Origin of the sequence: Geodermatophilus marinus, assembly GCF_003428645.1 — a bacterium.
GTDB lineage: Bacteria > Actinomycetota > Actinomycetes > Mycobacteriales > Geodermatophilaceae > Geodermatophilus.
Genome location: NZ_QVQH01000018.1, coordinates 1 through 56,402 on the forward strand (window position 1 = coordinate 1; position 56,402 = coordinate 56,402).

Consider the following 56,402-nt stretch of genomic DNA (forward strand, 5'->3'; position numbering starts at 1 on the left):
TCACCTTCGGCGAGCTCACCGACCGGATGGAACTGGCCCGCCACGGCGCCCACACCTTCTGGGGCCTGCTGACCCGCACCGCCGCCACCATCGCCGCGCACACCCTGCTACGGGTTCACGCCGCCGACCTGGGGGTTGCATAAGTCAACCCCCATAACGCGCCTGAGGCCGGTCAGAGCCGGTCGGTGGCCCGGCGCCCCCGCGGTGCGGGCGGCGGGTCGGAGGGCGACACCCCCGCCGCCATGAGCGTGCTGATCATCCGCGCCGCGAACTCCACCTGCGGCAGGTCGCGGGTGGCGCTGCGGGGCCGGGCGCGGAAGCCCAGGCCGCAGACCGTGCCGAACAGCTCCCCGCCGCCCGTCACCAGCGGGACGCCGATGTAGGCGGCGACCCCGGTCAGCGGCCCCAGCCGGCGCGAGGCGTAGGCGGGGACCGCCGCGGTCACCGTCGCCGCGCGGGGGCCCTGCCCCACCGTCATGAGCTGGCAGAAGCTGTTCGCCCACGGCAGCGCCGAGCCCGGCGGCAGGACGGCGGCCGGGTGGGCGTGCAGCACGACCTGCAGGTCGCCGACGACGCGGGTGACCGCCCACACGTCCCAGCCGAGCTGCTCGTGCAGGAACTCCAGCGCGCCGCACGCCGCCCCCGGGAAGTCCTGCCAGGGGGCGACGTCGGTGATGCCCGGCCCCGCCACGTCCCCGGGTCAGGAGCCCCGCCGGTGGTCGCGGAGGTCCTGCTGGGGGTCCCCTCCCGGGGCGACCTCCCGCTCGGCGTCCCCGCGCTCGGCGGCCTCCTCCTCGGCCTCGCCCTCCAGGCGCCGGGCCTCCCCGGCGACCTGGGCGGCGGCGTCCCCGTGCGACTCCCCGTAGAGCTCCTCGGCCCGGCCGTAGAGCTCCTCGGCCTTCGCCCTGGCCTTGTCCCAGATGCTCATGGGCCCATCCTCCCGCGCGGGGGTGGGTCGGCGCAGCGGGTCCGGCCGCGCACCGCGGGCTCAGCGGTGCACGGTGTCGCGGATCTCGCCCACCAGCTCCTCGAGGATGTCCTCGAGCGCGACCACGCCGACGACCTCGCCGACGACCTCGCCGTCCTCCAGCGCGCCGCCCTCCACGACGGCGGCGAACTGGGCGCCGCCGGCCTGCATCGTCTGCAGCGTCGAGCGCAGGTCACCCCGCGCCGGCACCCGGGGCAGCGGCCGGGTGATGTCGGCGACCCGGACGTCGGGCCGGCCCTCGTCGACCAGCACGTCCTTCACGTGCACGTACCCGGTGAAGGCGCCGTCCCGGACGACGGGGAAGCGGGAGAAGCCGGTCCGGGCGGCGGCCCGCTCGACGGCCGCCGCGGTGTCCCCGGCGTCCACGGTGGTCAGCGACGCGCGGGGGATGAGGACGGTGCGGGTGTCGCGGTCCTCCAGGGTCAGCGCGCCGGTGAGCAGGTCGTGCCCGCGCTCGTCGAGCAGCCCGCCCTCCCGCGACTGGTCGATCAGCCCGGCGACCTCGTCGCGGGTGAAGGAGCTGGTCACCTCGTCCTTGGGCTGCACCCGCAGCAGGCGCAGCGTGGCGTTGGCCAGGGCGTTGAGCAGCAGGATCACCGGCTTGAGCAGGGTGACCACCGCGCGCAGCGGCGGGGCCAGGGCCAGGGCCGCCCGGTCGGGGCCGGCCAGCGCGAGGTTCTTGGGCACCATCTCGCCGATCACCACGTGCAGGGCCACGACGAGGGTCAGCGCGATGACGAACGAGATGGGGTGCACCAGCGCCTCGGGGACGCTCACGGCCTCGAACGCCGGCTCCAGCAGGTGGGCGACGGCCGGCTCGCCGATGGCGCCCAGCCCCAGCGAGCAGACGGTGATGCCCAGCTGCGCTCCGGCCATCATCAGGGAGACCTGCTCCATCGCCCCCAGCGTCGTCCGGGCGCGCCGGGACCCGGCCTCGGCCAGCGGCTCGATGGACGAGCGGCGGGCGGAGATGAGCGCGAACTCGGCCCCCACGAAGAAGGCGTTGGCCAGCAGCAGCACGACGGCGACCAGCACCCCGACCCAGTCACCCACGGGAGGCCTCCTCGACCGTCTCGGACGCCGGGACCGCGCCGACGCGCGCCCGGTCCACCCGGGTGCCGTCCAGCCGCTGCACCTCGACCCAGACCCCGCCCAGGTGCCCCTCGGCCTCGCCGGCCAGCTCGGGGGGCAGCGGGCGCACCGCCGTCACCCGGTCACCGGCCTCGGGGATGCGGCCCAGGTGGTGCAGGACCAGCCCGCCCACCGTCTCGTAGTGCCGGTCGGCCGGGACGGCCAGCCCGGTCAGCGCGCTCACCTCGTCCGGGCGCAGCAGCCCGGAGACCGACCACGAGCCGTCCCCCAGGTCCACGGCCTCCGGCTCGGGCTCCTCGTCGTGCTCGTCGGAGACGGCGCCGACCAGCTCCTCGACCAGGTCCTCGACGGTGACGACGCCGTCCGTGCCGCCGTACTCGTCGACCACCACCGCCATCTGCAGGCCGCCGCGGCGCAGGTCCACGAGCAGCTCGTCGAGCTGGCGGGAGGTCGGCACGAACATCGCCGGCACCATCACCTGCTCCACCGGGACGTCGGAGCGCTGCGCGCGCTCGACGCCGAGCGCGTGTTTCACGTGGACCATCCCGACGACGTCGTCCGCGCCCGCGCCCGCGACGACGGGGAACCGCGAGTGCCCGGACTCCCGGGCCGTGGCGAGCACCGCCGCGACCGGGGCGTCCACCGGGACGGTGGTCATCCGGATCCGCGGGGTGGCGACGTCGCTGGCCCGCAGCTCGCCGAAGGCCAGCCCGCGCTCGAGCAGCGTGGCGGTCCCCTCGGGCAGGGTCCCGACGGCCCGGGAGCGGCGGACCAGGGAGGTCAGCTCCTCCGGGGACCGCGCCGAGGCCAGCTCCTCCTGCGGCTCGACCCCGAAGACCCGCCGCAGGATGGCGTTGGCCCAGCCGTTGAGCAGCCGGATGACCAGCGCGGTCGACCGGGTGAACCCGCGCTGGAAGCCGGAGACGGCGCGGGCCACGCGCAGCGGGTCGGCGATCGCCAGGTTCTTGGGCACCAGCTCGCCGAACACCATGGTGAGCGCGGTCGCCAGCACCAGGGCCAGGGTGATGGAGACCGAGCGGGCGGCGGCGCCGGAGAGCCCGACGCCCTCCAGCGGGCCGCGCAGCAGCGCGGCGATCGAGGGCTCGGCGACGAAGCCGATGGCCAGGTTGGTCACCGTGATGCCGAGCTGGGCGCCCGACAGCTGGGTCGAGAGCGTGCGCAGGGCGGCGAGGACGCCGGGCGCCCGGCGGTCACCCTCCTGGACGCGGCGCTCGACCGTGGCGCGGTCCACGGTGACGAGGGCGAACTCGAAGGCAACGAACCCGGCGCAGGCGAGCACCAGCAGGACGCCGACGAGGACGAGCAACCACTCGATCACCGGGTGCCGCCCGGCGGGAGGTCAGGGGAAGGGGGATGGTGAGGCAGCGCCGTCACGGCGTCGGGATCAACCTCCGGCGAACGGGGGCAGCACGTCGACGACCACCCCGGGTTGCAGTTTCAACGAGCGGTCGCGGGTCTGTGTTCCGTCGACCAGGAACGAGCAGGCGGTGAGCACCCGCTCCAGGCGCTCGCCGTGCGCGGCCACGACCTGCTCGACCAGCTCGGCGAGGGTGCCGGCGGTGCGGGTCTCGGTGTCGACGCCGGCGGCCGCCCGGGCACCGGCGAAGTACCGCACCGTGACGGCGGGAGCGGCCACGCTCAGCCCCCGATGGCCGACATCGGCCGGGACGGCTGCAGGAAGCTCGGGTCGTCGATGCCGTGGCCGGGCAGCTTGGCGAGGGTGGCGATCCGCCAGCGGTCGGCCAGCTCGGCGTCGGTGGCGCCGGCGCGCATCGGCGTCCGCAGGTCGGACTCCTCGCGGGCGAACAGGCAGTTGCGGACCTGCCCGTCGGCGGTCAGCCGGGTGCGGTCGCAGGTGCCGCAGAACGAGCGGGTGACCGAGGCGATGACGCCGACCGTCGCCGGGCCACCGTCGACCAGCCAGCGCTCGGCCGGCGCCGAGCCGCGCTCCTCGGTGTCCGGGGTCAGCGCGTGCGCCGCCGAGAGCCGCTCGAGGATGTCCTCGGCGGTGACCATCTCCCCGCGGGTCCACGCGTGGTGGGCGTCCAGCGGCATCTGCTCGATGAACCGCAGCTGGTAGCCATGCTCCAGGCAGTAGTCGAGCAGCGGGACGGCGTCCTGCTCGTTCATCCCGCGCAGCAGGACGGCGTTGACCTTCACCGGGGTCAGCCCGGCGTCGCGGGCGGCGGCCAGGCCGGCCAGGACGTCGTCCAGCCGGTCGCGGTGGGTGAGCTGCCTGAAGCGGTCCCGGTCGAGGGTGTCGAGGCTGACGTTGATCCGGTCCAGGCCGGCCGCGGCGAGCGCCTGGGCGACCCGGGCCAAACCGATCGCGTTGGTGGTCAGGCTGACCTCGGGCCGCGGGGCGAGCGCCGTGGCGGCCTGCACGATGCCGACCAGGCCGGGCCGCAGCAGCGGCTCGCCGCCGGTGAAGCGCACCTCGCGGATGCCCAGCTGCTCGACGCCGATGCGCACCAGCCGGGCGACCTCGTCGTCGGTGAGCACCTCCACCTTGGGCAGCCAGTCCAGGCCCTCCGGCGGCATGCAGTAGCTGCACCGCAGGTTGCAGCGGTCGGTGAGCGAGACCCGGAGGTCGGTGGCGACCCGGCCGTGCCGGTCGACCAGGCCGCCGGTGCCCGGGACCGGGTCCGGCCGGCGCGGGACCGGGTCGGGCAGCGGCGTCGGCGAGGTCACGCCCCGAATGTAGTGGCGGAAGGCCGGTCCGTGCCCCTCCCCGGACAGGGGACGGCGCCGGACGGGAAAGCCGGGGCGCCGGGCCGGCCGGCGTTGCTACCGTCGCGGGGCCACCCGAGTGACCTGCGGGCCGACCGCACTCGCCTGTGGCCAGGAAGCGCGAGAACCTCCCGTGTCACCCCGCACCGTCCTCGGTCCCTACGTCCGCCTGTTCGCCGTGCCCGGGTCCCGGGCCTTCTCCTTCGCCGGGTGGGTCGCCCGGCTGCCCATCCCGATGCTCGGGCTCGGCGCCGTGCTGCTGGTCGCCGGCCGGACGGGCAGCTACGCCCTGGCCGGGGCGGTCTCGGGCACCCTGGCGCTGAGCTTCTCCGTGGCCAGCCCGCAGTGGGCCCGGGCCATGGACCGCCGCGGCCAGGGCGCGGTGCTGCGCTGGGCCATGACGGCCTACGCGAGTTCCGGGGTCGCCTTCGTCGCCGCCGTGACCGCCGGCGCGCCGGTGTGGAGCTGGTTCGTGCTGGCCGCGCTGTGCGGGGCCAGCGGGCCCAACATCGGCTCGCTGGTCCGCGCCCGCTGGGCCGCGGCCCTGGAGGACGCGCAGCGCCGGCAGACCGCGTTCGCCCTCGAGGCCGTCGTCGACGAGGTCGTCTTCGTGGTCGGGCCCCCGCTGGTCACGCTCCTGGCCACCCTCGTCGCGCCGCCGGCCGGCTTCCTCACCGGGATCACGCTGGGCGCGCTGGGCGGGTTCTGGCTGGCCGGCCAGCGGGGCTCCGAGCCGGTGCCCCAGCCACCCGACCCCGACGCGCCGACCCGCCGCTGGGCCGCCCTGAACCGGGCGGTGCTCGTGGTCTCGGCCACCTACCTCGCCATCGGGGCGGTCTTCGGCGCCGTGGACGTCGTCGTCATCGGGTTCGCCGAGGTGGAGGGCGTGCCGGCCCTCGCCGGGCTGGCGCTCGCGGTCTTCGCCGGCGGCAGCCTGCTCGCCGGGCTGGTCTACGGGGTGGCCCGGCTGCCCGGGGGTCTGGACGCGCGGTTCCTGGGGACCGCGGTCTTCTTCGCCCTCGCCGTCCAGCTGCTGTGGGGGGTCGGGTCGATCGCCGTCCTCGTGGGGGTCGGGTTCGTCGCCGGGCTGGCCATCGCGCCGGTCCTGGTCTCCGGGACGTCGCTGGTCGAGGCGCGGGTCCCCCGGTCGGCGCTGACCGAGGCGCTGTCGTGGACCACCACCGGGCTGACCCTCGGGATCACGGCCGGGTCGGCGCTGGCCGGGGCCGCCGTCGACGCCTGGGGCGCGGAGGCGGCGTTCGCCGTCCCCGCGCTCGGCGCCGCGCTGGCCGGGCTGGTGGCCCTGGCCGGTGCCCCGCTGCTGCGCCGCTGCGCAAGGCCGCGCGCCGTGCCGGTCCCCGCCGACGTCGCCCGGGAGACCCTGTGATCGTCACCGTGCGGCCGCTGGCCGACGACGAGCTGGCGGCCGCGTGGGAGCTGGGCCGGTTGGCCTTCGGTGGCCCCGTCCCGCCCCCGGACTGGGCGCTTCGGCCGGTCGACGGCCTGCTGCGGCTGGGCGCCTTCGACGCGCGCGGCCGGCTGGTCGGCAAGGCCACCGACACCGGTCACCACCAGTGGTGGGGCGGCCGGGCGGTGGCGACCGCGGACGTCGGCGGGGTCGCCGTCCTGCCCGAGCATCGGGGCGCGGGCGTGGCCCGCGCACTGCTCGCCGACCTGCTCGCCCGCGGCCGCGAGCGGGGTGCTGCGGTCAGCGCGCTCTTCCCGACCGTCTCGGGGCTCTACCGGCGGCTGGGCTGGGAGGTCGTGGGTGCGCTGCAGCGGGCAGAGCTGGACGCCGCGTCGCTGCCGTCGGGCCCGGTGCCCGGCGTCGAGGTGCGCCCGGGCGAGCCGGCCGACCTCGCGGTGGCCGACGTCCTCTACGAGACCCTCGCCCGGCCGCGGGCCGGGCTGCTCACCCGTCGCGGCGGCGCGTTCGACCTGCCGCACGAGGGCCGGTGGCCCGAGGACGTGGACGGCGTCACGGTCGCCGAGCAGAGCGGGGTCCCCACCGGCGTCCTGGTGTACGAGCGCGGGTCCGGCTACGGGCCCGAGGCGCGGCTGACCGTGCACGACCTGCTCGCGGTCACCCCCGAGGCGGCGCGGGCGCTGGTCGGCGTGCTGGCCGGCTGGCGCACGGTGACCCGCACCGTGCGGGTACCGCTGCTGGCCGGTGACGCGGTGGCCGGCGTGCTGCCGCTCGAGCGCTCACCAGGAGGGCCCGGGGCGGTGTTCATGCACCGGCCGGTCGACGTGGTGCGCGCGGTCGCCGACCGCGGCTGGCCGGCCCACGTGCGCGGGCGGGTGGCGTTCACGCTGCTCGACCCGGTCGTGACGGAGAACACCGGGGCGTGGGAGCTGGAGCTCGCCGACGGCGCCGGGGAGTTGCGCCGTGCCGGCCGCGAGCCGGGGCTGACCCTCGACGTCCGCGCGTTCGCGCAGCTCTACTGCGGGGTCACCACCGGGCACGCCGCGGCGCTGGCCGGGCTGGTGACCGGTCCGGACGACCCGGCCGCGCTGGACCTGCTCGCCGCCGGGCCGCGGGCCGAGCTGCTCGACTACTTCTAGCGGGCCGGTTGAGCGCCGGGCGCTCGGGTAGGTCGTGAGTCGGCAGGTTGTGCGCGACCTGATGCGCGCGCCACGCCCCACCCGTCAGCGAGAGGAGCCCCCGTGGCCACCGTGCCCACGATCCGGCTGAACAACGGCGTCGAGATCCCGCAGCTCGGCTTCGGTGTCTACCAGGTCCCGCCCGAGGACACCGCCGAGGCGGTCGGCGCCGCCCTGGAGATCGGCTACCGGCACATCGACACCGCGGAGATGTACGGCAACGAGAAGGGCGTCGGCGAGGCCATCGCCCGCTCGGGCATCGACCGCGGCGAGGTCTTCGTCACCAGCAAGCTGAACAACGGCTTCCACCGCCGGGCCGACGCGCTGCGCGCCTTCGACCAGACGCTGGCCGACCTCGGCACCGACCACCTGGACCTGTTCCTCGTCCACTGGCCGCTGCCGACGATCGACGTGGACTACGTCGAGACCTGGAAGGCCATGGAGGAGATCTACGCCTCCGGCCGCTGCCGGGCCATCGGCGTCTCCAACTTCCAGCCGCACCACCTGCGCCGGCTGTTCGCCGAGACCGAGGTCCGGCCCGCGGTCAACCAGATCGAGGTGCACCCGTACCTCGCCAACGACGAGGCGCGCACCTTCGGCGCCGAGCACGAGATCGTCACCGAGGCCTGGTCGCCGATCGCGCAGGGCAAGGTGCTCGACGACCCGGCGATCACCGAGGTCGCCCGGGCGGTCGGCCGCACCCCGGCCCAGGTCGTGCTCCGCTGGCACGTGCAGCGCGGCGACGTGGTGTTCCCGAAGTCGGTGACCCGCTCCCGCATGGAGGAGAACTTCGCGCTGTTCGACTTCGAGCTCGACGAGGGGCAGATGGCCACGCTCACCGCGCTCGACCGCGGCGAGCGCACCGGCCCCGACCCGGACACGTTCGACTTCGTCCCCGGCTGAGCCGGACCGGCCCCCCGGGACGTGCGAGATCGCGTGAGCCCGCACGTCCCGGGCGGGGCGGGACCGCCGGGATCGCGCGATCTCGGCGGGGGCTTCAGTCCGTGGTCACGAAGTCGATCAGCTCCTCGACCCGGCCGATGAGCGCCGGCTCCAGGTCGGTCCAGGTGCGCACCCGGGCGAGGATGCGCTGCGCCCAGACGTAGCCGGTGTCGTCCTCCCAGCCGAGCCGGCGGCACACGCCCTCCTTCCAGGGCTCGCCCTTCGGCACGGTCGGCCAGGCCCGGATGCCCACGACCGACGGCTTGACCGCCTGCCAGATGTCGACGAACGGGTGGCCGACCACCAGGGCGTGCTCGCCGGTCACCTGCCCGGCGATGCGCGACTCCTTGGAACCGCGGACCAGGTGGTCCACCAGCACGCCCAGCCGGCGCCCGGCCGCGGGCCGGAAGTCGCGCACGATGCCCGGCAGGTCGTCCACGCCGTGCAGGGGCTCGACGACGACGCCCTCGATGCGCAGGTCGTGGCCCCACACCTTCTCGACCAGCTCGGCGTCGTGCTTGCCCTCGACGAGGATGCGGCCCTCGCGGGCGACCCGCGCCCGTGCGCCGGTCACGTACGTGGAGCCCGAGGCGCTGCGGGCGGGTCCGGCGGGGACCTGCGGCCTCGGGCGGACCAGCACGACCGGACGGCCGTCGACCCAGAACCCCGGGCCGAGCGGGTAGCCCCGCACCTTCCCGAACCGGTCCTCCAGGTGCACGACGTCCTTCTCGCATCTGACGACGGCGCCCACGAAGCCGGAGCTCGGGTCCTCGACGACGAGGTCGCGCTCGGCCTCGACCTGCGGGACCGGCTTCTTGACGGTGCGGGGGTGCACCAGGTTGTCGTAGGGGGAGCGTGGTGGCACGCCCTCCAGCTTGGGCAGCCCGCGTCCGCCGACCCGCCAGCGACGCGCCGGGAGCCGCGCGCCCGACACGCCCGACCGGGAGCCGCTCACCGTGCGTCACCGCGATCCCCACCGCGGGGGTGTGCCGCCGGCACACCGCGCATCCCCGGTCTGACCTGGGCGGACGCGCCCGGCGGTGGCGTTGCGGGACCGGTGCTGGACGCCGGCACGCCCGGCGATCGGGCGAGTCGGACGGATCCGGTCTGTTTCGGCGCGCCGGTCGGCGGTCACCCATGGGTCGACCGTTCCGAGCAGCAACCCCGATGGGAGCGACAGCGACGATGATCGGCACCGAGTCCATCAACCGCGTGATCGGCAAGGACGTCTACGACCAGTCCGGCGAGAAGATCGGCTCGGCGTCGGAGGTCTACCTCGACGACGAGACCGGCCAGCCGGAGTGGGTCACCGTCCGGACCGGTCTGTTCGGCACCAAGGAGTCCTTCGTCCCGATCCGCGACGCCGACATGACCGACGACGGCGTACGGGTCCCCGTGAGCAAGAGCGCCGTCAAGGACGCCCCCAAGATCGACACCGACGGGCACCTCTCCCCGCAGGAGGAGCAGGAGCTCTACCGCTACTACTCCATGGAGTACGGCACCACCGGCCGCACCGACCGGGACGTCACGACGACCGACCGCGACGTCACGACGACCGGCACCGAGTCCACGACCGGCATGGCCACCACCGGCATGGCCACCACCGGCACGGAGCGGACCGACGACCGCATGGGCACCGACGACCGCGCCGCCGTCGGCCGTGACACCTCCGGCCCGACGACGGACAGCGCGATGACCCGCTCCGAGGAGCGCGTCAACGTCGGCACCCGCACCGAGGAGACCGGCCGCGCCCGGCTGCGCAAGTACGTCGTCACGGAGAACGTGAGCGAGACCGTCCCGGTCTCCCACGAGGAGGTCCGGGTCGAGCGCGAGCCGATCACCGACGCCAACCGCGGCAACGCCATGGACGGGCCGGCGATCAGCGAGGAGGAGCACGAGGTCACCCTCCACGCCGAGCGCCCCGTGGTGGAGAAGGAGGCCGTGCCGGTCGAGCGCGTCCGCCTCGACACCGAGACGGTCACCGACCAGGAGCGGGTGTCGGCCGACGTCCGCAAGGAGGAGATCGACGTCGACGGCGTCCGGGACGGCGTCCGGGACGACGACCGGCGCGTCTGACCGCCGCGCGCCGCCGGCACCGCACGCCGGCGGCACCGCACGCCACGACGGCGCCCGCCCGGTCTTCCCGGGCGGGCGCCGTCGCGCGTCCGGGCGGTCCTGCCCGACCGGGCAGCGTCGCCCGCCTCCGGCAGGTGGGATGCTCGTCGGCGTGAGCGAGCTGGTGAGCGAGACCTCGACGGCCACCCCCGGGCTGGGGTTCGCCGACCCCGACGAGCTGGCCGCGGCGCTGCGCTCCACCGGCTACCTGCCCGACGAGGGGCTGGCCACGGCCGCCTACCTGGCGCTGGCCATGCACCGGCCGCTGTTCCTCGAGGGGGAGGCCGGCGTCGGCAAGACCGCCCTGGCCCAGGCCCTGGCCGAGGTCACCGGGCGGCCGATCTACCGGCTGCAGTGCTACGAGGGCCTGGAGGCCAGCCAGGCCCTCTACGACTGGGACTTCGGCCGGCAGCTGCTGCACCTGCGCGCCGCCGAGGCCGCGCACGCCACCGGGGACACCGAGACCCTGGAGGCCTCGCTCTACGACCGGCGGTTCCTGCTGGCCCGCCCGCTGCTGCAGGCCCTCGAGGACTCCCCGAGCGTGCTGCTGGTCGACGAGGTCGACCGCGCCGACGACGAGTTCGAGGCGTTCCTGCTCGAGGTCCTCTCCGACTTCACCATCTCGATCCCGGAGCTGGGCACCATCCGGGCGTCGACGCCACCGCTGGTGATCCTGACCTCCAACCGCACCCGCGAGGTGCACGACGCCCTCAAGCGGCGCTGCCTCTACCACTGGCTGCAGCACCCCGACTTCGACCGCGAGGTCGCCATCCTGCGCACCCGCCTGCCCGAGGTCACCGAGCAGCTGGCCCGCGAGGTGGCCCGTGCGACCGCGAAGCTGCGCACCCTCGACCTGCTCAAGCCGCCCGGGGTGGCCGAGGCGATGGACTGGGCGACCGCGCTGCACACGCTGGGCGCCCGCGACCTCGACCCCGACGTCGCCGCCCGCACGCTGGGCGCCGTCCTCAAGTACCGGGAGGACACCGACCGGGTGCACCAGCTGACCCGGGGGGCGCTGTTCGGTGGCGGCTGACGTGGGCGCCGGCGCAGGTAGCGGAAGCCATGCCCCCGTGCCGGCCCCCCAGGACGTGGGCACGGCCGCCAATGCCTCGGCTCGGCGGCCCGCCCGGGACGTCGTCGACACCGTGCTCTCCTTCGCGCGGACGCTCCGGCACGCCGGCGTCGCGGCCTCGCCGGACCGGGTGGAGGCGATGCTGGCCGCCGCCGGGGCGCTCGACGTCCTCGACGCCACCGACGTCTACTGGGCCGGCCGGCTGACCCTGTGCGGCGGGCCCGACGACCTCGACCGCTACGACGCCGCGTTCGCTGCCTTCTTCGGCGGCGAGGTCCCGCGCCCGGGCCGGCCGGCCCCCGGGCCGCCGGACCGCCAGCTGGCCACCACGGCCCCGCTGGAGCCGCCCTCGGGCGAGGGCGAGCAGGCCGACGAGGAGCCGCCGGAGCTCGCCGGCCGGGCCAGCGAGGCGGAGGTGCTGCGGCACCGGGACGTCGCCGAGATGTCGCTCGCCGAGCGGGAGCACCTGCGCCGGCTGTTCGCCCTGCTCGTGCCGGCCTCGCCGATGCGCCCCTCCCGCCGGCGCCAGTCGAGCCCGCAGGGGGCCGTGCACCCCTCCCGCACCGTCCGCCGGGCGCTGCACAGCGGCGGGGAGGTCACCCGGCTGCTGCACCGGCGGGCCCGGCCGCGCCCGCGCCGCGTCGTCCTGCTCGTCGACGTCTCCGGCTCGATGAGCCCCTACGCCGACGCGCTGCTGCGCTTCGCGCACGCGGCCGTGCGCGCGCACCCGTCGGCCACGGAGGTCTTCACCATCGGGACGCGGCTGACCCGGGTGACCCGTGAGCTGCGGCTGCGGGACCCCGACAGGGCGCTGGCCGCCAGCGCCGGGGCGATCCCCGACTGGTCGGGGGGCACCCGCCTGGGGGAGGTGCTCAAGGCCTTCCTCGACCGCTGGGGCCAGCGCGGCACGGCCCGCGGCGCGGTGGTCGTGGTCTGCAGCGACGGCTGGGAGCGCGGCGGCACCGACCTCCTGGCCGAGCAGATGCGGCGGCTGCACCGGCTTGCGCACGCGGTCGTGTGGGTGAACCCGCACAAGGGCCGGGAGGGCTACGAGCCGCTGACCGCGGGCATGCAGGCCGCCCTGCCCTCGGTGGACGCGTTCGTGGCCGGGCACAGCATGGCGGCGTTCGAGGAGCTCGTGGGAGTGATCTCACGGGCCTGAGCTGTTGAGCGGAGTGGATCGGTCGACGTGACGCCGACGGATCCACTCCACTGCGAGGGAGGGGCTGCGATGCGGGACGTGCTCGAGGACCTGGTCGGCTGGTGGCAGGCGGGCGAGACCGTCGGGATGGGCACGGTGGTCGCCACCTGGCGCTCGGCGCCGCGCCCGGCCGGCGCCTCGATGCTGGTCGGACCCGACGGGACGGCGGTCGGCAGCGTCTCCGGCGGCTGCGTCGAGGGCGCGGTCTACGAGGAGGCCAAGGACGTCGTCGACTCCGGCGTCCCCACCCTCGAGCGGTACGGCGTGAGCGACGACGACGCCTTCGCCGTGGGCCTGACCTGCGGCGGCATCCTCGACGTCTTCGTCGAGCGGGTCTCCCGCGAGTCCTTCCCCGAGCTCGGCGAGATCAAGGAGTCGGTCGACCGGCACGAGCCGGTCGCCGTCGTCACCTGCGTGGCCGGCCCCGAGGACCGGGTCGGGCGCCGGCTGGTGCTCTGGCCCGACCGCGCGTCGGGCACCCTCGGCCTGCAGCGGCTCGACGACGCCGTCGCCGCCGACGCCCGCGGCATGCTGGCCGCCGGGCGCACCGGGATGCTGCACGTCGGCCACGACGGCGAGCGGCGCGGGGACGACCTGTCGCTGTTCGTGAACTCCTTCGCCCCGGCGGCCCGGATGGTCGTCTTCGGCGCCATCGACTTCGCCGCCGCGGTCGCCCGGGTCGGTGCCTTCCTCGGCTACCGGGTGACCGTGTGCGACGCCCGCCCGGTGTTCGCCACCCCCAAGCGGTTCCCCGACGCGCACGAGGTCGTCGTCGAGTGGCCGCACCGCTACCTGCAGGCCGAGGTGGACGCCGGGCGCATCGACGAGCGCACCGTGCTCTGCGTCCTCACCCACGACCCCAAGTTCGACGTCCCGCTGCTGGAGGTCGCGCTGCGCCTGCCGGTGGCCTACGTCGGCGCGATGGGGTCGCGGCGCACCCACGAGGAGCGGCTGGCGCGGCTGGAGGAGGCCGGCCTGTCGAAGGAGGAGCTCTCCCGGTTGTCCTCCCCGATCGGTCTGGACCTCGGTGCCCGCACGCCCGAGGAGACGGCGATTTCCATCGCCGCGGAGGTCATCGCCGGGCGCTGGGGCGGCACCGGGGAGCGGCTGACCGGCACCGAGGGCCCGATCCACCGGACGGCCGACCGTTAGGCACCGTCCCGGGTCCCGCCCCGAGCTCGCGGGGGGTGGGGAGGACGGAGCCCTCCGTCGATACGACGTCGAGGTCGTCGCGCTGCTGGCCTCGCCCGTGCACCGCTACGGCGGCCGGCCGCAGCGGCCGGTGCCCGACCAGGCCGGCGACCGCCGCGCGGAGATCGAGGTCCGGGCCGGGCACGGGGTCGTGGGGGACCGCTACGCCGGCCGGACCGCCCACCGCGGCGCCCAGCTCACGGTGCTCGCCGTGGAGGCGCTCGAGGCGCTCGCCGACGAGCTCGGGACGGACCGGTTCGACCCGCTGCTCGCCCGGCGCACCGTCGTCCTCCGCGGCGCGGAGGTGGAGGCGCTGCGCGGGCAGGAGTTCGCCCTCGACTGCGGGGAGGGCGAGGTGCGGCTGCGCGGCGGCCGCCCGGCGCACCCGTGCGCGTGGATGGACGTCGTCCTCGCGCCCGGGGCGCACAACGGGCTGCGCGGCCGGGGCGGGGTGCGCTGCGCCGCGCTGTCCGACGGCGTGCTGCGGGTGGGCCCCGCCGTCCTCACCGCGCCGGTGCCGCTGGACCCGGCCCGCGCCGGGGCCGCCGTCCTCCGCGCGCGGTCGTGACCGCGCGCGGACGGGGTACGGGGGACCCGTGCGCACCCGAGCCGCGGCCGTCGCCGTCCTGACCACCCTGCTCGTCCCCGCCTGCGGGGGAGGGGGCGGTGCCGGCGACCCGGCCGCGACCGGTGGCGCACCGGCGGGGGCGACGACGCAGGAGCCGCGCCGGTCCGGCCCCGAGCTGGTCGGGGCCGCCGCCGACGCGCTGGAGGAGGCCGGCTCCGTCCGGGTGCGCGGGACGGCCACGGGGGACGGCGCGGAGGTCCCCGTCGACCTGTTCCTCCGCGGCGACGACCTGACCGGGACGGTCGGGCTGGCGGGCCGGACCGTCGAGATCGTCCGGGCCGACGGCGAGCTCTACGCCCGGGCGCCCGCCGGCTTCTACGAGGACCGCGGCGTCCCCGGGTTCCTGGCCGGGCAGCTCGACGACGTCTGGGTGACCGTCCCCGAGGGGCAGGCCGAGGGGCTCGACGCCGTGTCCGTCGCCGCCTTCGCCGACCAGTTGCGGTCCCGCGCCGAGGACGCGCAGGAGGACGTCGGCGACGGCGAGCTCGCCGGCCGGCCGGTGCTCGTGGTCACCGGGGCCGACGGTGCGTCGGTGTGCGTCGCCGCCGAGGGCGAGCCCTACCCCCTGCGCATCGACAGCGCCGAGGGGGAGTTCCGGCTGGACCGGTTCGGCTCGGACCGCACCGTCGAGGCGCCGGGGTCCGCCCTCGACGTCGGCGGCCTCGTCCCGGGCGGCTGAGCGGGGCGCCACGGGTGCGTCCCGCGCGCCGCGGCACCCCGCCTACCGGGGGGCGGCCGGTCAGCGCGGCGTCAGCCGGCACGGGACCGGCGCCGCCGGCCGCAGTGTCACCCGCGGCCGCACCGGGATCGGCCGGTCGGGCGTCTCGACCCGGTAGGCGCGGAGCACCGCGCCCAGCACCACCAGCGACTCCAGCAGGGCGAAGTGCCCGCCGATGCAGGCCCGCGGGCCACCCCCGAAGGGGAACCAGGCGTACCGGTGCCGCGCCGCCTCCCGTTCGGGGGCGAACCGCCGCGGGGCGAACCGCTCGGGGTCGTCCCAGTGCCGCGGGTGCCGGTGGGTCACCCACGGGTAGACGGCCACGTCGGTCCCGTCCGGGATGCGGTAGCCGCCGACGACGTCGTCCCCGCCGCTGCGCCGCCGGCTGGTGGCGTACGCCGGCGGGTAGAGCCGCAGCGCCTCCTTCAGCACGGCGGTGAGGTGGTCGAGCCGGTCCAGGTCCGCCCGGGACGGCACGTCGGGCAGGCCGCGGGCCTCCTCGTGCGCCCGCTCCTGCTCGGCCGGGTGGGCGCCCAGGAGGTGCAGCGCCGCGGTCAGGGCGGTCGCGGTCGTGTCGTGCCCGGCGAACAGGAACACGACCACCTGGTCGCGGACCTCGGCGTCGGACAGCCCCGCACCGCCGTCCCGGGCGGCGACCAGCCGGCCGAGCAGGTCACCGCGGTCCCCGGCGTCGGCCCGCCGGGCAGCGGTCAGCCGGTCGACCAGCGCCTCCACCCGGCGGCGCTCGTGGCGGGCCCGCAGGTTCGCCGGCGTCGGCCACCCGGCGGGCACGGGCAGCGGGGCGAAGCCGCGCCGCCGCACGTGCTCGCCGATGACCGGCAGCGCCGTCCGGACCAGCGGGACGGCGTCGTCGAGGTCCGCCCCGAGGAGCACCCGGCCGACCACCCGGAGCGTCAGCCGGGTGGTCTCGCGGTGCAGGTCGACGGGCTCCCCGGTGCGGGCCGGCGCCCGCCAGCGCTCGACCAGCGCGCCGGCCTCGGCCGCCATCACCGGCAGGTACCGCTCGACCTGCGCGTGGGTGAACAGCGGCTGCACGAACCGCCTCTGCCGCAGCCAGGTCCCGTCCTGGCTGGTCAGCAGCCCGTCGCCGAGGTCGTCCCGGAGCGCCGCGTAGAAGCGGTTGTCCTTCCGGTACCGGGCCGCCTCGGCGGCCAGCACGTGGTGGACGCCCTCGGGGGCGTAGACGCCGTGCACGACCAGGCGCACCCCGGGCGGGCCCGCGGTGAAGCGGACGACGTCGCCCAGCTCGTGCAGCGCCCGCAGCTGGGTGGCGAGCAGCCGCCTGCGCAGGTCGGCGGCGGAGCCGAGGACCGGCAGCCCCGGCATGGTCGGCGCCTCGCGGACCCCGGTCGGCCGGGCGGGAGCGCTCACCGCGGGCCCCCCGTGGCCAGGGGAACGATGCGCCGGGCCTTGCCGGTGCGCGGGTCGGCGGGGACGGCGTCGGCCGTCCGCACGGTCACGGTCGCCCCGGTCAGCCCCGCCCGCACCAGCGACTCGCGCACCCGCCGGGCGAGGTCCGCACCGTCGAGCGGCCCGTCGGGGACGACGGTCAGGGACACCCCGTCGGCGGTCTGGCGCACCTGGTACTCGACCACCTGGGGCGTGGCGACGAGCGGGCTGCGCAGCACCAGCGGGTGCACGGTCACCCCGGGCCAGTGCAGGACGTCGTCGGCGCGCCCCTCGACCGCCACCCGCAGGTGGCCGGACCCCTCCCGGGCCGGCTGGGCGACGAACCGGTCGTCCAGCTCGTAGCGGATGAGCGGCTGCACCGGGTTGGCCAGGTTCGTCACCAGCACCCGGGCCGAGGGCGTCCCGGGGGCCACCGGGCGGCCGGCCTCGTCGACCAGCTCGACGACCGCGAGGTCGGAGGCCAGCTCGATGACCGACCCGCCCGGCGCGCTGACGCCCAGCACGCCCTCGCTGGACCCGAACTGGTCGACCGGCGGGACCCCGAAGGCCTCGGTCACCCGCGCCTTGGCCTCGGCGGGGAACTGCTCGCTGCTGCCGGTGACCGCCACCGGCCCGATGTGCAGCCGCCCGGCGGTCTGCTCGGCGGCCAGCACCGAGAGCACCGAGGGGTAGCCCTGCAGCAGCGGGGGCTGCAGGGCGTTGAGCCGCGCGACGATCTCCGGCACGGGCAGGGTCACCGGGACGGAGGTGACCCGCAGGAGGTCGCCGGAGAACAGCGACGGCAGCACCCGGCTGGCGTGCAGGGCGCGGCCGGCGGCGACGATGGTCATGGGCATCCCGCCCGGGGGTACGCCGCGCTCCACCAGCCGGCCCAAGGCCGCCCGGGTGAGCCCGAGCAGGTAGTCCACGGCGGCGCCGCGGTCGTACACGAAGACGCCGCGCTGCCCCGAGCTGCCGCCGGAGGCCAGCACCACGTACTCGTCCAGCAGCAGCTCGGCCTCGGTGCCCGTGCCGGCCAGGTGGGCCTCGACGCGGTCCCGGGTGAGCCGCGCGTCGGTGACCAGGTCGTCGAACGCGGCCATCGCGTCGGCCTTGGTCATGGTGGGCAGGCCGGGCAGGTCGGCCGGGGTGAACCGGTCGACGTCCACCCCGGCCAGCCGGTCCCGGTGGAAGGCCGACCGCTCGCGGGCGTGCCGCAGCAGCCGCCGCAGCCCCGCCCGCTGGTGGCCGGCGAGCCGCTCGGCGTCCCAGGTCAGCCGGTCCAGGTGCGCCGGCAGGGCGGCGCGCACCCGGGCCCGGAGCCCGGCGCGCAGGTCCTCGCCGACGGCGGTACTGGTCATGACACCGCTCCCTCCCTCGTGCCGAGCAGCCGTGCGGCCACGGCCGCGTCGACCTCCTCCATCAGCTCGTCGCTGAAGGCCTCGCCCTCCGCGGCCCGGGCCAGGGCGGCGCCCGGGCCCATCGCCAGCCCGGCCCGGGCCAGGGCCTCGTAGCGCTCCCGCGGGGCCTGCCCGCCGTGCAGCCGGGCGAGCACGTCGGTGAGCACGCCGACCAGCCGGCCGTGCAGCTCGGCGAACCGGGCCGCGAGCCCCGGGTCGCGGGCGGCGTGCACGCGGAACTCGACGACCAGCAGCGTCCAGTCCAGGTCCGACCGCAGGATGCGGGCCCACTGCCGGGTGACCGCCGTCCCGGCGTCGAGCGGGTCGCCGGCGGGCAGGGCGCGCAGCTGGGCGCTGCGCTCGTCGACCCGCTCCTCGAGCAGGGCGAGGAACAGGTCGGCCTTGCCCGCGAAGCGGGCGTAGATGGCCCCCGTGGTGAACCCGGCCTCCTGCGCGACCGCGTCGACGGTCGTCCCGTGGTAGCCGCTGCGCAGGAACACCGCGCGCGCCGCGGCCAGCAGCGCCGCCCGCGTCGCCGCCGCCTGCTCCACCCGCGTCATCCGCCTTCGCATAACGCCGTTATTGGAATAGCGGCGTTATCGCGATGCCAGGGTCGGAGGTCCCTGCCCGTGCCCGGGTCGGGGTGCCGCGGGAGCGTTCCCCGCGCCGGGGCACTCCACCCGTGCGCGGGTCACCCGCTGCGGGGCGGTGTCGAGGTCAGCCGGAACTCGCGCTCCGCGTCGAGGTACTGCACGTCGACCCGGTGGCCGTGCAACCGGCTCATCGCGACGACCCGCGCGAGGTCGGCCAGCCCGCAGCAGCCCAGCAGGAACGGCAGCGGGGCCGGGTTCAGGACGGTCCGCGCCCGGTCGTAGAGCCGGTAGTCGCTGCCGAGGAAGACGGTGGCGGCCCGCTGCGCGGCGGCCCCGGTCAGCCGGACCACCACCGGCCGGTCGCCGGCCAGCGCGTCCCGCGCGCGGGCCAGCAGCCGGGGGTCGGCGAAGTCGAGGGTCACCGGGCGGGCCGCCACGGGACCGGCGCCGGGCGCCGGGTGCGCGCCCGGGAGGGCGGGGTCGAGGATGGCGCTGAGCATCGGGCTGACCTCTCGTTCGCCGCGGGCGGTCCCCGGGGCCGTGCCGCCGGGGAGCTGCTCACCCACCGGACGGAGACTCGCACGTGCTGCCGTGATACCGCCGCCCGCCCGGGCCGTCGGCACCGCTCAGCCGAGCAGGGACCGCACCGCCGCCGGGGCGCCGGCGGGGCTCCGCAGCGGCGCCACCCGACCGTCGCCGGCGGCCGCCAGGGCCGCGCAGGCCGCCACCGACGCGGCCTCCTCCGACAGGGAGAGCACGTGCAGGTGCGCCCCGACGCGGGCCAGCGCGGCCGCGGCGGGCAGCGGGTCGGGGCTGTCGGTGGGGACGCCGTCGGAGAGCAGCAGCACGTCGCGGGCGGCGGCGCGGGAGCGGCCCAGCTGGGTGGCGGCGGTGCGCAGCGCCAGGTCGAGGTCCGTCGTCCCCCCGCCGCCGAGGTCGAACAGCCGGTCCACCACGACGTCGACCCGCGGGTCGGAGGACAGCGGCCGCAGCACCACCGCCTGCGACCAGAAGGCCACCACGGCCAGCTCGTCCTCGGGCCGCATGCGCTGGGCCAGCGCCGAGGCGGTGAGGACGGCGACGGCCAGCTCGTCCCCGGCGACCGAACCGGAGGCGTCGACCAGGAGGACGCACGCCCGGCCGGTGGAGCGCCAGCCGCGGGTGTGCAGGTGCTCGGCCCGCCAGTGCGGCTCGGCGCCGCGCGCGGCCAGGGTGGCGTCGAGGTCGACGTCGCTGCCGGTGTCGTCCCGGCGGGTCACCACCCGCCGGGTGCCGGGCCGGTCGGGGACGCCGGCCCGCGGGGTGGCCACCGGGAGCCGGGTCGCCAGCCGCCGCGCGGCCGCCCGCAGCCGGGGGTCGAAGGCGCGGCCGAGGGCGGCCAGCAGCCGGGCGGCGGCGTCGGGGTCCCGGGCGGCGAGGTCGGCCATCGCCTGCTCGTCGAGCTCGCCGGCCTGCGGGGAGACCTGCTGGAAGTCCGCGTGGGCACGGGCCAGCTCGTCGCGGCCGGCCTTGCGCGCGGCGTTGTCCCGCAGCACGTCCTCGACCTCGCCGGGGTCCTCGACGGGGGCCTGCTGCGGCCGGCGGCCGCCGGGCGGGTTGCGCAGCGCGTCGCCGTCGGGCGCCGGGGGTGGCTCGCTCCCGCCCGCCTCGCTCCCGCCCGCCTCGCTCCCGCCCGCCTCCTCGGGCGTCAGGCTTTTCCCAGCTCCTCACCGGCCCGGTGCCAGATGTCGGTGACGACGTCCTCGACGGTGCGGGAGGAGCCGTCGGCCAGCGTCACCTTGCCGGTGAGCGCGGCCAGCGCGGCGTCCAGGCCGGTGTCGTCCTCCACGGCACCGTGCCCGCGCACCGTGGCCAGCTCCAGGGCGATGAGCACGGTGTCGATGGCGCCCCGCACCGAGGAGCCGATCCGCAGCTCGGGGTGGTCGCGGGTGATGCGCACGGTGCGCACCGCCTGCGCCACCAGCGGGTCCGGGCCCTCGGTGGCCGCGGCGACGACGGCGAGCTCGGCGTCCTCGTCCTGATAGCCCATCGCCACCCGGCAGGAGCGGTCGTAGAGGGCCGGGGTGACCCGGGCGGTGCCGACCGCGTCGAACGGGTTCATGGCCGCGACCAGCCGGAACGTCGGCCGGGCCACCACCCGGCCGTAGCGCGGCACGTGCATCTCCCGCTCGGAGAGCACCCCGAGCAGGACGTTCATCGTCTCCTCGGGGACCCGGTTGAACTCCTCGACGTAGAGCACGGCGCCGTCGGTCATGGCACGGGTGAGGGGGCCGGGGACGAAGTTCTCGGCGCGGTAGTCCTCGGTGAGCACCCGGGAGGCGTCGTGGTGGCCGACCAGCCGGGTGGGGGTGAGCTCGGCGTTGCCCTCGACCAGCACGAGCGGGACGCCGGCGCCATCGGCCAGGGCGCGCAGCAGCGTCGTCTTGCCGGTGCCCGGCGGCCCCTCGAGCAGCACGTTGCGCCCGGCCGACAGGGCCGCGGCGACGACCTCCGCCTCCCGGATCCGGGCGACCACCCGCTCGCGGGCCACCCGGACCATGCCGGTGACGTCCAGCCGGCGGGCGGCGGTGGTGGTGCTCATGGCCTGCTGCTGCTCCTCGGGGTGACGACGTGCGACCGGGGCGCCCCGCGAGGGAGCGCCCCGGTCGCCGGGGACGGGTCCGGTCCTACTGGCCGTGGACGACGACCCCGCGGATGTTCTTGCCCGCGTGCATGTCCTCGTAGCCCTGGTTGATGTCCTCGAGCTTGTACCGGTTGGTGATCAGCTCGTCGAGCTTGAGCTTCCCCTCCTGGTAGAGGCGCAGCATCTTCAGCATGTCGGCGCTGGGGTTCTGGTCGCCGAACAGCGCGCCGCGGATCTCCTTGGTGAAGAGCGCCAGCATGCTCGGGTTGATCGGGATGCCCACGTCGGTGAGGTCGCCGAGGCCGGTGATCACGACCCGGCCGCCCTTGCCGAGCGCCTCGACCCCCTGGGCGACGTGCTCGCCCTTGAGGATCCCGACCGTGATCAGCACCTTGTCCGCGCCCTGGCCGTTGGTGACGCTGCGCGCGAACTCGCCGGCCTCCTCGATGCTCTCGAAGGCGTGGGTGGCGCCGAGCTCCTGCGCCTTCTCCCGCTTGAAGGGGATCGGGTCGACGGCGATGACGTGGCTGGCGCCCGCGTTCGCCGCGCCCTGCACGGCGTTGATGCCGATCCCGCCGATGCCCATCACGATCACGGTGTCGCCGGCCCTCACCTCGCCGGCCTGCACCGCCGTCCCCCAGCCGGTGCCGACGCCGCAGCCGACCAGGCAGGCGACGTCGAGCGGGATGTCCTCGGGGATCTTGACCGTCGAGCGGACGTCGACCGTGGTGACCTCGGCGAAGGTGCCCAGGCCGCACATCTGGCCGACCGGGGTGCCGTCGCCGGTCTGGAAGCGGAAGCTCTCCGCGTCGTCCCACCGCGAGCCGATCAGCAGGTTGGCGCCCGAGTCGCAGATGTACTGCTGGCCGTTGGCGCAGTAGCGGCAGCGGCCGCAGCCGGGCAGGAAGGAGAAGACGACGTGGTCGCCCTCCTTGAACCCGGGGGTGCCCGGGCCGACGGCGGTGACGACCCCGGCGCCCTCGTGGCCGCCCAGGAAGGGGTAGTGGCCGACCGTCATGTCACCGGTGGCGACGTGGTCGTCGGAGTGGCACAGGCCCGACGCCGCCACCTTGACCTGCAGCTCGCCGGTCCGCGGGTCGTCCGCGACCAGGTCGGTGACCTCCCACTTGCCGGGAGCGGAGCGCAGGATCGCCCCGCGGGTGTTCACAGGCACGGATGAACCTCCTCGTTCGCCCTCACCGCTGAGGGCCGTCCTGGCATGCGCCGTGCATGACCGTGCCGACACCGTATGGCGACGATCACACCTCGCGGAAGACCGGTGCAACGTCCCCGCTTCGTCCCCGACCCGTCCACCGGGAGGATGGCGCCCGTGCCCGGACCCGTGGTCGTCGTCGGTGCCGGCCCGGTGGGGCTCACCGCGGCGCTGCTGCTGGCCCGCCGCGGCCTGCCGGTGGTCGTGCTCGAGCGCCGGCCGGCGCCCTACGGGCGGCCGCGGGCGGTGCACCTCGACGACGAGGCGCTGCGGGCGCTGGCCGACGCGGGGGTGGCCGACGCGTTCCTGGGGGTCAGCCGGCCGATGCCCGGCCTGCGGCTGGTGGACGGCGACCGCCGCGTGCTCGCCGTCTTCGGCCGCGGCCGGGGACCGCACGGGTGGCCGCAGGGCTCGATGTTCCACCAGCCGGACCTGGAGGGGCTGCTGCTGGCCGCCGTCCGGTCGGCCCCGGGGGTGGAGCTGCGCACCGGCACCGAGGTGGTGGGCCTGCCGGCGCCCGGGGTGGTCGCCGTGCGCGACCGCGGGTCCGGCCGGGTCTCCACGGTCGCCGCGGCGGCGGTCGTCGGTTGCGACGGGGCCAACAGCACGGTGCGGCGGCTGGTCGGGGCCCGGCTGCGGGAGCTCGGGCCGGCCGACCGCTGGCTGGTCGCCGACCTGCGCGCCCCCCGCGGGCTGCCGGTGTGGCCCGGGACCACCCAGGTGTGCGACCGGCGCCGGCCGGCCACCGCGATGCCGGTCACCGGGGACCGCTACCGGTGGGAGTTCCGGCTGGCGCCCGGCGAGGCGGCCGGGGGCCTGGACCTGCCCGCGCTGCTGTCGGCCGACGGCGCGGGCGGCGCCGCGGTGGAGCGGGTGGCGGAGTACACCTACCGGGCCGCCGTCGTCGACCGGTGGCGCGCCGGCCGGGTGCTGCTGGCCGGGGACGCCGCGCACCTGAGCCCCCCGTTCGTCGGCCAGGGGCTCGGGCTGGGGCTGCGCGACGTCCACCAACTGGCGTGGAAGCTGGCCGCGGTGCTGGACGGGTCGGCGCCGGAGCGGCTGCTCGACACCCACGGCGCCGAGCGCGGCCCGCACGCCCGCGCCCTGGTGCGGCTGGCGGTGCTGGTCGGCCGCCTGATGACCGGGGGCGGGGCGGGCGGGGCCGTCCTCCGCCGCGGGGTGCTGGCCGGGGTCGGGCGGGTGCCCGCGCTGGCCGCCTACGCCGGGGAGAGCCGCACCCCGGCGCTGCGCCCCGGCCCGCTGGTGCGGCGCTCCGGGCGGGCCGGGCGCCGGCTGGCCGGGACGCTGCTGCCGCGGGCCACCGTGCTCACCGGCGGGGGGAGCCACCCGGTGGACGACGTCCTCGGCCCCGGCTGGGCGCGGCTGCGGCTGCTCGGGGCCGGCCGGCTGGCGGTGCACCCCGCCGGCGGCCACGAGCGGGTCGTCGCCGACCCGGCCGGCGTGCTCACCGGCCGGCTCCGGTCGGCCGGTGCGGCGGAGGTCGTCGTCCGGCCCGACCGGATCGTGGCCGCGGCGCACGGGTCGTGACCTCCCCGGCGGGGTAGGGGCGGCTCATGCAGATCGACAAGGCGCAGATCCTCGACCTCCTCCGCTCCCAGGGCGACCAGGGCAAGGCCGACCAGGCCGACCAGCAGCTACCCGGCACCGTCGACACCGAGCAGCACGCCGGGCTGCTCCAGCAGCTCGGCATCGACCCCGTGGAGCTGGTGAAGATGCTCACCGGGGGCAGCGGCCAGGGCGGTGGCGGGATCGCCGGGAAGCTGGGCGGCATCCTCGGGCGCTGACCGGCGCGGGCACGGTCCACCGAGCCGGTCACCCGGGGCGGACGCGGGTGGCCGGCCGCCGCACCTCGCTGGCAGGCGTCTACGCCTGTGAGCGCCTACGTCTGCGAGTGCACCTGCACTCACAGACGTAGGCGTGCCCGGGGAAACCTGCGGCTCCTCCCGGCGGACCTTGCGGGACGGCACCCGGAGGGCGCCCCGGCGGGGAGCGCGGTGGACACGGGGTGCATGCTCGGCGGGCCATGAGCTACGACGTCGCCGCCGTCCGGTCCGCCTTCCCCGCGCTGCGCGCCGGGGCCGCCCACTTCGACGGGCCCGGGGGCTCGCAGGTGCCCGAGCCGGTGGCCGCCGCCGTCGCGGCCACCCTCACCGCGCCGATCGCCAACCGGGGCCGCACGACCGCGGCCGAGCGCACGGCCGACGACGTCGTGCTCGCCGCCCGCCGCGCGGTCGCCGACCTGGTCGCCGGCGACCCCGGCGGCGTCGTGTTCGGCCGGAGCATGACCCAGCTGACCTACGACCTCTCGCGGGTGCTGTCGGCCTCGTGGGGTCCGGGCGACGAGGTGGTGGTGACCCGGCTGGACCACGACGCGAACATCCGCCCGTGGGTGCAGGCCGCCGCCGCGCGGGGCGCCACCGTCCGCTGGGCCGGCTTCGACCCGGCGACCGGCGAGCTGGCCCCGCGGGAGGTCGGGCGGCTGCTGACCGGGCGCACCCGGCTGGTCGCCGTCACCGGCGCCTCCAACCTGATCGGCACCCGGCCCGACGTCGCCGCGATCACCGCCCTGGCGCACGAGGCGGGCGCGCTGACCTACGTCGACGGCGTCCACCTGACCGCGCACGCGACCGTGGACGTCGCCGCGCTGGGGGCCGACCTCTACGCCTGCTCGCCGTACAAGTTCCTCGGCCCGCACTGCGGCTGCGTGGTGGTCGCACCGGCGCTCCTGGAGACGCTGCACCCCGACAAGCTGCTGCCCTCCACCGACGCCGTCCCCGAGCGCTTCGAGCTGGGCACCCTGCCCTACGAGCTGCTCGCCGGTACGACCGCGGCGGTCGACTTCCTCGCCGGGCTGGGCGGCCCCGAGGGCGACCGGCGGGCCCGGCTCGAGGCCGGGATGGCCGCAGTGGAGGCGCACGAGGACCGGCTGCGGGTGCGGATCGAGGAGGAACTGACCGGCCTCCCGGGGGTCGCGGTGCGGTCCCGGGCCCGGCACCGCACGCCCACCCTGCTGCTCACCTTCGACGGGCGGGACGCCGCGGACGGCTACCGCTTCCTCGCCGGGCGGGGGGTCAACGCGCCGGCCGGCTCCTTCTACGCGGTCGAGGCCAGCCGGCACCTGGGCCTGGGGGACACCGGCGGCCTGCGGATCGGGCTGGCGCCCTACAGCGACGACGAGGACGTCGACCGCCTGCTGGCCGGCCTGCGGGAGTGGCTCGCCACCTGACCCGTGCGGAGTGCGCCGTGCGAGGAGATCTCGCACCGGGCACTCCGCCCGCCGGTTCGGTGGCGCGCGACCGAGGCGTGTGACGCCGCTCACCGGGCGGGCTACCCTCGGGGCCGCCGACCGTGCGCCCCGGGAGGTCGCCCGTGCCCACCGCCCCACCCGTCGCCGACACCGCTCCCCGCGCCGGGCCGCGGCCGGGGCACGGCGTCCCCCCGCGCGGGGCCGGCTTCACCAAGTACCTGGTGCCCGAGGTGGTCTTCGGCTGGGGGGCGCTGTCCGAGGCCGGCTGGGCCGCGCGCCGGCTCGGCGCCCAGCGCCCGTTCGTCGTCACCGACGCCGGCCTGGCCGAGGCCGGCTGGGAGGCCGAGCTGGCCGGGCACCTGGCGGAGGCGGGTCTGCGGGCCACCGTCTGGCGGGGCCTGACCCCCAACCCCAAGGACCACGAGGTCGCCGCGGGCACCGAGGCCTACCTCGCCAGCGGCTGCGACGTCATCGTGGGGCTCGGCGGGGGCTCGGTCATCGACGCGGCCAAGGCGATCGCGGTCGTGGCCAGCAACGGCGGCCGGATCCTCGACTACGAGGGCGTGGACAAGGTCACCGCGGCCATCCCGCCCACCCTCATGTGCCCCAGCACCGCGGGCACCGGGGCCGACGTCTCCCAGTTCGCGGTCATCACCGACACCACCCGCCGGCTCAAGGCCACGCTCATCGGCCGGGCCCTGGTGCCCGACATCTCGATCACCGACCCGCGGCTGCTGGGCACCATGCCCGACGACCTCGCCGCCGCCACCGGTCTCGACGCGCTCACCCACGGCATCGAGGCCTTCGTGTCCAGGGCCTCCGGGCCGCTGACCGACGTGCACGCCCTGCACGCCGTCGAGCTGATCAGCGGCTCCCTGCAGCGCACCCTCCGGGACCGGGACGACGACGCCGCCCGCACCGGGATGGCGCAGGCCAGCCTGGAGGCCGGGCTGGCCTTCACCAACGCGATCCTCGGGGCCACGCACGCGATGAGCCACCAGGTCGGCGGCCTGCTGGACCTCCCGCACGGCGTCGTCAACGGCGTGCTGCTGCCGCACGTCATCCGGTTCAACGCCCGCAGCGCGCCGGACCGGTTCGTCCCGGTCGCCCGGGCCATGGGCATCGACGTCACCGGGGTGCCCGGCGACGTGGCGGCCGAGCTGGCGGCCGAGGCGGTGGCCCGGCTGGCCGCCGACCTCGGCGTCCCCCGGGGGCTCGCCCAGCTCGGGGTCCGCGAGTCCGACATCGACACGCTGGCCACCACGACGCTCGGCGACGCCTGCCTGTCGACCAACCCGCGGGACGCCGACCGCGCCGACGTCGCCGCGCTGTTCCGCGCCGCGCTCTGAGGCCCGGTGCACCCCGGGACCGGGCGCCCCCCGGACATCACCGCGCTCACCGGGCTGCGCTCCTCGAAGCCCAGCTGGTACGCCGAGTACCGGCAGACCGCCGGGGACCTGCACCGCGCGCTGGACTCCCTGGAGCACGTCGCCGGGGTGCTGTCGGCGACCGGGCAGGGTGCCGGGGCGCTGTGCCGGGCGGTCGTCGACGCGACCGCCGAGCAGCTCGGCGAGCCGTGGGTCGTGCTCGCGCTCGCGCCGGCCGCGCTCCCGCTGGCCCGCCCGCGGCTGCTCGGTCGCGGCCCCGCCGGTGCACCGGTCGGGGAGGTGGCGCTGCTGCCCGAGGTGGTCCGCCGGCCGGTCCAGGCCGCCCTGGCCGCGGACGCCGTCGAGCCCTGGCAGGACGCCGACGGCGCGGTCGTCGTCCCCCTCGTCGTCGACGGCGAGCCGGTCGGTGCGCTGGTCGCCTGCGGTGGCCCGCGCCGGACGGTCGGGCCGGCCGACCTGTCCATCCTGCGCATCGTGGCCAACCAGTCCGCGGTGGCGCTGCTCAGCGACCACCTGCTGGCCCGGTCGGAGTCGCTGCGCCGGCAGACCGAGCGGCTCTACGCCCAGGCCGAGGAGCGCGCCCGCGCGCTGGCCGAGCAGCACCGGCAGCTGGCCGAGGCCCAGCGCCGGCTGGACGTCGCCGCCCAGCGCGAGGCGGTGGACGCCGAGCGGCACCGCATCGCCCGCGAGCTGCACGACAGCGTCGCCCAGCACGTCCTGTCGGCCGGCATGACCATCGAGTGGTGCCGGCCGGAGGTGGCCCACCACGCCGAGGTGCACGAGCGGCTCGGGCACGCCAAGGCGCTGACCCGGGAGGCGGTCGAGCGGCTGCGCGGCGCCATCCACGCGCTCTCCTCCGACGGGCACGGCGAGGACGGGGAGGGCCTGCCCGCCCTCGTCGGCCGGCTGCCGGTGCTCGTGCCCGCGCCCGGGCCGGCGCTGGCGGTCCGGGTGGAGGGCGTGCCGCGCGAGCTGCCGGGAACCGTGGAGCGCGCGCTGTTCCGGATCGCCTCGGAGTGCCTGTTCAACACCGTGCGGCACGCCGGCGCCAGCCGCTGCACGGTGCGGCTGGCCTACCGCGCCACCGAGGTGCGGCTGTCGGTGGCCGACGACGGCGGCGGCGACCCCGAGCTGCTGCGGCGGGCGCTGCGCGCCTCGGGCCGGCGGGCGGACGGGTACCACCGCGGGCTGGGCAACATGGCCTCCCGGTGCCGCGAGATCGGGGCGACGCTGCGGTTCACCCGGGCCAGGATGGGCGGCGTGCGGGTGGAGGTCCGGCTGCCGCTGGGGGACGACGATGGCTGAGGTCATCCGGCTGGTGATCGTCGACGACCACGCGATCGTCCGGCAGGGGCTGCGCTCGATCCTGGAGCGCGAGCCCGACATCGACGTCGTCGGGGAGGCATCGTCCGCCCCGGAGGCCCTCGACCTGGTCGCGGCCACCCGGCCGCACATCGTCCTGCTCGACCTCAAGCTCTCGGCCGGCTCGGACGTCGCCGGCCTGGCCCTGTGCGGCCGGCTGACCCAGGCCACCCCCGCGCCCGGGGTGCTGGTGGTGACCACCTTCCTCGACCAGCGGCTGGTCCTCGAGGCGATCCAGCGCGGCGCCCGGGGGTACGTCCTCAAGGACGTCGACGCCGTGGCGCTGGTCGGCGCGATCCGGGCGGTGCACCGCGGGGAGAGCGCGTTCGACAGCCACAGCGCCTCGATGGTGGTCAAGTCGCTCTCCGGCCCGGCGCCCGGCCCGGCCGGCCCGGACCTCACCGCCCGCGAGCGCGAGGTGCTCACCCTGCTCGCGCGGGGGCTGTCGAACGAGGCGATCGGGCGGGAGCTCTACATCTCGGCGACCACGGCGAAGTTCCACGTGGGCAACGTGATGCGCAAGCTCTCGGTCTCCCGCCGCGCCGAGGCCGTCTACGCGGGCAGCAAGCTCGGCCTCATCTAGCGGAGTGGATCTGTCGGCGTGACGCCGACAGATCCACTCCGCTCCACGGCGGCTTCCGCGATGCGTTTGATGGCGGCCAGGGTGGCGGGGATGCCCTCGTGCGCCGCGGTGGTGCGCTGGTCGATCTGCCGCTGCGCGTCGTCCCCGTACTTCTCGGCGAACATCGCCAGCCCGGCGGGCAGGAACGCCCACGACTCGGTCAGCCGCGTGCCGCCGTCCTCCGGTTCGAGCGTGAAGCCCCACCGGACGAACCCGTCGCCGACCACCCAGGCGAACTCGCGGCCGCGGTCGGCCGCGACCACCCGGCTGCGGGTCTCCCAGGTCCGCTCGGGGGTCTCGTTGCGGCCGGTGAAGCGCGCGCCGACCTCGGCGCGCGCGCCCTCGTCCCACCAGCAGGCCCGGCAGACCGGGCTCCACTCCCCGGTGCGGGTCACGTCGGAGACCAGGTCGTAGAGGGTCCCGGGGTCGACGGCGACGACGATCGAGCCGGAGTACGTCAGGTCGCTCACGGGGGGAGTGTCGCAGCCGCCTCCCTCAGCGGGCGGCGGCGCGGGTGATGACGTCGGTGGCCCAGGTCTCCAGCCCCGACTGGTCCCGGATCACCTCGACCCGGTCGCAGTGCTCGGCGTACGCGGGCAGGTCGCAGCCGCCCAGCGCCCACGAGTAGCGCGGCTCCGGGGTGAGCCAGATGGTCTCGCGGACCCGCCGGGTGAGGTCAGCGAACACGTCCAGCCGCGGGGCGTTGCCGTTGCCGCGGCCGTCGCCCAGCACGAGCAGCGTCGAGCGGCGGGTGAAGGCGCCGGAGTGGTCGGCGGCCAGCCTCGCGAACACCGTGCCGTAGTCGCTGGCGGCGTCGACGTCGATCACATCACCGCCGAACACCAGGCCCAGCGCGGTCTCCAGCGGGTGCTCGTCGAACAGGTCGGTGATCTCGACGACGTCGTCGACGAAGGCGAAGGTCCGCACCTGGGCGAACAGGTCCTGCAGCGCGTGGACGACGTGCAGCGTGAACCGGGCCGTCGTCCGCACCGACAGGCTCACGTCGGCCACCACGACCAGCCGCGGCTTGTCCTCGGCCAGCCGGGTGGTGACCGGCCGGAACGGGACGCCGTCGTAGCGCAGGTTCCGGCGCATGGTGCGGGCCACGTCCACCCGTCCGCGCGGGGACTGCCGCTTCTTGTGGGTCAGCCCGCCGTGCAGCGAGGTGGCCAGCCGGCGCAGCGACTCCTCGATCCGCGCCCGCTCGCTCTCGGTGACCTTCTCCACGGGCGCCCGGGCCATCTCCCGCTCCTCGACGGCCAGCTCGGTCATCTCGGCGAGCTTCTGCAGGTGCGCGGCCAGGAGCTCCGGGAGGTCCTCGATCACCCCGGCCAGCCGGCGGCGCAGCGCCTCGGCCACCGCCGGGTCGAGGTCGCCCACCGGGTCGGCCAGCCAGTCGCGCAGCGCCTGCTGCTGGGCGACGGTCAGCTCGACGTCCAGCGGGGTGCCGCCGCCGCGGACCAGGTCGCCGGGCAGCCCCGGGTCGTGCAGCCGGTCCACCTCCAGCTGCACCTGCTGGGCGTCGTCGGCCGGCGCCCCGCTGCTCTCCGAGGACAGCACGATCTGCTGGGTCAGCGAGGCCAGGTCGACCTTGTTCGCCTCCTGGTGCAGGTTGTACTGCGCGGCGAGGTCCTCGGGGCGGAAGAACTCCTTGATGTCGACCGGCCGGCCGTGGCTGTGCCCCTCCTGCACCTCGGCGTCCGGGTCCGGCGACCAGGTCATCCGGGTCAGCTCGCCGGTGTCGGCCAGGTCGTCGTGGGCGTGCCCGTGCTCGTCGGGGGCCTCGACCACCGGGCGCAGCGAGAAGAACCGGTCGAAGGTGTCGGCGAAGACCTCGGCGTCCCGGCGGTCCTTGAGCAGGGCCGCGCCGAGCGCCGCCTCCAGGGCCGTCCGGTCGCCGACCCCGACCGCGGCCGCCGCGGCGAACGCGTCGACGGCCTCCGCGGTCGACACCCGCATGCCGCGCAGCCGGAGCAGGCGGACGAACCGGTGCAGCGCCGCTTCCACGGGCCCGCCCCCGTCAGACCGGCCGGCGCCGCGCGCTGCCGCCGCGGTTGGCCGCGAACGACCGCTGGCCCTGCCCGGCCCGCACCTGGCGCTGCGCGGCGGGGGCGGCCGGACCGGGCTCCTGGTCGGGCGCCTGCTGGCCGTAGTAGTTGCGGTCGTGCCGGCCGGGGCGGTCCTTGCCGGCCCGCACCGCCCGGCCGGGGGCGGCGTCGTCGTCGGCGTGCGCGTGGCCGGGGTGCGCGTGGTCGTGGTCGTGGGTGTGCCCGCCGTGGGTGTGCGCGCCGTGCGAGTGGGTGTGCCCGTGCTCGTGCGGCAGCGCGGCCGGGACCGCGGCGTTCGGGTCGACCAGCCGCGGCAGCGCCTCGCGCGAGCGCTGCACGTCGCGCTCGTACTTGGCCACCACCGAGACGGTGTCGGCGAGCACCTCGGCATCGAGCTCGCTGACGCCGAGGACGGCGAGGGTGCGCGCCCAGTCGATGGTCTCCGAGATGCTCGGCGCCTTGCGCAGGTCCAGGCCGCGCAGGCCGCGGACGATGTCGACCAGCCGTCTCGCCGCCGCGTCGGCCAGACCGGTGCGCTTGGAGCGGAGGATCTCCAGCTCGCGGTCGGCGTCGGGGTACTCGAGGAACAGGTGCAGGCAGCGCCGCTTCAGCGCCGCGGAGAGGTCGCGGGTGTTGTTCGACGTCAGGACGACGTACGGCGCCCGGGTCGCCCGGAACGTGCCGATCTCGGGCACCGACACCTGGTACTCGGCCAGCATCTCCAGCAGCACCGCCTCCAGGGCCTCGTCGGCGCGGTCCACCTCGTCGACCAGCAGCACGACCGGATCGGCGGAGCGCACCGCCTCCAGCAGCGGCCGCGGGGCGAGGAAGCGTTCGTTGAAGAAGGCGCTGTCGGCGTCGGCGACCCGGGCGACCGCCTCCTCCAGGGTGCCCGAGTCGGCCAGCAGCTGGGCGGTCTTCTCCCGCAGGATCTGGGTGTAGAGCAGCTGCTTGCCGTAGTCCCACTCGTAGAGGGCCTTGGTCTCGTCCTGCCCCTCGTAGCACTGCAGGCGCAGCAGCCGGCGCCCGGTGGCCGCGGCCAGCGTCTTGGCCAGCTCGGTCTTGCCGACCCCGGCCGGGCCCTCCAGCAGCAGCGGCTTGGCCAGCCGGGACATCACGAAGGTCGTCGTCGCCAGCCGGCGGTCGGTGATGTAGCCCTGCTCGGCGAAGGCGCGGGCGACGTCGTCCGGACCGGCGAAGTCGTCGGGGGCGACGTCGTCGGGGGCGGCGTCGTCGGGGGCGGCGTCGTCGGGGACGGGGTGGACGGTCACGGGGTGCCTCTCCGGGGGATGGGGAGGGCGGGGTGGCCGCTCGGCCACCCCGCCCCGGGACTCGACTGACTGCCCCTCAGCCGAGCAGGTCGTCCAGGTCCCCGGTCATGCAGTGCTCGACCACCGGGCGGACGGTCTCGAAGGTGCACTCCTTGGCGTTGCCCGGGGTGCAGGCGTCGCCGAGCACGTGGTGGGTGATGCGGTCGACGTCCTTGTCGTCGCCGGTGATCACGCCCGCGTTCTCGTAGAACGTCGTCGGGCCCTGGCCGAGCCGGTTCTTCGAGTAGGTGTCCTGCTTGACGTCGACGAACCGCTCCGGGATGCCCACGTCGCGCAGCAGCCGGATCGCCGCGGCCAGCGCCGCGTCGGCGGCCTGGACGTCGGTCATGCCGTGGGTGTCCACGCCCATGGCCCGGGCGAGGTCGGCGAAGCGGTGGTACTGCGTCGGCATGTTGAACGCCCACACGCGGGGCAGCGCGATGGCGTTGTTCAGCCCGTGGTGGGTGTCGTAGAAGGCGCTCACCGCGTGGCTGATCGAGTGGATGATGCCCAGGCCGCCGGAGTTGAAGGCCTGCGCGGCGATGTACTGGGCGTACATCATGCCCTCGCGGCCGGCGAGGTCCTGGCCGTTCCAGACCGCCTGGCGCAGGTGGTCGTTGGTCATCTTCACGGCGTAGAGGGCGTTGCCCAGCGACGGCGGGAAGTCCAGCCGGGAGACGTAGGGCTCGCTGGCGTGCGCCAGGACGTCGAACCCGCACTGGGCCGTGTAGTCGACCGGGCAGTCGAAGTAGAGCACCGGGTCGTCGATGGCGAGCGTGGCCAGGCAGTTGTCGTCGAACGCCACGTACTTGTGCGGGTTGCCCGGGTCGGTGGTGGTGTCGGTGATGACGTAGGCCCAGGAGGTCTCCGACCCGGTGCCGGCCGTGGTCGAGACGGCGATGTGCGGCGGGTTCTTCGGGTTCTCCGACTGGTTGAAGCCCTCGAACTCGTTGACGCTCCGGCCGTCGTGGGCGACCGAGATGCGGGCGCCCTTGCACGCGTCGTGGCTGGACCCGCCGCCGATGGAGACGAAGCTGTCGCAGGCGTTCTCCTGGTACATCGCCACGGCGTCCATGACGTTGTAGTCCTTGGGGTTGGACTCCACCTTGTCGTAGACCACGACCTCCAGGCCGTGGTACCGCATCGACCCGGCGATCTTGTCCACGATGTCGGTGCCGCGCAGGCCCGAGGTCATGACCAGCGTCTTCGTGAACCCCAGCTTGAGCGCCTCGGGGCCGATGAGCTCGTGCGCCCCGGGGCCCATCATCGCCCGCGGGAACGGGTGGAACTCCTTGATCGGGAAGGGCTTGAGGAGTTCTTCGACCTTCATGGGGGTCCTCCCTGCTGAGGTGTGCCGTGCCGTGCCGTCCGGTGCCGTGGCCGCGGACGCTAGGGCCGCCCACGCGGCCCGGGCAGGGGTACGGGTGGGGAACCGGCCGTCCGGAGGAGCAGGTCCGCCCGGCCGGTCAGGTGCACCTGCCCGACCGGGCAGGACCGTGCGCCGGGGCGCCCTCCTGGCTCACCGTTGCCGGTCCTGGCTCACCACTGATCGTGAGCCAGGACCGGCGACGACCAGGTCAGCTGATCACCGAGGAGGCGGCGCCGGGTCAGTGCGCGCGCAGGGTGGGGAAGCCGGCCGCCAGCTGGGCGAAGGCGGCGTGCAGGTCGTCGGCCAGGGACGTCGTCCCGTCGGCCAGCCACACCTCGAACGCGGTCGTGGCCGCGGCGCGGCTGCTCGTCGCCACCAGCCGGGGCAGCAGCGCGTCGGGGCGCTCGCCGGTGCGGTCGGCGACGTGGCGGGCCACCACCCGGTCGACGTCGGCGTAGCGCACCTGCGAGTGCGCCTGCAGCGCGGGCTCCCGGAGGATCATCGTCATCCGCTGGCGCAGCACCGGGAGGTCCTCGGCCGCGTAGTCGTTGACCTGCACGTAGGCCGCGCAGATCGACGCGAGCACCGGCTGGCCGTCGTCCGCCGCGCCCAGCAGCCGGTCCAGCCGCGCCACGTGCGAGGCGAAGTCGCCCCAGACCGCGTCGGCCTTGGTGGCGAAGTGCCGGAAGAAGGTGCGCCGGCTGATGCCCGCGGCCTCGGCGATCTCGTCCGCGGTGACCTGCTCGAAGCCGCGCCGGGTGAACAGGTCGAGGGCCACCTGCTCCACGCGCGCCCGGGTGTCGGCGCGCGCGTCGGGCAGCAGGTCGGTCACGGGTCCCATCTTGCGCCACCCGGCAGCCGCCGAGGCGGGACGACGCGACCGGTCGCCCGGCCGGGTGGCCGCGGCGCGCCGTGACCGCTGTTGCCCGTGGCACTGGGTGTCACTAACGTGCGCTCCACCCGTAACGCCGATCACAGGGAGGCCCCGTGCCCGAGACCACCGAGACGCAGACCACCGAGGCCCCGGCCGCCGAGGAGACCCTGGTCGAGGAGTCCCTCGTCGAGGAGGTCTCCATCGACGGCATGTGCGGGGTGTACTGATCGACGCCCCCGCGGCGGCGCCGGCGAGCACCGCGATGAGCGACGCCGGCGCCGCTCCCCCGCCGGGCGGCGGCGCCGCCCCGGACTTCGACCCGGCCCTGCCCTGGCGGCGGGCCCGTTCGGTGGCGCTGCGCCCCGAGCCGTTCGGCGCGCTGGTCTACCACTTCGGCAACCGGAAGCTGTCCTTCCTCAAGTCGAAGACCCTGGTCGCCGTCGTGGAGGCGCTGGCCGAGCACCCCAGCGCCGCGGCCGCCCTCGTCGCGTGCGGGGTCCCCGCGGCCTCGCGGCCCGCCTACGTCAAGGCGCTCGCCGACCTCGCGCGTTCGCAGATGATCGAGGTAAGGACCTCCCTGCCCCCCACCTCTCGCACGCTCGAGGCGGGTCCCTGCAGGCAGGCCGATCAACCGGAGGAACCGTGACCGCCGTCCTGCCGTCCCGCCCCGCCGCCCCACCGCGCCCGGAGGGCGGGCGGCTGATCGACCAGTTCGAGTACGGGCTCGACGCGCCGATCTGCCTGACCTGGGAGCTCACCTACGCCTGCAACCTCGCCTGCGCGCACTGCCTGTCCTCCTCCGGGCGGCGCGACCCCCGCGAGCTCACCACCGCCGAGGCGGAGGGGGTCATCGACGAGCTGCAGCGGATGCAGGTCTTCTACGTCAACGTCGGCGGCGGCGAGCCGACCGTCCGGCCGGACTTCTGGCACCTGCTCGACTACGCCATCGGCCACGACGTCGGGGTCAAGTTCTCCACCAACGGCGTGAAGCTGAACCGGGACCGCGCCGCGCAGCTGGCCCGCACCGACTACGTCGACGTGCAGATCTCCCTGGACGGCGCCACGGCCGAGGTCAACGACCGGGTCCGCGGCACCGGCTCCTACGCCACCGCGATCCGGGCCCTGGAGAACCTGGCCGAGGCCGGGATGAAGGACTTCAAGGTCTCCGTCGTCGTCACCCGGGAGAACGTCGCCCAGCTCGACGCGTTCAAGGCGCTCACCGACCGCTACGGCGCCCAGCTCCGGATCACCCGGCTGCGCCCGTCCGGCCGCGGCGCCGACGTCTGGGACCAGCTGCACCCGACCCAGGAGCAGCAGCGCGAGCTCTACTCCTGGCTGCTGGCCAACGGCGAGAAGGTGCTCACCGGCGACTCGTTCTTCCACCTGTCGGCCTACGGCGAGGCCCTCCCGGGCCTGAACCTGTGCGGCGCCGGCCGGGTGGTGTGCCTGATCGACCCCGTGGGCGACGTCTACGCCTGCCCGTTCGCCATCCACGAGGACTTCCTCGCCGGCAACGTGCGCGACGAGGGCGGCTTCCAGCGGGTGTGGCGGTCCTCGGAGCTGTTCGCCGACCTGCGCAGCCCGCAGACCGGCGGCGCCTGCACGAAGTGCGCCCACTTCGACGCCTGCCGCGGCGGGTGCATGGCGGCCAAGTTCTTCACCGGCCTGCCGCTGGACGGCCCCGACCCCGAGTGCGTGCAGGGGTACGGCGAGAGCGCGCTGGCCGCCCGCGACGCCTCGACGGCCATGCCGAGGAGCTCCGTCGACCACTCGCACACCGGCCCGGTGCGCGGGCAGCCCACGCTGCTCGGCATGCCGTCGATCCCGACGGCCGCCCCGGCTCCGCCCACACCCGCGCCCCCCGCCCGGATCTGCGACGAGTCCCCGCTCGCGGGCCTCGACCTGCGCTGACCGACCTCACCGACCCGCTGGTCCTCGCGGGCCGGACGGCGCCCTCCCGGGTGTTGTTCGGCCCGCACGAGACCAACCTCGGCCGCGGCCGGGCGTTGTCGGCGCGGCACACCGCCTACTACGCCCGCCGCGCCGCCGGCGGCTGCGGGGTCGTGGTCACCGAGACCGCCTCGGTGCACGACTCCGACCACCCGTACGAGCTCGCCCCCCTGGCCGCCGCGTGCGGCCCCGGCTGGGCCGAGGTGGTCGCCGCCTGCCGGCCGCACGGCGCGCTGGTCCTCGCCGGGCTCGGGCACACCGGCGCGCAGGGCTCCCCGGCCTGGACCGGGGCCGCGCTGTGGGGCGCCTCGGCGGTGCCCGACGTCGTCACCGGCGAGGTCCCGGCGGTCATGGGCCGGCCGGAGCTCGAGGCGCTGGTGGCCGGCTTCGCCGCGGCCGCGCGGACCGCCGTCGCCGCGGACGCCGACGGGGTGGAGGTGGACGCCGGCCCGCGGTCGCTGCTGCGCCAGTTCGCCTCCGGGCTGACCAACACCCGCACCGACGCCCACGGCACCGACCGGCTGCGGCTGCCGGCGGAGGTGCTGGCCGCCGTCCGGGCCGAGCTCGGCACCGGCCGGGTGCTGTCGCTGCGGCTCTCGTGCGACGAGGAGGCGCCCTGGGCCGGGATCACCCCGTCGTCCGCCGTCGCGGCGGTGGCCCGGCTGGCGCCGCTGCTCGACCTGCTCGTCGTGGTCCGGGGCAGCGGGCTGGCGCCGTCGGCGTACCGGCCCGACGGGCACGTGCCGCAGGCCTTCAACCGCGGGCTCACCCGCGCGGTGCGCGCCGCGGCCGGGGGCGTGCCGGTGGTGCTGCAGGGCTCGGTGGTCGACCCGGCCGCGGCCCAGGCCGCCCTGGACGACGGGACCGCCGACGCGGTCGAGATGACCCGCGCCCAGATCGCCGACGCGGCGCTCGTCGCCCGGGTCCGCAGCGGGACCGCCCCGCGGCCGTGCACGCTGTGCAACCAGGCCTGCCAGGTCCGCGACGTCCGCAACCCGGCGGTGGGCTGCACCGTCGACCCGGCCAGCGGCCGCGAGACCGGGCCGCCCCGGAGCGGCGGGCGCGGCCGTCCCCGCCGCTCCGGAGCGGTCGTGCAGGTGGTCGGCGGCGGGCCGGCCGGGCTGGAGGCCGCCCGGGTCCTCGCCGGGGCCGGGGCGCGGGTCGAGCTGGTCGAGCGCGCCGACCGGCTCGGCGGCCGGCTGGCCACGGTCGCCGCACTCCCCGGCCGGGCGCGGTTCGCCGACCTGGCCGGGTGGCTCGTGGCCGAGTGCGAGCGGCTCGGCGTCCGGGTCCGGCTCGGCGTCGCGGGCCCGGTCCGGCCGGACGGACCGGTCCTGCTCGCCACCGGCGCCCGCCCGCGGCCGGCCGGCGTCCCCGTCGGGCCCGGCGTGCAGGTCCTGACCGCCGCCGCGGTGCTCGACGGGACCGTGCCGGCCCCCGGCCCGGTGGTGGTGCACGACCCGGTCGGCGGGCCGGTCGGGGTCGGGGTGGCCGAGCTGCTCGCCGCGGCCGGCCGCGAGGTCGCCCTGGTGGCACCGCACGAGGTGGCCGGCGCCCGGCTCGGCGGCGACCTCGCTCCGGCCAACGCCCGGCTGGCCCGTGCGGGGGTCCGGCGCGAGACCGCCGCGGTGCTCCGCTCGGCCGGCGGTGGCCGGGCGCGGGTCGCCGACCGCTGGTCCGGGGCCGAGCGCGCGCTGCCGTGCGCCGTGCTCGTCGACGCCGGGCCGCCGCTGCCGGGCGCCGTGCCCCCCGGCGCGCCCCCGGGGCTCCGGGCGGCCGGGGACGTCGTCACCCCGCGCACCGTGCGCGAGGCGGTCGAGGAGGGGCGGCGGGCGGCGGGAGAGCTGCTCGGCTGGCCGCGCCGGTGATCATGGGCGTGTCGCAGGTTGCGGCGGCGTGTCGTCCGTGTCGTCCGTCAACAACCCCATGATCACGACCGGAGCATCCCGGCGGCGTCCGCCCTGCTCAGGGTTGCTCGGCCACATAACCTCCGCATAGTTTGTGTGCGTCACCTCACACCCGACCGCGGAGGATCCCCATGGGCAAGCTCGAGGGCAAGGTCGCCCTGGTCACCGGAGCCGCGCGCGGGCAGGGCCGCAGCCACGCGGTCCGCCTCGCGCAGGAGGGTGCCGACGTCATCGCCGTGGACCGGTGCGCAGACGTCCCCACCGTCGGCTACCCGATGGCCACCCCCGAGGACCTCGCCGAGACCGTGCGCCAGGTCGAGGCCCTCGACCGGCGCATCGTCGCCGCGCAGGCCGACGTCCGCGACAGCGCCGCGCTGAAGGCGGCCGTGGACGACGGCGTCGCGCAGCTGGGCCGGCTGGACATCGTGCTGGCCAACGCCGGGATCGCCAGCTTCGCGCCGGTCGAGGAGCTGACCGACGAGATGTGGGACGACATGATCGGCATCAACCTCACCGGCGTGTTCCGGACCGTCCGGGCCGCCGTCCCGCACCTGCGCGCGCACGGTGAGGGCGGGGCGATCGTGCTCACCAGCTCCACGGCCGGCATCAAGGGCCTGGCCAACCTCGCGCACTACGTCGCCGCCAAGCACGGCGTCGTCGGGCTGGTGAAGACGCTGGCCAACGAGCTGGCGCCGGACATGATCCGGGTCAACTCGGTGCACCCGACGGCGGTCAGCACCGACATGATCCACAACCGCAAGACCTACGGGAACTTCGTGCCCGACAAGCCCGAGAACCAGGTCACCCGCGACGACGTCGAGCCGCTGTTCGCCGGCCTCAACGCGATGCCGGTGCCGTGGGTGGAGTCCGCCGACATCAGCAACGCGATCCTCTGGCTGGTCAGCGACGACGCCCGGTACGTGACCGGCGTGCAGCTGCCGATCGACGCGGGCTCGGTGATCAAGTAGTGCCCGGCCGGATGCAGGGCAAGGTCGTCTTCATCACCGGCGCGGGGCGGGGGATGGGCCGCAGCCACGCCGTCCGCCTGGCTCGCGAGGGCGCCGACGTCATCGGGATGGACGTCTGCGGGCCGATCCCGAGCGCGACCGCCCCGGTGACCACACCCGAGGAGCTCGCCGAGACGGTGCGGCAGGTGGAGGCCCTCGACCGGCGGATGGTCACCTTCCAGGCCGACGTCACCGACGAGGAGGCGCTGACCGCCGGGCTGGCCGACGGGGTCGCCCAGCTCGGCCGGCTGGACTGCGCCGTCGCCAACGCCGGCATCGGCGTCCCCCCGCACGAGGTCGCCGACACCCCCGCCCAGGAGTGGCGGGACATGCTCGAGACCAACCTGACCGGGGTCTTCCTCACCGCCAAGGCGGCGATCCCGCACCTCCGCGCGACCGGCGAGGGCGGGTCGCTGATCCTGGTCAGCTCGGCGCTGGGCCTGCGCGGCATGGCGAACGTGGCCTCCTACGTGGCGGCCAAGCACGGGGTCGTCGGCCTGATGCGCAGCCTCGCGCTGGAGCTCGCGCCCGAGCGGATCCGGGTCAACTCGATCCACCCGACCAACGTCGACACCCCGCTCATCCAGAACGAGAACGTCTACCGGCTCTTCCGGCCCGACCTGGAGCACCCCACCCGCGAGGACGTCAGCGGCGTGTTCCAGGAGCTCAACCTGCTGGCGACCCCCTGGGTGCAGCCCGAGGACGTCAGCGAGGCGGTGCTCTACCTGGCCGCCGACGACTCCGGCCGGTTCGTCACCGGCACCACCCACCGGGTCGACGCCGGCTGGATCACCAAGTGACCGCATCGAGAGGGGATGTCATGGCAGGACGGGTGCAGGGCAAGGTCGCCTTCATCACCGGCGCGGCGCGCAGCCAGGGCCGCAGCCACGCTGTGCGGCTGGCCCAGGAGGGTGCCGACATCATCGCCGTCGACATCGCCGGGCCGGTCGAGTCGATCCGGATGTACCCGCCGGCCACCGAGGAGGACCTCGCCGAGACCGTCCGCCAGGTCGAGGCCCTCGACCGGCGCATCATCGCGACGAAGGCCGACGTCCGGGACAGCGGCGCGCTGAAGGCCGCGGTGGACGAGGGGGTGGCCCAGCTCGGCCGGCTGGACATCGTGCTGGCCAACGCCGGGGTCTTCGAGCTGGAGCCGTCGCTGGAGCTCACCGACAGGGCCTGGCAGGAGATGATCGACATCAACCTGACCGGCGTGTGGAACACCTGCAAGGTGGCGCTGCCGCACCTGATCGAGGGCGGCGGCGGGTCGATCGTCATCACCAGCTCGACCGCCGGGCTCAAGGGGACGCCGAACACCATCCACTACACGACCGCCAAGCACGGCGTCATCGGCATCATGCGGACGCTGGCCAACGAGTTCGGCAAGCAGGCGATCCGGGTGAACACCGTGCACCCGACCGGCGTGGACACGGTGATGATCCAGAACCCCAAGACGTGGGGGCTGTTCACCCCGGACGACCCCGAGCCGACGAAGGAGAAGTTCACCGAGCTGTTCGAGACGCTGCACCCGCTGCCGGTGGCCTACGTCGACCCGGTGGACATCTCCAACGCGGTGCTGTTCCTCGTCTCGGACGAGGCCCGCTACATCACCGGGGTGACCCTGCCGGTGGACGCCGGCTACACGATCCGCTGAGGCCGGGGCCCGCTGCGGCCGCCCGGGTCGAGGGAGAGGAAGCTACGCCCGCGTCGGGGCGCCCCTGACACGGGCAGAGCTTCCTCTCCCTCGACCGTTCCGGGCCTCGCCCCCGGCGGTCAGAGGTCGACGACCGCGTTGTCCGAGGAGATCCGCTGCCCGGTCGCCTTGGCCTTGACGAAGCTGAACGCCGTCGCCAGCCGCCCACCGGGGGAGTCCCAGTACTCGGCGGTGTCGGCCTCCACGCGCACCAGCACGACCGACGGGTCCTCCGGGCCCTGCGGCAGCCAGGCCGACACGCCGGAGTTCCACAGCTGCTCCTTCTTCTCGACGTCGTGCACCACCACGGCGTGCCCGGTCAGCGACACCCAGGTGCCGCCCGACCCGACGCCGACGTTCACCTGCGGCGAGGCCTGGACGTGCCCGATCCAGTCCGAGCCCTCCTCGGCGAAGAACCACAGGTCGCCGTCGAACTCGACCTCCTGCAGCGCCATCGGCCGGCTGGTGAGCTTCCCCCCGGGCGTGGTGGTGGTCAGGAAGCCGATCTTCTGGCCCTTGATCAGCTCGGCGACCTTGCGGGTGTCCTCGGCGCTCATGCGCGTCGTCCTCTCGTGCGGGATCGGATGTCGCCCGACCGGTGCCCAGCCGGGCCGCCCGCGAACCCCGGCGGCAGCGCGTCCAGGTAGCGCCAGGCACCGCCGTCCCGCACGAACCGGCTCACCTCGTGCTGCGCGCCCGGTTCCCGGTCGACGACCCACGACGCCCGGAACTCGACCGTGCCCTCCCCGGCCAGCAGCCCGCCGCCGGTGGTGGCCAGCACCTCCAGGCCGGTCCAGCGCACGGCCGGGTCCGGGTCGAGGGTGCGCGGGCGGGTGGACGGGTGCCAGGTGGCCAGCAGGTAGCCGGTGTCGCCCACGACGAAGGCGCTGTACCGCGACCGCACGAGCTGCTCGGCCGTGGCGGCGGGCGCGCCGGCGTGCAGCGGGCCGCAGCACTCGTCGTAGGGCGAGCCGGTGCCGCACGGGCAGCGTCGGGGCGTCATGCTGCCCCAGTCTGGACGCACCGGCGGGCGGGAGGGGTGCAGGTGGCGCGGTACCGGCGGCTGGCCGCACCCCTGCGGCTGGGCCCGCTGACGGTGCCCAACCGGGTGGTCTTCCCGGCGCACCTGACCAACTTCGCCGTCGACGGCCTGCCCACCGCCCGCCACGCCGCCTACGCCGCGGCCCGAGCGGCGGGCGGTGCCGGGCTGGTCGTCGTCGAGGAGTCCACCGTCGACCCTGCCGACCGCCCGTACGAGAAGCTGGTCCGCGGGTGGGACCCGGCGGTCGTGCCCGCCTGGCGGGCGGTCACCGAGGCGGTGCACGCGCACGGCGTCCCCGTGGTCGCCCAGCTGAACCACAACGGCGGGCAGTCCGACGGGTTGCACACCCGCGCACCGGTGCTCGCCCCGTCCCCGGTGCCCGACCCGCTGTTCGGCGAGGTGCCGCGCGAGGCCACGCCCGCCGACCTGCGCCGGCTGGTCGCCGCGTTCGCCGCGGTCGCCGGGCGCTGCGCGGCGGCCGGCTTCGACGGCGTGGAGGTCCAGGCCTCCCAGTCGGCCCTGGCCCGGCAGTTCCTCTCCCGGGCGACCAACCGGCGCACCGACCGCTACGGCGGGTCGCTGGAGAACCGCGCCCGCTTCCTCGCCGAGGTGCTCGCCGCGGTGCGGGAGGCGGTGGGGCCGGACCGGGCGGTCGGCGTCCGCCTCGGCGACGAGGAGGGCGCGGGCGGGGGGACGACGGCGGCCGAGGCAGCGGCCACCGCGCGCCTGCTCGCCGGGCGCGGGCTGGTCGACTGGGTGAGCACCACCGTCGGCGTCGCGACCGCGACCCTGGACCGCGTCGTCCCGCCGATGACCACCCCGACCGGCTACGCCCGCCCGTTCGCCGCCGCGGTGCGCGCGGCCGTCGGCGTCCCGGTGATCGGGGTGGGCCGCTTCCTCACCCCCGGCCAGGCCGAGGCCGCGCTGGCGGCCGGCGACTGCGACCTGGTCGGGGCGGTGCGCGCGCAGGTCGCCGACCCGGCGTGGGCGGCCAAGGCGCTCGCCGGCCGGGCGGGGGAGATCCGCCGGTGCCTGGGCTGCAACCAGGAGTGCGTCGGCGCGGTCGGCCTCGGCCGGGCGCTCGGCTGCGTGACCAACCCGCGGGCGGGCCGGGAGGCCCCGCTGCCGGTGCCCGCGCGGCGGCGGGTGCTGGTCGTCGGCGGTGGCCCGGCCGGGCTGCGGACGGCGGCGACCGCGGCGCAGCGCGGCCACGAGGTGACCCTGCTGGAGCAGGGTCGGGTCCTCGGCGGGGCGGTGCGGACGGCGGCCGCCGGCCCCGGCCGGGGCGGGCTCCTCCCGCTGGTCGAGGACCTGGCCCGGGAGTGCGCGCGGGCCGGGGTGGCGCTGCGCACCGGCGTCCGGGCGACCGCCGCGGGCGTGCTGGGCGCCGCCCCGGACGCCGTCGTCCTGGCCACCGGCGCGCGGGCGGCCCCGCCCGCGTGGGCGGCCGGCGCCGAGGGCGTGCTCGACGTCCGGGACGTGCTCGGCGGGCGGGTGCGGCCGGCCGGCCGGGTGCTCGTGGTCGACGAGCTCGGCGGGGCGGCAGCGCCGTCGGTGGCCGAGCTGCTGGCCGCGCGCGGCTGCCGGGTGGAGCTGGTGACCGCGGCGCTGGTGGTCGGGCAGGACCTCGGGCCGCTGCTGGAGCTGCCGCGCTGGCGCCGGCGGGCCGCGGAGCTCGGCATCCGGCTGACCCCCGAGGTGGTGGTGACCGCCGTGGACGGCGGCACGGTCGCCCTGCTGCACCACCCGACCGGCGCGGTGCAGGCGCGGGCGGTCGACGCCGTCGTGGTGGCCGCCCCAGGCGTGGCCGACGACGCGCTCTGGCACGAGCTGCGCCGCGGGCCCGGGGACGGCGGCCCGGAGGTGCACCGGGTGGGCGACTGCCTCGCGCCCCGGCGGGCCTCGGCCGCCACCCGGGACGGCGAGCGGGTCGGCGCGGCGCTGTAGCCCCGGCCGCGAGGGGAGGGGCCGCCGGCGGGTCAGGCCTCGCCGGCGTACCGCGCGCGCAGGCCCTCGACGAGCAGGTCCAGGCCGAACTCGAAGGCCGCGCCGTGCGGGTGGCGCACCAGCTCGGTGATCGCGGCCAGCAGCAGCGGCTGCCCGGCCAGGGCGCAGGCGCGCCGGGCGGCGGGGTCCTCGCCCCCGGGGGCCGGTGGCTGGCTGCGCCCCCGGTCGGCCTCCGCCTGCCACTCGACGGCGCTGCCGATCACGTAGGAGCCCAGCGCGAACAGCGCCTGCTGCGCCTCGCCGGGGCGCAGGCCCGCCGCCACCAGCACGCCGAGCACCCGCTCGATGCCGGCGAAGCTCTCCGGGCTGGGCCGGTTGCCGGCCACCACCCGAGGCGCGTCCCGGGTGGCCACCAGCGCGGTGAACGTGCGCCGGGCGTCCTCGCGCAGCCACTCCCACCAGGGCTGGCCCTCCTCCGGGCCGGCGTAGACCCGCCCGGTGCGGCGCAGCAGCTCCTCGGCCATGAGATCCATGAGCTGCCGCTTGTTCTCGACGTGCCAGTAGAGGGTCGGCCCGGAGACCCCGAGCCGGGCGGCGACCCGGCGGAACGAGACCGCCTCCAGGCCGCCCTCGGCGAGCAGGTCGAGGGCGGCGTCGACGACGGCCTCGCGGGTCACCGCCGGCCGCTCCGTCGCCGTCCCCGGTCTCACGCTTGACACCCTAACGGTGTGAGAGGACGGTGTCCGCTGTGTCTAACACCGTTAGGGAACCGGCCATCGAGGTCACCGGCCTCCGCAAGACCTACCCGGCCGGCGACTCCGTGGTCGAGGCGGTGAAGGGCATCGACCTGCGGGTCGAGGCGGGGCAGACCTACGGCTTCCTCGGCCCCAACGGCGCCGGGAAGTCCACGACCATCGAGATGCTGTGCACCATCCGCAACCCGACGTCGGGGACCGCGCGCGTCGCCGGCTTCGACGTCGTCCGGCAGCGCAGCCAGGTGCGCCGTCGGATCGGCCTGGTGTTCCAGCAGCAGACCCTGGACCTGCAGCTGTCCGCCGAGCAGAACCTGCGCTTCCACGCCGAGCTCTACGGCCTCTCCCGCCCGGAGGCCGACCGGCGCATCGCCGAGGTGCTCGACATGGTGGCCCTCACCGACCGCCGCACGGACCGGGTCGACAAGTTCTCCGGCGGCATGAAGCGGCGGCTGGAGATCGCCCGCGGCCTGGTCCACGCCCCCCAGGTGCTCTTCCTCGACGAGCCCACCATCGGCCTGGACCCGCAGACCCGCGCCGCCATCTGGGACCACCTGACCTGGCTGCGCGACAACACCGACATCACCGTCTTCGTCACCACGCACTACATGGACGAGGCCGAGCACTGCGACCGGATCGCGATCATGGACCACGGCGAGATCGTCGTGGAGGACACGCCCGAGGCGCTGAAGTCCAGCGTCGGCACCGACCGCATCGCGCTGCGCACCGACGACGACGAGCTGGCCATCGCGCGGGTCCGGGAGCGGCTCGGGGTGGAGGCCGGCATGCACGAGGGGCAGGTGACCCTCGCCGTGGCCGAGGGGGCCGCGGTGGTGCCCCGGCTGTTCACCGAGCTCGGCGTCGGCATCCGCTCGGTGACCGTCACCCGGCCCAGCCTGGACGACGTCTTCCTGACCTACACCGGCCGCACGATCCGCGACTCCGAGGGCCCCTCGGCCCCGTCCCACCCGTTCGCCGGGAGGCGCTGACATGACCCGCTCCGCCGGAGAGGACGCACCGTGAGCACCCGTGACACCGCCGTCCCGCCCGCCGTCACCGAGCCGCAGCGGCTGACCGAGGTGCGCTCCGACCTCGGCCACGAGGTCCGGGCCACCTGGGTCGTGATGCGCCGGGAGCTCCTGCGGCTCCGGCAGGACCGGGCCCGCATCCTCACCATGCTGCTGCAGCCGCTGCTCTTCGTCTTCGTCATGGGCACCGGCCTGGGCAGCATCGTCGACACCGGCGGCGACACCAGCTTCCGGACCTTCCTGTTCCCCGGGGTGCTGGCCACCTCGGTGCTGTTCACCGCGGCCTTCGCCGGCATCAGCCTGGTCTGGGACCGCGAGTTCGGCTTCCTGCGCGAGATGATGGTCGCCCCCATCTCCCGCGGCGCGATCATCTGGGGCAAGTGCCTCGGCGGCGCGGTCGTGGCCACCGTGCAGAGCCTCCTGCTCCTCGCCCTGGCCGGCACCGTCGGCATCCCCTACGCCCCCGTGCTGCTCCTCCAGCTGACCGGCTGCCTGTTCCTCGGGTCGCTGCTGCTCACCGCGCTCGGCGTCCTGCTCTCCACGCGGATCAGGACCATCCAGACGGCGATGCCGGTCAGCCAGCTGCTGATCATGCCGATGATGTTCCTGTCGGGGGCGCTGTTCCCGATCGCCGGGCTGCCGGACTGGCTCGCCGTCCTCACCAAGCTCAACCCGCTGACCTACGTCGTCCAGCCGATGCGCTCCTTCGTGCTCGACCGGCTGGCGCTGACGGCGGCCGAGCAGGAGCGCCTAGTCCCGGTGATCACCTGGGCCGGCTGGGAGGTACCGGTCGGGGTCCAGCTGCTGGCCGTCGCCGTCCTGACGCTGGGGCTGGTCACCCTCGCCGCCCGGGTCTTCCGCACCACCGAGTAGAAGGACCACCCTTCCCCCCACGCCTCGCAGGCTCGGCGCGGGCCCCTGAAGGGTGGCCGGTGGCGCCCGGGACGGGGCCGTCCCAGCGCGTCACTACGCTGGCTGCGGTGAGCTCCCTCGCGGGTGCCGTCTGGCCCGAGCTGCCCGAGCGCCCGCTGCTGCTGGTGCCGCTGGGTGCGGTCGAGCAGCACGGCCACCACCTGCCGCTGGCCACCGACACCACCGTCGCCTGCGCGGTCGCCGAGGCGGCCGTGGACGACCTCCCCGCCGCGCTGCTGGCCCCGCCGCTCGCCTACGGCGCCAGCGGCGAGCACGAGGAGTTCCCCGGCACCGTGTCGATCGGCACCGAGGCGCTGGCCGGGCTGCTGGTCGAGTACGGCCGCTCGGCCTGCCGCTGGGCCGGGCGCCTGCTCGTCGTCAACGGCCACGGCGGCAACCTCGACGCCCTGCGGGCCGCCGTCCCGCTGCTGCGCTCGGAGGGCCGCGACGTCGCCTGGTTCCCGTGCGCCGTCGCCGGCGCCGACCCGCACGCCGGGCGCACCGAGACCGCGCTGATGTTGCACGTGGAACCGGGGTCGGTGCGCCTGGAGCGGGCCGTGGCGGGCGAGACCGCACCGCTGGACGAGGTCCTGCCCCGGCTGCGCGAGGAGGGCGTGCGCGCGGTCAGCCCCACCGGCGTGCTGGGGGACCCGGACGGCGCCTCGGCGGAGGAGGGCGCGGCCCTGCTCGACGGCCTCGCCGCGCGGCTGGCCGGCGCCGTCGCCCGGTGGGACGTCGACCCCGGCGGGCGGCTGCGGGGCTGAGGGCGGCCGCCGGCGGGGGTCGGCCCGACCGGGGCCGCCGCCCCCGCGGTTAGGGTTCCGGGCATGGGCTCTCCTCCCGGGTGGCTGCTCGTCGTCGACTACCAGGAGGTCTTCCGCGACCCGACGTCCCCCTGGACGACGCCCCGCTTCGACGACATCCGGCCCCGCGTCCGGTCCCTGGTGCAGGCCTTCGGCGAGCGGGTGGTGTTCACGCGCTTCGTCGTCCCCGAGCGCCCCGAGGGGGCCTGGGCCGACTACTACCGGCGGTACGACTACTTCACCCGGCCGCACGCGATCCCGCTGTTCCAGCTCTCCGAGGACCCCGGCGCCCGCACGGTCGTCGACGTCCCGACCTTCGGCAAGTGGGTGCCCGAGGTGGCCGACGTGGTGGGTGACGGGCCCCTGACGGTGGCCGGCGTGGCCACCGACTGCTGCGTGCTCTCCACCGTGCTGCCGGCCGCCGACGCCGGCGTCCACGTGCAGGTGGTCTCCGACGCCTGCGCCGGGGCCAGCGACGAGGCGCACGCCGACACGATGCGCATCCTGGGCTGCTACGCCCCCCTGGTCGAGGTCACCACCACGGCCGAGGTGCTCGCCGCGGGATGACCGCGGTCCCCGCGCCGCCGGCCGGGCGGCTGCCCGACGGCTTCGCCGTCCGCCTGGACCCGCGCACCCGCCGGCGCGCGGGCGGCACCGTGCTCCTGGGCGGCTCGCCGCTGCGGCTGGTCCGCCTGCTGCCCCGGGCGCAGGCACTCATGGCCGGTGACCACCTCGAGGTGCGGGACGCGGCGACCGCGGCGCTGGCCGCCCGCCTGCTGGACGCCGGCCTCGCCCACCCCGTCCCCTCGCCGTGCGCCCCGGCGGCGGCGGAGGTCACCGTCGTCGTCCCGGTGCGGGACCGTGCCGCCGAGCTGGCCCGGCTGCTCGCCGCGCTGCGCGCCGACCCCGCCACCGCCACCGTCCCCGTGCTCGTGGTGGACGACGGGTCCGCCGACCCGGCCGCGACCCGGGCGGTGGCCGGCGGTGCCGGCGCGCGGGTGCTGCGCCACGCGGTCTCCCGGGGCCCGGCCGCCGCCCGCAACGCCGGGCTGGCCGCCGCCACCACGGAGCTCGTCGCCTTCCTCGACTCGGACTGCGTGCCGCGCCCCGGCTGGCTGGACCCGCTGCTGCGGCACACCGCCGACCCGCGGCTGGCCGTCGTCGCGCCCCGGATCGCCGCGCTGGGGGAGCCGGTCGGGTTCGTCGCCCGCTACGAGACCGCGGTGAGCGCCCTGGACATGGGCCCCGACCCGGCGCCCGTGGCACCCGGGACCGCGGTCTCCTACCTGCCCAGCGCGGCGCTGCTGGCCCGCCGGGCGGCGCTCGGCGCGGGGTTCGACGAGTCCATGCGGGTGGCCGAGGACGTCGACCTGGTCTGGCGGCTGGCCGCGGCCGGCTGGCGGGTGCGCTACGAGCCGGCCGCCACCGTCGCCCACGAGCACCCCGCGAGCGCCCGCGACTGGCTGCGCCGGCGGGCCTTCTACGGCACCGGCGCCGCCCTGCTGGCCGCCCGGCACGGCGCCGCGGTCGCCCCCGTGGTGGTCTCGCCCTGGACGGCGGCGGCGTGCGCGCTGGCGCTCACCGGGCGCCGGTCGGGGCTGCTGGCCGCGGCCGGTGTGCTCGGTGCCGCCACCGCCCGGCTGGCCCCGCGGCTGGCCGGTCCGGAGGGGCGCCCGCCGGTCGGCCTGGCCGCCGCCCTCGTCCTGAGGGGCAGCGCGGCCGCCGTCCGCACGCTGGCCCGCGCGGTCACCCGGCACCACTGGCCGCTCGCCCTGGTCGCGGCGCTGACCTCCCGGCGGGCCCGCCGGGTGGTCGTCGTCGTCGCGGTGGCCGACGGGCTGCTGGGCGGCCGGGCGCACCGCCGGGACGTCGGGGTGCTGCGCTTCGCCGCCGCCCGCCGGCTGGAGGACCTCGCCTACGGCGCCGGGCTGTGGACCGGCGCCTGGCGGGCCCGCGACCCCCGGGCGCTGCTGCCGGCGGCCCCGCCGTCCCTCCCGCGCCGCCGCCGCTGACGCCACCCGTCCCGGTGCACGCGACGGGGTCGGTGGTGCGAACGCCCAGGACAGGTCACGATGGGGGCGACATGAGCGACAGCCCGGGCGCGACGCGGTGACCACGGTCAACCCGTGGCTCGCGCTGCCCGAGGGCCGCCCCGACCCGCTGCTGACCCGCCGCCTGCGCGCCGCGCACGAGGCCCTGGTCACCCGTGGCGCCCCCGCCCGCGACCAGGTGCGGGCCGTGGTCTGGGACTCCTGGCGGCGCAGCCTGGGCAGCGGCGTGGACCCCGACGGCGGGGCGCCCCCGGTGGAGCTCCTGGACGACGACCTCGTCGCCTACCGCGAGGCCCACCCGCTGGCGCCGGTGCTGCCGGTGATCCGGCGGCTGCTGGTCGCCGACGCCGAGGCCGACCAGATGATCGTCGCGGTCACCGACGCCGCCGGCCGCATGCTCTGGGTGGAGGGCGACCGGCGGCTGCGCGCGCGGGCCGAGGCGATGCACTTCGTCGAGGGGTCCCGGTGGTCCGAGGAGGTCGCCGGCACCAACGCGCCCGGCACCGCGCTCGCCGTCGACCACGCCGTGCAGATCTACGGCAGCGAGCACTACCGCCGGCCGGTCCAGCCCTGGAGCTGCTCGGCCGCGCCCGTGCACGACCCGGTCACCGGCGTGCTGCTCGGCGCCATCGACGTCACCGGCGGCGACCACGTGGCCAGCCCGCAGGTGCTCACGCTGGTGCGCGCCACCGTGGCCGCCGTCGAGTCCGAGCTGCGGTGGCTGCACCGTGAGCGGCTGGCCCGCCCGGCGCCGCGGCCGCCCGCGCCCGCGCCGGCCCGCCCCCTGGCGCCCCGGCTGGAGGTCCTCGGCCGCGAGCGGGCCCGGCTGCTGCGCCCGCAGGCGGCGGTCGAGCTGTCGCTGCGCCACTCCGAGCTGCTGCTCCTGCTGGCCGAGGCCGGCGCCTCCGGCACCGGCCGCACCGCCGAGCAGCTCGCCGCCGAGTGCCACGCCGGGGAGGCCGCCCCGGTCACCGTGCGCGCCGAGCTGTCCCGGTTGCGCCGGCTGGTCGGCCCCGAGCTGGTCGGCTCGCGCCCCTACCGGCTCGTCGGCCCGCTGGACACCGACCTCGACGCGGTCCGCCGGCTGCTCGCCCGCGGCGCCGTCGGCCCCGCCCTGGAGCGCTACCTCGGGGCGGTGCTGCCCCGCTCCACCGCCCCGGGCGTCGTCCGCGCCCGCGGCCGGCTGACGCTGTCGCTGCGCCAGGCCGTGCTGGCCGGCCGCCGCCCGGAGCTGCTGCTGCGCTACAGCCGGCTGCCCGAGGCACAGGACGACGTCGCGGTGTGGCAGACCTGCCTGGAGTCCCTGCCCCCCGGCTCGCCGCGCCGCCCCGCGGTGGCCGCCCACCTGCACCGGCTGCGCCGCGCCCCGCGGGTCCCGCTCGGGTAGACCGCGGCGCCCGGGGCGCACCCGGTGCCCGCCCGGCCCCCGGGGGATGCCACCGGGCCGGCCGGCCGTGCCACCGGCACGTCGAGCCCGCGCCGGTCCGGTGACGGGACGACCTAGCCGAGCGTCTCGGCGAACTGCGGGACGGCGTTGTCGAGGGCGTACCCGATGCCGAGCACCGAGCCGCTGGAGAAGGCGCTGACCAGCTCCGGGTCCTCCAGCACCAGCGCGTTGCCCTGCTGCACCGAGGGCAGGGTCTGCCACACCGGGTTCGACGTGATCTCCGAGGCGTCCACGAAGATCGGGAAGACCACGGTCAGCGGCGCGTCGAGCAGCGAGACCTCCTCGTCGCTGATCGGGACGTAGAAGTTCTCCCCGGCCAGCTCCTGGATGGCCGGCGCGTTGACGAAGCCCAGCGACTCCATGAAGTCGACCCGGGCATCGCCGCGCACGTAGGCGCCGAAGCCCTCGGAGGTGTAGGCGCCCACGGCGACCTCGGTGCCCTCGAACTCCGGGTGCTCCGCGCGCGCCTCCTCGAACTGCTGCTCGAGGTCGGCCTCGAGGTCGGCGGCCTCGTCGCTGCGCCCGAGCACCTCGCCCACCAGCTCCAGCTGCTGCTGCCAGGTGGTCTGGTAGGGCCCCACGCCCTCGGGCTGGCCGACGGTCGGGGCGATCTGGCTGAGCAGGTCGTAGCGCTCCTGCGTGCCGTCGGAGCGGGTGTCGAGGATGACGTCGGGCTCCAGGGCCGCGATCGCCTCGAGGCTGGGCTCGAGGGTGTCGACCAGCTCGGGGGCCTCGTCGTAGCGGCCCTCGGCCCAGGGGCCCACACCCTCGCCGCCGAAGCCCAGCCAGTCGCTGGCGCCGACCGGCTCGACCCCGAGGGCCAGGGCGGTCTCGGCGTCCGACCACCCGAGCGCGACCACCCGCTGCGGCTGCTCCTCGATCGTCACCTCGCCGAAGGCGGTGTCGACGGTGACGGGGAACGCGCCGTTCCCGGAGCCGGTGGCGGGGGTGCCGCCGGCGGCGTCCGCCTCCGCGTCGTCGGAGGCCGAGCCGCAGCCGGCGAGGAGGGCGGCGCTGAGCAGGGCAGCGCCGAGGACGGCGGGGCGTCGGGTCATCAGGAGGCTCCAATACGGTAGGACAGGCTCACCTAACTACACCGGGATCCCCCGCGGGCACGCGGGGCCGGTGCGGCGCCGGGCGCGGGGCTGCAACGGCGCTGCAACGTTGCCGCGGGGCGCGGATCCGCCCTGCCCACGGGAGCCTGCCTGCGCATCCGCGGACCCATAGGCGCAATAGCTCCGCGGACGCGGAGCGCGAGGTCGCCGCCGCGCAGGTAAGCGTGGCCTAAGTCACTCGCGCCTCGGCAGACTCCGCAGCAGGTGGCGCTCGTCCGCCACGCCCCTGCAGAGAAGCGGAGGACTCGTGTCCCAGATCACCGTGCGGGTCGACGGGGTGACCTACACCGACGAGGTCGAGCCCCGGACCCTGCTGGTCCACTACCTGCGAGAGCAGCTCGGCAAGGTCGGCACCGTCGTCGGCTGCGACACCAGCAACTGCGGCGCGTGCACCGTGCACCTCGACGGCGCCGCGGTGAAGTCCTGCACCGTGCTGGCCGTCCAGGCCGACGGCAGCGAGGTCACCACCATCGAGGGCCTGGCCGCCGAGGACGGCACCCTGCACCCGGTGCAGAAGGCCTTCCACGAGATGCACGGCCTGCAGTGCGGCTTCTGCACCCCCGGGATGATCATGGCCTCGGTCGACCTGCTCAAGGAGAACCCGCACCCGAGCGAGAGCGAGATCCGCGAGGGCATCGAGGGCAACCTCTGCCGCTGCACCGGCTACCAGAACATCGTCCGCGCGGTCCGCCAGGCCGCCGGCGAGATGTCCGCGCCCGAGACGACGGGAGCCCAGGCATGACGCTCACCGAGGAGCCGCGCACCACCGAGACCGCCCAGCCCGAGATCGGGCGGGCCCGCCGGCGCAAGGAGGACGCCCGGCTGATCACCGGCCGGACGACGTGGACCGACAACATGGTGCTGCCCGGGATGCTGCACCTGTCGATCGTGCGCAGCCCCGTGGCCCACGCCCGGATCGGCAGCGTCGACGTCAGCGCGGCCCGCGAGGCCCCCGGCGTCGTCGCCGTCTACAGCGGCCGGGACTTCGCCGAGGAGCAGGGCTCGCTGCCCTGCGCGTGGCCGGTCACCCCGGACATGGTCAACCCCGGCCACCCGTCGATCGCCGTCGAGGAGGTCAACCACGTCGGCGAGGCGGTCGCGGTCATCGTGGCGCGCAGCAAGGCCGCCGCGGCGGACGCCGTCGAGCTGGTCGACGTCGACTACGCCGTGCTGCCGCCGGTGCTCGACATGGAGCAGGCGTCCACCCAGGACACCGACCTCTGCCACGCCCACCTGGAGTCGAACACCAGCTTCCACTTCGTCTTCGACGCCGGGGACGCCGGCACCGGCGGCGACACCGACGAGGCGTTCTCCGGTGCCGACGTCGTCGTCAGCCGGCGGTTCGTCAACCAGCGGCTCATCCCCGCGTTCATGGAGCCGCGCTCGGTGGTCGTCCAGCCGCAGGGCGACAACTACACGATGTGGTCGGCCACCCAGATCCCGCACATCCTGCGGGTCATGCTGGCGATGGTGACGGGCGTGCCGGAGCACAAGCTCCGGGTCATCGCCCCCGACGTGGGCGGTGGCTTCGGCGGGAAGCTGCAGGTGACGCCCGAGGAGGTCCTCGCGCTGCTCGTCGCCCGCCGGCTCGGCAAGCCGGTGAAGTACACCGAGACCCGCAGCGAGTCCCTGATGAGCGCCCACCACGGCCGCGACCAGATCCAGTACGTCGACGTCGCCGCCGACCGCGAGGGCAACGTCAAGGGCCTGCGCGTGCGGCTGCTCGCCGACATGGGCGCCTACCTGCGGCTGATCACCCCGGGCACGCCCGCTCTCGGCGCCTTCATGTACCCGGCCATCTACAAGTTCCCCGCCTACCGGTTCGAGCTCAAGGGCATCTTCACGAACAAGACGCCCACCGACGCCTACCGCGGCGCCGGCCGGCCCGAGGCGACCTTCGCCATCGAGCGGATCATGGACGAGCTCGCCGTCGAGCTGGGCATGGACCCGCTCGAGCTGCGCCGCAAGAACTGGATCAAGCACGACGAGTTCCCGTTCACCATGGTGGCCGGGCTGGAGTACGACAGCGGCAACTACGAGGCCGCGACCGCGCGGGCGCTCGAGCTCATCGGCTACGACGAGCTGCGCGCGGAGCAGCAGCGCCGCCGCGAGTCGGGCGACCCCGTCCAGCTCGGCATCGGGTTCTCCACCTTCACCGAGATGTGCGGCATCGCACCCTCCCGGGTGCTGGGCTCGCTGTCCTTCGGCTCCGGTGGCTGGGAGCACGCCTCGATCCGGATGCTGCCCACCGGCAAGGTCGAGGTGGTCACCGGCGCCACGCCGCACGGGCAGGGCCACGAGACCGCCTGGAGCCAGCTGGTCGCCGACAAGCTCGGCGTCCCGTTCGAGGACGTCGAGGTGCTGCACGGCGACACGTCGATCTCCCCCAAGGGCCTGGACACCTACGGCTCCCGGTCGCTGGTGGTGGGGGGCACCGCGGTGGTCAAGGCCGCCGACAAGGTGGTGGCCAAGGCCCGCAAGGTCGCCGCCCACCTGCTGGAGGCGAGCGAGGACGACCTCGAGTTCGAGGGCGGGAAGTTCTCCGTCCGGGGGACGCCGGGCACCGGGTTGAGCATCCAGGAGGTGGCTTTGGCCATCTTCGCCGCGCACAACTACCCGGAGGACGTCGAGCCGTCGATCGACGCCGACGCGACCTTCGACCCGGTCAACTTCTCCTTCCCCCACGGCACCCACATCTGCGCCATGGAGGTCGACACCGAGACCGGGATGGTGAAGATCCGCAAGTACGCCTGCGTCGACGACGTCGGCACGATCGTCAACCCGCTCATCGTCGAGGGGCAGATCCACGGCGGGCTGGCCCAGGGCATCGCCCAGGCCCTCTACGAGGAGGCCGTGTACGACGCCGACGGCAACCTCACCACGGGGAGCTTCGTGGACTACCTGGTGCCCTCGGCCGCCGACCTGCCGCACTTCGACACCGACAACACGGTCACGCCCTCGACCAGCAACCCGATGGGGTCCAAGGGGGTCGGGGAGGCCGGCACGATCGCCAGCACCCCGGCCGTCGTGAACGCCGCGCTGGACGCCGTCCGGCACCTGGGCGTGACCGACATCCGGATGCCGCTGACCCCCGAGCGGGTGTGGCGGGCCCTGCAGACCGGCGGTGACGGCGGCGACCGCGCCGCGGCCGGCACCACCGCCTACGGCGGTGCGTCGACCGAGTCCACCACCGGCGTCTCCACCCCCGCGTCCAACCCCGGGGGCATCTCGTGACCGGCCCCGTGCCGGCGTCCGCCCCGACCCCTGCTGGAGGTGCCCGATGATCCCCGCGGCGTTCGCCTACGCCCGGCCGACCACCGTCGAGGAGGCCCTGCAGGCCATCGCCGACGGCGGTGAGGACGTCAAGGTCATGGCCGGTGGCCAGTCCCTGATCCCGGTCATGCGGCTGCGCATGGCCGCCCCGGAGACCGTCGTCGACCTGGTCAGCGTGAGCGAGATGCGCGGGGTCCGGGACGACGGCGACGCCCTCGTCGTCGGCGCGATGACCACGCACCACGACGTGCTGGTCGACCCGCTGATCGCCGAGCACGCGCCGCTGCTGGTGCAGGCCACCGAGACCGTCGCCGACCGGCAGGTCCGCGCCCGCGGCACGTTCGGCGGGGCGCTGGCCCACGCCGACCCGGCCGGGGACCTCGCGGCGGTGGCCCTGGCCCTCGACGCGGAGATGGTCATCGCCGGCTCCGGCGGGCGGCGCACCGTCCCCGCGGCGGACTTCTTCGTCGACTACCTGACCACCTGCCTCGAGGAGGGGGAGCTGCTCGTCGAGGTCCGCATCCCCAAGCTCCGCGGGGAGTGGGGGGTGCGCTACGAGAAGTTCAACCGGGTGGCGCAGGCCTGGTCGATCGTGGCCGTCGCCGCGGCGGTGCGCCGCGAGAACGGGCACATCGCCGAGGCGCGCATCGGGCTGACCAACATGGGCTCCACGCCCCTGCGGGCCCAGGCCAC

At 76.1% G+C, this 56,402-nt stretch carries 55 protein-coding genes (1 of these 55 running past the window's edge); 32 read left to right on the plus strand and 23 right to left on the minus strand.

Translation table 11 applies throughout. The features are described from left to right. Positions 1-172: 172 nt before the first annotated feature. The 6 genes from D0Z06_RS17525 to moaA form a co-directional block, all read right to left on the minus strand. A complete protein-coding gene (locus tag D0Z06_RS17525; protein ID WP_117378844.1) occupies positions 173-691 on the minus strand; it encodes a GAF domain-containing protein in 519 nt (172 codons plus the stop codon). Positions 692-700: 9 nt separating this feature from the next. Beyond that, positions 701-928, minus strand: coding sequence for a hypothetical protein (locus tag D0Z06_RS17530; protein ID WP_117378845.1), 228 nt, complete (start codon positions 926-928; stop codon positions 701-703). 60 nt (positions 929-988) lie between these two features. After that, positions 989-2,041, minus strand: a complete 1,053-nt coding sequence (locus D0Z06_RS17535; protein WP_117378846.1) for a hemolysin family protein — start codon at positions 2,039-2,041, stop codon at positions 989-991. After that, positions 2,034-3,419 (minus strand): hemolysin family protein, encoded by a 1,386-nt coding sequence (locus D0Z06_RS17540; protein ID WP_117378847.1) that lies wholly within the window; start codon positions 3,417-3,419, stop codon positions 2,034-2,036. Before D0Z06_RS17540 ends, D0Z06_RS17535 begins: the two co-directional genes overlap by 8 nt. Before the next feature lie 66 nt (positions 3,420-3,485). Further along, positions 3,486-3,737, minus strand: coding sequence for a MoaD/ThiS family protein (locus D0Z06_RS17545; protein WP_117378848.1), 252 nt, complete (start codon positions 3,735-3,737; stop codon positions 3,486-3,488). A gap of 2 nt (positions 3,738-3,739) precedes the next feature. Beyond that, the gene (gene moaA, locus D0Z06_RS17550; protein ID WP_199522386.1) at positions 3,740-4,792 is read right to left on the minus strand and encodes a GTP 3',8-cyclase MoaA; all 1,053 of its coding nucleotides are present in this window, start codon (positions 4,790-4,792) and stop codon (positions 3,740-3,742) included. A gap of 172 nt (positions 4,793-4,964) precedes the next feature. Between moaA and D0Z06_RS17555 the strand changes: the two genes are divergently transcribed. The 3 genes from D0Z06_RS17555 to D0Z06_RS17565 all read left to right on the plus strand — a co-directional run bounded on the left by D0Z06_RS17555 (position 4,965) and on the right by D0Z06_RS17565 (position 8,338). Beyond that, positions 4,965-6,218, plus strand: coding sequence for an MFS transporter (locus D0Z06_RS17555; protein ID WP_117378849.1), 1,254 nt, complete (start codon positions 4,965-4,967; stop codon positions 6,216-6,218). After that, positions 6,215-7,396 carry a GNAT family N-acetyltransferase gene (locus tag D0Z06_RS17560; protein ID WP_117378850.1) on the plus strand — a complete coding sequence of 394 codons (1,182 nt, stop codon included), beginning with the start codon at positions 6,215-6,217 and terminating at the stop codon, positions 7,394-7,396. The genes D0Z06_RS17555 and D0Z06_RS17560 overlap by 4 nt, the downstream gene beginning before the upstream one ends. Positions 7,397-7,498: 102 nt before the next feature. After that, positions 7,499-8,338, plus strand: a complete 840-nt coding sequence (locus D0Z06_RS17565; RefSeq protein ID WP_117378851.1) for an aldo/keto reductase — start codon at positions 7,499-7,501, stop codon at positions 8,336-8,338. A gap of 94 nt (positions 8,339-8,432) precedes the next feature. On the opposite strand, the gene D0Z06_RS17570 is transcribed toward D0Z06_RS17565, so the two are convergent. Then, on the minus strand, positions 8,433-9,242 hold the full coding sequence (locus tag D0Z06_RS17570) for a DUF3097 domain-containing protein (RefSeq protein WP_117378919.1): 810 nt from the start codon (positions 9,240-9,242) through the stop codon (positions 8,433-8,435). A 302-nt stretch (positions 9,243-9,544) separates the two neighbouring features. On the opposite strand from D0Z06_RS17570, the gene D0Z06_RS17575 reads away from it, so the two are divergent. From D0Z06_RS17575 to D0Z06_RS17600, 6 genes are all read left to right on the plus strand, one after another. Then, positions 9,545-10,453 (plus strand): PRC and DUF2382 domain-containing protein, encoded by a 909-nt coding sequence (locus D0Z06_RS17575; RefSeq protein ID WP_370453371.1) that lies wholly within the window; start codon positions 9,545-9,547, stop codon positions 10,451-10,453. A gap of 151 nt (positions 10,454-10,604) precedes the next feature. Next, positions 10,605-11,525, plus strand: coding sequence for an AAA family ATPase (locus tag D0Z06_RS17580; RefSeq protein WP_199522387.1), 921 nt, complete (start codon positions 10,605-10,607; stop codon positions 11,523-11,525). 37 nt (positions 11,526-11,562) lie between these two features. After that, complete coding sequence (locus tag D0Z06_RS17585; protein ID WP_233517772.1) at positions 11,563-12,726, plus strand: vWA domain-containing protein; 1,164 nt, start codon at positions 11,563-11,565, stop codon at positions 12,724-12,726. A gap of 69 nt (positions 12,727-12,795) precedes the next feature. Continuing rightward, the gene (locus D0Z06_RS17590; protein ID WP_117378853.1) at positions 12,796-13,917 is read left to right on the plus strand and encodes an XdhC family protein; all 1,122 of its coding nucleotides are present in this window, start codon (positions 12,796-12,798) and stop codon (positions 13,915-13,917) included. 97 nt (positions 13,918-14,014) lie between these two features. Continuing rightward, positions 14,015-14,524, plus strand: a complete 510-nt coding sequence (locus D0Z06_RS17595) for an MOSC domain-containing protein (protein WP_233517773.1) — start codon at positions 14,015-14,017, stop codon at positions 14,522-14,524. Positions 14,525-14,552: 28 nt separating this feature from the next. After that, the gene (locus D0Z06_RS17600; protein WP_117378855.1) at positions 14,553-15,263 is read left to right on the plus strand and encodes a hypothetical protein; all 711 of its coding nucleotides are present in this window, start codon (positions 14,553-14,555) and stop codon (positions 15,261-15,263) included. A gap of 60 nt (positions 15,264-15,323) precedes the next feature. On the opposite strand, the gene D0Z06_RS17605 is transcribed toward D0Z06_RS17600, so the two are convergent. From D0Z06_RS17605 to D0Z06_RS17635, 7 genes are all read right to left on the minus strand, one after another. Then, positions 15,324-16,694, minus strand: a complete 1,371-nt coding sequence (locus tag D0Z06_RS17605) for a cytochrome P450 (RefSeq protein WP_199522388.1) — start codon at positions 16,692-16,694, stop codon at positions 15,324-15,326. Beyond that, on the minus strand, positions 16,691-18,073 hold the full coding sequence (locus D0Z06_RS17610) for a phenylacetate--CoA ligase family protein (protein ID WP_117378857.1): 1,383 nt from the start codon (positions 18,071-18,073) through the stop codon (positions 16,691-16,693). Before D0Z06_RS17610 ends, D0Z06_RS17605 begins: the two co-directional genes overlap by 4 nt. Then, positions 18,070-18,672, minus strand: a complete 603-nt coding sequence (locus D0Z06_RS17615) for a TetR/AcrR family transcriptional regulator (protein ID WP_158580022.1) — start codon at positions 18,670-18,672, stop codon at positions 18,070-18,072. The genes D0Z06_RS17610 and D0Z06_RS17615 overlap by 4 nt, the downstream gene beginning before the upstream one ends. Before the next feature lie 131 nt (positions 18,673-18,803). Next, positions 18,804-19,271: a hypothetical protein gene (locus tag D0Z06_RS17620; RefSeq protein ID WP_117378859.1), complete on the minus strand. Its 468-nt coding sequence runs from the start codon at positions 19,269-19,271 to the stop codon at positions 18,804-18,806. A gap of 60 nt (positions 19,272-19,331) precedes the next feature. Beyond that, positions 19,332-20,240: a vWA domain-containing protein gene (locus D0Z06_RS17625; protein WP_304999762.1), complete on the minus strand. Its 909-nt coding sequence runs from the start codon at positions 20,238-20,240 to the stop codon at positions 19,332-19,334. A gap of 152 nt (positions 20,241-20,392) precedes the next feature. Continuing rightward, positions 20,393-21,286, minus strand: a complete 894-nt coding sequence (locus D0Z06_RS17630; protein WP_117378860.1) for an AAA family ATPase — start codon at positions 21,284-21,286, stop codon at positions 20,393-20,395. An 85-nt stretch (positions 21,287-21,371) separates the two neighbouring features. Beyond that, positions 21,372-22,502: an NDMA-dependent alcohol dehydrogenase gene (locus D0Z06_RS17635; protein WP_117378861.1), complete on the minus strand. Its 1,131-nt coding sequence runs from the start codon at positions 22,500-22,502 to the stop codon at positions 21,372-21,374. Between the two features lie 156 nt (positions 22,503-22,658). Here D0Z06_RS17635 and D0Z06_RS17640 point away from each other — a divergent pair, with 156 nt between their 5' ends. The 6 genes from D0Z06_RS17640 (at position 22,659) to D0Z06_RS17665 (ending at position 29,142) form a co-directional block, all read left to right on the plus strand. Next, on the plus strand, positions 22,659-24,089 hold the full coding sequence (locus D0Z06_RS17640) for a bifunctional 3-(3-hydroxy-phenyl)propionate/3-hydroxycinnamic acid hydroxylase (protein WP_233517775.1): 1,431 nt from the start codon (positions 22,659-22,661) through the stop codon (positions 24,087-24,089). 26 nt (positions 24,090-24,115) lie between these two features. Further along, positions 24,116-24,346, plus strand: a complete 231-nt coding sequence (locus D0Z06_RS17645; protein WP_117378863.1) for a hypothetical protein — start codon at positions 24,116-24,118, stop codon at positions 24,344-24,346. Positions 24,347-24,585: 239 nt separating this feature from the next. Then, entirely contained in the window at positions 24,586-25,788 is a 1,203-nt protein-coding gene (locus tag D0Z06_RS17650; protein ID WP_117378864.1) for a cysteine desulfurase-like protein, read from the plus strand. Positions 25,789-25,931: 143 nt separating this feature from the next. Next, positions 25,932-27,158: an iron-containing alcohol dehydrogenase gene (locus D0Z06_RS17655; protein WP_233517776.1), complete on the plus strand. Its 1,227-nt coding sequence runs from the start codon at positions 25,932-25,934 to the stop codon at positions 27,156-27,158. A 6-nt stretch (positions 27,159-27,164) separates the two neighbouring features. Continuing rightward, positions 27,165-28,502, plus strand: a complete 1,338-nt coding sequence (locus D0Z06_RS17660; RefSeq protein ID WP_117378865.1) for a GAF domain-containing sensor histidine kinase — start codon at positions 27,165-27,167, stop codon at positions 28,500-28,502. Further along, positions 28,495-29,142 (plus strand): MadR family response regulator transcription factor, encoded by a 648-nt coding sequence (locus D0Z06_RS17665; protein WP_117378866.1) that lies wholly within the window; start codon positions 28,495-28,497, stop codon positions 29,140-29,142. The genes D0Z06_RS17660 and D0Z06_RS17665 overlap by 8 nt, the downstream gene beginning before the upstream one ends. Here the strand turns inward: D0Z06_RS17665 and D0Z06_RS17670 are convergent. The 5 genes from D0Z06_RS17670 to mftR all read right to left on the minus strand — a co-directional run bounded on the left by D0Z06_RS17670 (position 29,139) and on the right by mftR (position 34,740). Next, the gene (locus D0Z06_RS17670; protein WP_117378867.1) at positions 29,139-29,651 is read right to left on the minus strand and encodes an SRPBCC family protein; all 513 of its coding nucleotides are present in this window, start codon (positions 29,649-29,651) and stop codon (positions 29,139-29,141) included. The genes D0Z06_RS17665 and D0Z06_RS17670 overlap by 4 nt on opposite strands. Before the next feature lie 25 nt (positions 29,652-29,676). Further along, on the minus strand, positions 29,677-31,188 hold the full coding sequence (locus D0Z06_RS17675) for a VWA domain-containing protein (protein ID WP_117378868.1): 1,512 nt from the start codon (positions 31,186-31,188) through the stop codon (positions 29,677-29,679). Between the two features lie 13 nt (positions 31,189-31,201). Then, on the minus strand, positions 31,202-32,500 hold the full coding sequence (locus D0Z06_RS17680; protein WP_233517777.1) for an AAA family ATPase: 1,299 nt from the start codon (positions 32,498-32,500) through the stop codon (positions 31,202-31,204). 76 nt (positions 32,501-32,576) lie between these two features. Further along, positions 32,577-33,869 carry an NDMA-dependent methanol dehydrogenase gene (gene mdo / locus D0Z06_RS17685; protein ID WP_117378869.1) on the minus strand — a complete coding sequence of 431 codons (1,293 nt, stop codon included), beginning with the start codon at positions 33,867-33,869 and terminating at the stop codon, positions 32,577-32,579. Positions 33,870-34,146: 277 nt separating this feature from the next. Next, positions 34,147-34,740: a mycofactocin system transcriptional regulator gene (mftR, locus tag D0Z06_RS17690; RefSeq protein WP_233517778.1), complete on the minus strand. Its 594-nt coding sequence runs from the start codon at positions 34,738-34,740 to the stop codon at positions 34,147-34,149. A gap of 155 nt (positions 34,741-34,895) precedes the next feature. On the opposite strand from mftR, the gene mftA reads away from it, so the two are divergent. The 7 genes from mftA (at position 34,896) to D0Z06_RS17725 (ending at position 41,300) form a co-directional block, all read left to right on the plus strand. Then, positions 34,896-35,009, plus strand: a complete 114-nt coding sequence (gene mftA, locus D0Z06_RS17695; protein WP_117378871.1) for a mycofactocin precursor MftA — start codon at positions 34,896-34,898, stop codon at positions 35,007-35,009. Positions 35,010-35,044: 35 nt separating this feature from the next. Next, positions 35,045-35,428 carry a mycofactocin biosynthesis chaperone MftB gene (mftB, locus tag D0Z06_RS17700; protein WP_117378925.1) on the plus strand — a complete coding sequence of 128 codons (384 nt, stop codon included), beginning with the start codon at positions 35,045-35,047 and terminating at the stop codon, positions 35,426-35,428. Continuing rightward, complete coding sequence (gene mftC, locus D0Z06_RS17705; protein WP_117378872.1) at positions 35,425-36,693, plus strand: mycofactocin radical SAM maturase; 1,269 nt, start codon at positions 35,425-35,427, stop codon at positions 36,691-36,693. The genes mftB and mftC overlap by 4 nt, the downstream gene beginning before the upstream one ends. A gap of 17 nt (positions 36,694-36,710) precedes the next feature. Then, positions 36,711-38,600, plus strand: a complete 1,890-nt coding sequence (locus D0Z06_RS17710) for a mycofactocin system FadH/OYE family oxidoreductase 1 (protein ID WP_304999763.1) — start codon at positions 36,711-36,713, stop codon at positions 38,598-38,600. Positions 38,601-38,770: 170 nt separating this feature from the next. Then, positions 38,771-39,607, plus strand: a complete 837-nt coding sequence (locus D0Z06_RS17715; RefSeq protein WP_117378873.1) for a mycofactocin-coupled SDR family oxidoreductase — start codon at positions 38,771-38,773, stop codon at positions 39,605-39,607. Between the two features lie 11 nt (positions 39,608-39,618). Then, positions 39,619-40,446, plus strand: a complete 828-nt coding sequence (locus D0Z06_RS17720) for a mycofactocin-coupled SDR family oxidoreductase (protein WP_147332079.1) — start codon at positions 39,619-39,621, stop codon at positions 40,444-40,446. A gap of 20 nt (positions 40,447-40,466) precedes the next feature. Continuing rightward, complete coding sequence (locus D0Z06_RS17725) at positions 40,467-41,300, plus strand: mycofactocin-coupled SDR family oxidoreductase (RefSeq protein ID WP_117378875.1); 834 nt, start codon at positions 40,467-40,469, stop codon at positions 41,298-41,300. A gap of 119 nt (positions 41,301-41,419) precedes the next feature. Here the strand turns inward: D0Z06_RS17725 and D0Z06_RS17730 are convergent, their stop codons facing one another. Together D0Z06_RS17730 and D0Z06_RS17735 are read right to left on the minus strand one after the other, a co-directional pair. Further along, the gene (locus D0Z06_RS17730) at positions 41,420-41,896 is read right to left on the minus strand and encodes a pyridoxamine 5'-phosphate oxidase family protein (RefSeq protein ID WP_117378876.1); all 477 of its coding nucleotides are present in this window, start codon (positions 41,894-41,896) and stop codon (positions 41,420-41,422) included. Further along, positions 41,893-42,342 carry a YchJ family protein gene (locus tag D0Z06_RS17735; protein WP_158580023.1) on the minus strand — a complete coding sequence of 150 codons (450 nt, stop codon included), beginning with the start codon at positions 42,340-42,342 and terminating at the stop codon, positions 41,893-41,895. The genes D0Z06_RS17730 and D0Z06_RS17735 overlap by 4 nt, the downstream gene beginning before the upstream one ends. A 42-nt stretch (positions 42,343-42,384) precedes the next feature. On the opposite strand from D0Z06_RS17735, the gene D0Z06_RS17740 reads away from it, so the two are divergent. Beyond that, positions 42,385-44,328 carry a mycofactocin system FadH/OYE family oxidoreductase 2 gene (locus tag D0Z06_RS17740; protein WP_233517780.1) on the plus strand — a complete coding sequence of 648 codons (1,944 nt, stop codon included), beginning with the start codon at positions 42,385-42,387 and terminating at the stop codon, positions 44,326-44,328. Positions 44,329-44,360: 32 nt separating this feature from the next. Here D0Z06_RS17740 and D0Z06_RS17745 read toward each other — a convergent pair whose 3' ends face one another. Further along, the gene (locus tag D0Z06_RS17745; protein WP_117378878.1) at positions 44,361-45,038 is read right to left on the minus strand and encodes a TetR/AcrR family transcriptional regulator C-terminal domain-containing protein; all 678 of its coding nucleotides are present in this window, start codon (positions 45,036-45,038) and stop codon (positions 44,361-44,363) included. A 38-nt stretch (positions 45,039-45,076) separates the two neighbouring features. Between D0Z06_RS17745 and D0Z06_RS17750 the strand changes: the two genes are divergently transcribed. The 6 genes from D0Z06_RS17750 (at position 45,077) to D0Z06_RS17775 (ending at position 51,261) form a co-directional block, all read left to right on the plus strand. Beyond that, entirely contained in the window at positions 45,077-46,069 is a 993-nt protein-coding gene (locus D0Z06_RS17750) for an ATP-binding cassette domain-containing protein (protein ID WP_117378879.1), read from the plus strand. A gap of 30 nt (positions 46,070-46,099) precedes the next feature. After that, positions 46,100-46,981 (plus strand): ABC transporter permease, encoded by an 882-nt coding sequence (locus tag D0Z06_RS17755; RefSeq protein WP_199522389.1) that lies wholly within the window; start codon positions 46,100-46,102, stop codon positions 46,979-46,981. A gap of 107 nt (positions 46,982-47,088) precedes the next feature. Next, the gene (gene mftE, locus D0Z06_RS17760; protein ID WP_117378880.1) at positions 47,089-47,784 is read left to right on the plus strand and encodes a mycofactocin biosynthesis peptidyl-dipeptidase MftE; all 696 of its coding nucleotides are present in this window, start codon (positions 47,089-47,091) and stop codon (positions 47,782-47,784) included. Positions 47,785-47,847: 63 nt separating this feature from the next. Further along, entirely contained in the window at positions 47,848-48,390 is a 543-nt protein-coding gene (locus D0Z06_RS17765; protein WP_117378881.1) for a cysteine hydrolase family protein, read from the plus strand. Next, on the plus strand, positions 48,387-49,835 hold the full coding sequence (gene mftF / locus D0Z06_RS17770) for a mycofactocin biosynthesis glycosyltransferase MftF (RefSeq protein WP_117378882.1): 1,449 nt from the start codon (positions 48,387-48,389) through the stop codon (positions 49,833-49,835). Before D0Z06_RS17765 ends, mftF begins: the two co-directional genes overlap by 4 nt. Before the next feature lie 97 nt (positions 49,836-49,932). Then, complete coding sequence (locus D0Z06_RS17775) at positions 49,933-51,261, plus strand: sigma-54-dependent transcriptional regulator family protein (RefSeq protein WP_117378883.1); 1,329 nt, start codon at positions 49,933-49,935, stop codon at positions 51,259-51,261. A 113-nt stretch (positions 51,262-51,374) separates the two neighbouring features. Here D0Z06_RS17775 and D0Z06_RS17780 read toward each other — a convergent pair whose 3' ends face one another. Further along, on the minus strand, positions 51,375-52,376 hold the full coding sequence (locus tag D0Z06_RS17780; RefSeq protein WP_117378884.1) for an iron-siderophore ABC transporter substrate-binding protein: 1,002 nt from the start codon (positions 52,374-52,376) through the stop codon (positions 51,375-51,377). A gap of 307 nt (positions 52,377-52,683) precedes the next feature. On the opposite strand from D0Z06_RS17780, the gene D0Z06_RS17785 reads away from it, so the two are divergent. The 3 genes in view from D0Z06_RS17785 to D0Z06_RS17795 are tightly spaced (at most 46 nt apart) and all read left to right on the plus strand, a layout consistent with a single transcriptional unit that may run on beyond the window. After that, on the plus strand, positions 52,684-53,178 hold the full coding sequence (locus D0Z06_RS17785; RefSeq protein ID WP_117378885.1) for a (2Fe-2S)-binding protein: 495 nt from the start codon (positions 52,684-52,686) through the stop codon (positions 53,176-53,178). Continuing rightward, positions 53,175-55,670, plus strand: a complete 2,496-nt coding sequence (locus D0Z06_RS17790) for a xanthine dehydrogenase family protein molybdopterin-binding subunit (RefSeq protein WP_117378886.1) — start codon at positions 53,175-53,177, stop codon at positions 55,668-55,670. Before D0Z06_RS17785 ends, D0Z06_RS17790 begins: the two co-directional genes overlap by 4 nt. A 46-nt stretch (positions 55,671-55,716) precedes the next feature. Beyond that, positions 55,717-56,402, plus strand: the 5' portion of a protein-coding gene (locus D0Z06_RS17795; RefSeq protein ID WP_117378887.1) for an FAD binding domain-containing protein. It continues 172 nt past the right edge of the window; 686 of the gene's 858 nt are visible here — the first part of the coding sequence; its start codon is at positions 55,717-55,719; the stop codon falls past the right edge of the window.

Excerpts from the sequence above, each read along its gene's own strand:
- mftB (WP_117378925.1), top strand. The coding sequence starts at position 35,045 with ATGAGCGACGCCGGCGCCGCTCCCCCGCCGGGCGGCGGCGCCGCCCCG.
- D0Z06_RS17790 (WP_117378886.1), top strand. The coding sequence starts at position 53,175 with ATGACGCTCACCGAGGAGCCGCGCACCACCGAGACCGCCCAGCCCGAG.
- D0Z06_RS17650 (WP_117378864.1), top strand. The coding sequence starts at position 24,586 with ATGAGCTACGACGTCGCCGCCGTCCGGTCCGCCTTCCCCGCGCTGCGC.
- D0Z06_RS17645 (WP_117378863.1), top strand. The coding sequence starts at position 24,116 with ATGCAGATCGACAAGGCGCAGATCCTCGACCTCCTCCGCTCCCAGGGC.
- D0Z06_RS17735 (WP_158580023.1), bottom strand. The coding sequence starts at position 42,342 with ATGACGCCCCGACGCTGCCCGTGCGGCACCGGCTCGCCCTACGACGAG.
- D0Z06_RS17530 (WP_117378845.1), bottom strand. The coding sequence starts at position 928 with ATGAGCATCTGGGACAAGGCCAGGGCGAAGGCCGAGGAGCTCTACGGC.
- D0Z06_RS17630 (WP_117378860.1), bottom strand. The coding sequence starts at position 21,286 with ATGAGCACCACCACCGCCGCCCGCCGGCTGGACGTCACCGGCATGGTC.
- mftF (WP_117378882.1), top strand. The coding sequence starts at position 48,387 with ATGACCGCGGTCCCCGCGCCGCCGGCCGGGCGGCTGCCCGACGGCTTC.
- D0Z06_RS17780 (WP_117378884.1), bottom strand. The coding sequence starts at position 52,376 with ATGACCCGACGCCCCGCCGTCCTCGGCGCTGCCCTGCTCAGCGCCGCC.
- mdo (WP_117378869.1), bottom strand. The coding sequence starts at position 33,869 with ATGAAGGTCGAAGAACTCCTCAAGCCCTTCCCGATCAAGGAGTTCCAC.
- D0Z06_RS17590 (WP_117378853.1), top strand. The coding sequence starts at position 12,796 with ATGCGGGACGTGCTCGAGGACCTGGTCGGCTGGTGGCAGGCGGGCGAG.
- D0Z06_RS17720 (WP_147332079.1), top strand. The coding sequence starts at position 39,619 with ATGCAGGGCAAGGTCGTCTTCATCACCGGCGCGGGGCGGGGGATGGGC.
- D0Z06_RS17665 (WP_117378866.1), top strand. The coding sequence starts at position 28,495 with ATGGCTGAGGTCATCCGGCTGGTGATCGTCGACGACCACGCGATCGTC.
- D0Z06_RS17765 (WP_117378881.1), top strand. The coding sequence starts at position 47,848 with ATGGGCTCTCCTCCCGGGTGGCTGCTCGTCGTCGACTACCAGGAGGTC.
- D0Z06_RS17615 (WP_158580022.1), bottom strand. The coding sequence starts at position 18,672 with ATGACGCGGGTGGAGCAGGCGGCGGCGACGCGGGCGGCGCTGCTGGCC.
- D0Z06_RS17575 (WP_370453371.1), top strand. The coding sequence starts at position 9,545 with ATGGGAGCGACAGCGACGATGATCGGCACCGAGTCCATCAACCGCGTG.
- D0Z06_RS17715 (WP_117378873.1), top strand. The coding sequence starts at position 38,771 with ATGGGCAAGCTCGAGGGCAAGGTCGCCCTGGTCACCGGAGCCGCGCGC.
- D0Z06_RS17730 (WP_117378876.1), bottom strand. The coding sequence starts at position 41,896 with ATGAGCGCCGAGGACACCCGCAAGGTCGCCGAGCTGATCAAGGGCCAG.
- D0Z06_RS17610 (WP_117378857.1), bottom strand. The coding sequence starts at position 18,073 with ATGACCAGTACCGCCGTCGGCGAGGACCTGCGCGCCGGGCTCCGGGCC.
- D0Z06_RS17725 (WP_117378875.1), top strand. The coding sequence starts at position 40,467 with ATGGCAGGACGGGTGCAGGGCAAGGTCGCCTTCATCACCGGCGCGGCG.